This is a genomic window from Bradyrhizobium sp. BRP56 (genome assembly GCF_020194035.1).
GTDB lineage: Bacteria > Pseudomonadota > Alphaproteobacteria > Rhizobiales > Xanthobacteraceae > Bradyrhizobium > Bradyrhizobium australafricanum.
In genome coordinates, this window is sequence record NZ_JADYVV010000065.1 from 1 (window position 1) to 53869 (window position 53869).

Annotated in this window: 50 protein-coding genes and 5 pseudogenes; 20 read left to right on the forward strand and 35 right to left on the reverse strand. The window is 60.2% G+C overall.

Annotated elements, in window-relative coordinates; all coding sequences use genetic code 11:
• Nucleotides 1–759 precede the first annotated feature (759 nt).
• From I6F38_RS33610 to I6F38_RS33620, 3 genes are all read left to right on the forward strand, one after another.
• Nucleotides 760–1062 carry a hypothetical protein gene (locus I6F38_RS33610; protein ID WP_225163425.1) on the forward strand — a complete coding sequence of 101 codons (303 nt, stop codon included), beginning with the start codon at nt 760–762 and terminating at the stop codon, nt 1060–1062.
• A 593-nt stretch (nt 1063–1655) separates the two neighbouring features.
• Nucleotides 1656–1904: a hypothetical protein gene (locus I6F38_RS33615; protein WP_028344055.1), complete on the forward strand. Its 249-nt coding sequence runs from the start codon at nt 1656–1658 to the stop codon at nt 1902–1904.
• A gap of 487 nt (nt 1905–2391) precedes the next feature.
• Entirely contained in the window at nt 2392–3138 is a 747-nt protein-coding gene (locus I6F38_RS33620) for a Crp/Fnr family transcriptional regulator (RefSeq protein ID WP_041482691.1), read from the forward strand.
• Nucleotides 3139–4128: 990 nt separating this feature from the next.
• Here I6F38_RS33620 and I6F38_RS33625 read toward each other — a convergent pair.
• From I6F38_RS33625 to I6F38_RS33675, 10 genes and pseudogenes are all read right to left on the reverse strand, one after another.
• Nucleotides 4129–4305 carry a hypothetical protein gene (locus I6F38_RS33625; RefSeq protein WP_172646947.1) on the reverse strand — a complete coding sequence of 59 codons (177 nt, stop codon included), beginning with the start codon at nt 4303–4305 and terminating at the stop codon, nt 4129–4131.
• On the reverse strand, nt 4302–4541 hold the full coding sequence (locus I6F38_RS33630; protein ID WP_209944358.1) for a hypothetical protein: 240 nt from the start codon (nt 4539–4541) through the stop codon (nt 4302–4304). Before I6F38_RS33630 ends, I6F38_RS33625 begins: the two co-directional genes overlap by 4 nt.
• 361 nt (nt 4542–4902) lie before the next feature.
• Nucleotides 4903–5274: a hypothetical protein gene (locus I6F38_RS33635; protein WP_225163426.1), complete on the reverse strand. Its 372-nt coding sequence runs from the start codon at nt 5272–5274 to the stop codon at nt 4903–4905.
• Between the two features lie 42 nt (nt 5275–5316).
• Nucleotides 5317–6036 carry a hypothetical protein gene (locus I6F38_RS33640; RefSeq protein WP_225163427.1) on the reverse strand — a complete coding sequence of 240 codons (720 nt, stop codon included), beginning with the start codon at nt 6034–6036 and terminating at the stop codon, nt 5317–5319.
• 931 nt (nt 6037–6967) lie between these two features.
• A complete protein-coding gene (locus tag I6F38_RS33650; RefSeq protein WP_225163428.1) occupies nt 6968–8260 on the reverse strand; it encodes a glycoside hydrolase family 130 protein in 1293 nt (430 codons plus the stop codon).
• Between the two features lie 33 nt (nt 8261–8293).
• Nucleotides 8294–10579 (reverse strand): glycosyltransferase family 4 protein, encoded by a 2286-nt coding sequence (locus I6F38_RS33655; protein WP_225163429.1) that lies wholly within the window; start codon nt 10577–10579, stop codon nt 8294–8296.
• Complete coding sequence (locus I6F38_RS33660; RefSeq protein WP_225163430.1) at nt 10576–11505, reverse strand: class I mannose-6-phosphate isomerase; 930 nt, start codon at nt 11503–11505, stop codon at nt 10576–10578. Before I6F38_RS33660 ends, I6F38_RS33655 begins: the two co-directional genes overlap by 4 nt.
• A gap of 2607 nt (nt 11506–14112) precedes the next feature.
• Nucleotides 14113–14244 (reverse strand): annotated as a pseudogene (locus I6F38_RS33665) (transglutaminase family protein); the annotation flags it as partial.
• A gap of 179 nt (nt 14245–14423) precedes the next feature.
• A complete protein-coding gene (locus I6F38_RS33670; protein ID WP_225163431.1) occupies nt 14424–14618 on the reverse strand; it encodes a hypothetical protein in 195 nt (64 codons plus the stop codon).
• Between the two features lie 441 nt (nt 14619–15059).
• On the reverse strand, nt 15060–15308 hold the full coding sequence (locus tag I6F38_RS33675; RefSeq protein WP_225163432.1) for a hypothetical protein: 249 nt from the start codon (nt 15306–15308) through the stop codon (nt 15060–15062).
• A 570-nt stretch (nt 15309–15878) separates the two neighbouring features.
• On the opposite strand from I6F38_RS33675, the gene I6F38_RS33680 reads away from it, so the two are divergent.
• The 3 genes from I6F38_RS33680 (at nt 15879) to I6F38_RS33690 (ending at nt 17733) form a co-directional block, all read left to right on the forward strand.
• Entirely contained in the window at nt 15879–16676 is a 798-nt protein-coding gene (locus I6F38_RS33680; protein ID WP_225163433.1) for a helix-turn-helix transcriptional regulator, read from the forward strand.
• Between the two features lie 233 nt (nt 16677–16909).
• Nucleotides 16910–17218, forward strand: coding sequence for a hypothetical protein (locus tag I6F38_RS33685; RefSeq protein WP_225163434.1), 309 nt, complete (start codon nt 16910–16912; stop codon nt 17216–17218).
• Nucleotides 17219–17484: 266 nt separating this feature from the next.
• Complete coding sequence (locus I6F38_RS33690; protein WP_225163435.1) at nt 17485–17733, forward strand: hypothetical protein; 249 nt, start codon at nt 17485–17487, stop codon at nt 17731–17733.
• 55 nt (nt 17734–17788) lie between these two features.
• Here the strand turns inward: I6F38_RS33690 and I6F38_RS33695 are convergent.
• From I6F38_RS33695 to I6F38_RS33775, 17 genes and pseudogenes are all read right to left on the reverse strand, one after another.
• Nucleotides 17789–18081, reverse strand: a pseudogene (locus I6F38_RS33695) (adenylate/guanylate cyclase domain-containing protein); the annotation flags it as partial.
• Between the two features lie 290 nt (nt 18082–18371).
• Nucleotides 18372–18752, reverse strand: a complete 381-nt coding sequence (locus I6F38_RS33700; RefSeq protein WP_225163467.1) for a nuclear transport factor 2 family protein — start codon at nt 18750–18752, stop codon at nt 18372–18374.
• Nucleotides 18753–18968: 216 nt separating this feature from the next.
• Nucleotides 18969–19355 (reverse strand): annotated as a pseudogene (locus I6F38_RS33705) (UbiA family prenyltransferase); the annotation flags it as partial.
• A gap of 66 nt (nt 19356–19421) precedes the next feature.
• Nucleotides 19422–20393, reverse strand: coding sequence for a 3-hydroxyacyl-CoA dehydrogenase NAD-binding domain-containing protein (locus tag I6F38_RS33710; protein ID WP_225163436.1), 972 nt, complete (start codon nt 20391–20393; stop codon nt 19422–19424).
• Between the two features lie 12 nt (nt 20394–20405).
• A complete protein-coding gene (locus I6F38_RS33715) occupies nt 20406–21335 on the reverse strand; it encodes a 3-hydroxyacyl-CoA dehydrogenase (protein ID WP_225163468.1) in 930 nt (309 codons plus the stop codon).
• Nucleotides 21336–21372: 37 nt separating this feature from the next.
• Nucleotides 21373–22158 carry an enoyl-CoA hydratase gene (locus tag I6F38_RS33720; RefSeq protein ID WP_225163437.1) on the reverse strand — a complete coding sequence of 262 codons (786 nt, stop codon included), beginning with the start codon at nt 22156–22158 and terminating at the stop codon, nt 21373–21375.
• 32 nt (nt 22159–22190) lie between these two features.
• Nucleotides 22191–23417: a CoA transferase gene (locus I6F38_RS33725; RefSeq protein WP_225163438.1), complete on the reverse strand. Its 1227-nt coding sequence runs from the start codon at nt 23415–23417 to the stop codon at nt 22191–22193.
• 31 nt (nt 23418–23448) lie between these two features.
• On the reverse strand, nt 23449–24294 hold the full coding sequence (locus I6F38_RS33730) for an enoyl-CoA hydratase-related protein (RefSeq protein ID WP_225163439.1): 846 nt from the start codon (nt 24292–24294) through the stop codon (nt 23449–23451).
• Nucleotides 24295–24353: 59 nt separating this feature from the next.
• Nucleotides 24354–25574 carry an acyl-CoA dehydrogenase family protein gene (locus I6F38_RS33735; protein WP_225163440.1) on the reverse strand — a complete coding sequence of 407 codons (1221 nt, stop codon included), beginning with the start codon at nt 25572–25574 and terminating at the stop codon, nt 24354–24356.
• A 437-nt stretch (nt 25575–26011) separates the two neighbouring features.
• Nucleotides 26012–26872 carry a hypothetical protein gene (locus I6F38_RS33740; protein WP_225163469.1) on the reverse strand — a complete coding sequence of 287 codons (861 nt, stop codon included), beginning with the start codon at nt 26870–26872 and terminating at the stop codon, nt 26012–26014.
• A 164-nt stretch (nt 26873–27036) separates the two neighbouring features.
• Nucleotides 27037–27291, reverse strand: coding sequence for a hypothetical protein (locus I6F38_RS33745; protein WP_225163441.1), 255 nt, complete (start codon nt 27289–27291; stop codon nt 27037–27039).
• Nucleotides 27292–27348: 57 nt separating this feature from the next.
• The gene (locus tag I6F38_RS33750) at nt 27349–28350 is read right to left on the reverse strand and encodes an AraC family transcriptional regulator (protein WP_225163442.1); all 1002 of its coding nucleotides are present in this window, start codon (nt 28348–28350) and stop codon (nt 27349–27351) included.
• A gap of 101 nt (nt 28351–28451) precedes the next feature.
• A complete protein-coding gene (locus I6F38_RS33755) occupies nt 28452–31253 on the reverse strand; it encodes a LuxR family transcriptional regulator (protein WP_225163443.1) in 2802 nt (933 codons plus the stop codon).
• 103 nt (nt 31254–31356) lie between these two features.
• Nucleotides 31357–31842 carry a hypothetical protein gene (locus I6F38_RS33760; RefSeq protein WP_225163444.1) on the reverse strand — a complete coding sequence of 162 codons (486 nt, stop codon included), beginning with the start codon at nt 31840–31842 and terminating at the stop codon, nt 31357–31359.
• 52 nt (nt 31843–31894) lie between these two features.
• Nucleotides 31895–32218, reverse strand: a complete 324-nt coding sequence (locus tag I6F38_RS33765) for a hypothetical protein (RefSeq protein WP_225163445.1) — start codon at nt 32216–32218, stop codon at nt 31895–31897.
• 47 nt (nt 32219–32265) lie between these two features.
• The gene (locus I6F38_RS33770) at nt 32266–32448 is read right to left on the reverse strand and encodes a hypothetical protein (protein ID WP_225163446.1); all 183 of its coding nucleotides are present in this window, start codon (nt 32446–32448) and stop codon (nt 32266–32268) included.
• A 196-nt stretch (nt 32449–32644) separates the two neighbouring features.
• Nucleotides 32645–33541, reverse strand: a complete 897-nt coding sequence (locus I6F38_RS33775; RefSeq protein WP_225163447.1) for a LysR family transcriptional regulator — start codon at nt 33539–33541, stop codon at nt 32645–32647.
• A 228-nt stretch (nt 33542–33769) separates the two neighbouring features.
• Between I6F38_RS33775 and I6F38_RS33780 the strand changes: the two genes are divergently transcribed.
• The 10 genes from I6F38_RS33780 (at nt 33770) to I6F38_RS33825 (ending at nt 40655) form a co-directional block, all read left to right on the forward strand.
• Nucleotides 33770–33910 (forward strand): hypothetical protein, encoded by a 141-nt coding sequence (locus I6F38_RS33780; RefSeq protein WP_225163448.1) that lies wholly within the window; start codon nt 33770–33772, stop codon nt 33908–33910.
• 243 nt (nt 33911–34153) lie between these two features.
• Nucleotides 34154–34468 (forward strand): hypothetical protein, encoded by a 315-nt coding sequence (locus tag I6F38_RS33785; RefSeq protein WP_225163449.1) that lies wholly within the window; start codon nt 34154–34156, stop codon nt 34466–34468.
• Nucleotides 34459–35217, forward strand: coding sequence for a sulfite exporter TauE/SafE family protein (locus I6F38_RS33790; protein ID WP_225163450.1), 759 nt, complete (start codon nt 34459–34461; stop codon nt 35215–35217). Before I6F38_RS33785 ends, I6F38_RS33790 begins: the two co-directional genes overlap by 10 nt.
• A gap of 85 nt (nt 35218–35302) precedes the next feature.
• Nucleotides 35303–35761 carry a hypothetical protein gene (locus I6F38_RS33795; protein WP_225163451.1) on the forward strand — a complete coding sequence of 153 codons (459 nt, stop codon included), beginning with the start codon at nt 35303–35305 and terminating at the stop codon, nt 35759–35761.
• Between the two features lie 12 nt (nt 35762–35773).
• A complete protein-coding gene (locus tag I6F38_RS33800; protein ID WP_225163452.1) occupies nt 35774–35968 on the forward strand; it encodes a hypothetical protein in 195 nt (64 codons plus the stop codon).
• A 65-nt stretch (nt 35969–36033) separates the two neighbouring features.
• Nucleotides 36034–38088, forward strand: a complete 2055-nt coding sequence (locus I6F38_RS33805; RefSeq protein ID WP_225163470.1) for an FUSC family protein — start codon at nt 36034–36036, stop codon at nt 38086–38088.
• The gene (locus I6F38_RS33810) at nt 38085–38294 is read left to right on the forward strand and encodes a DUF1656 domain-containing protein (protein ID WP_225163453.1); all 210 of its coding nucleotides are present in this window, start codon (nt 38085–38087) and stop codon (nt 38292–38294) included. The genes I6F38_RS33805 and I6F38_RS33810 overlap by 4 nt, the downstream gene beginning before the upstream one ends.
• The gene (locus tag I6F38_RS33815) at nt 38291–38728 is read left to right on the forward strand and encodes a DUF983 domain-containing protein (RefSeq protein ID WP_225163454.1); all 438 of its coding nucleotides are present in this window, start codon (nt 38291–38293) and stop codon (nt 38726–38728) included. Before I6F38_RS33810 ends, I6F38_RS33815 begins: the two co-directional genes overlap by 4 nt.
• Nucleotides 38725–39696, forward strand: a complete 972-nt coding sequence (locus I6F38_RS33820) for an HlyD family secretion protein (protein ID WP_225163455.1) — start codon at nt 38725–38727, stop codon at nt 39694–39696. The genes I6F38_RS33815 and I6F38_RS33820 overlap by 4 nt, the downstream gene beginning before the upstream one ends.
• A 506-nt stretch (nt 39697–40202) precedes the next feature.
• Complete coding sequence (locus tag I6F38_RS33825; protein WP_225163456.1) at nt 40203–40655, forward strand: DUF3237 domain-containing protein; 453 nt, start codon at nt 40203–40205, stop codon at nt 40653–40655.
• A 55-nt stretch (nt 40656–40710) separates the two neighbouring features.
• Here the strand turns inward: I6F38_RS33825 and I6F38_RS33830 are convergent.
• Nucleotides 40711–41140: pseudogene (locus I6F38_RS33830) on the reverse strand (MaoC/PaaZ C-terminal domain-containing protein).
• Between the two features lie 15 nt (nt 41141–41155).
• Nucleotides 41156–41863 (reverse strand): L,D-transpeptidase, encoded by a 708-nt coding sequence (locus I6F38_RS33835; RefSeq protein ID WP_225163457.1) that lies wholly within the window; start codon nt 41861–41863, stop codon nt 41156–41158.
• Nucleotides 41864–42191: 328 nt separating this feature from the next.
• Between I6F38_RS33835 and I6F38_RS33840 the strand changes: the two genes are divergently transcribed.
• The 3 genes and pseudogenes from I6F38_RS33840 to I6F38_RS33850 all read left to right on the forward strand — a co-directional run bounded on the left by I6F38_RS33840 (nt 42192) and on the right by I6F38_RS33850 (nt 45434).
• Entirely contained in the window at nt 42192–42632 is a 441-nt protein-coding gene (locus tag I6F38_RS33840; RefSeq protein ID WP_225163458.1) for a hypothetical protein, read from the forward strand.
• Nucleotides 42629–43977 (forward strand): annotated as a pseudogene (locus I6F38_RS33845) (epoxide hydrolase family protein). The gene I6F38_RS33840 and the pseudogene I6F38_RS33845 overlap by 4 nt, the downstream one beginning before the upstream one ends.
• Nucleotides 43978–44060: 83 nt before the next feature.
• Nucleotides 44061–45434: an epoxide hydrolase gene (locus tag I6F38_RS33850; protein WP_225163459.1), complete on the forward strand. Its 1374-nt coding sequence runs from the start codon at nt 44061–44063 to the stop codon at nt 45432–45434.
• 685 nt (nt 45435–46119) lie between these two features.
• Here I6F38_RS33850 and I6F38_RS33855 read toward each other — a convergent pair.
• From I6F38_RS33855 to I6F38_RS33875, 5 genes are all read right to left on the reverse strand, one after another.
• Nucleotides 46120–46419: a hypothetical protein gene (locus I6F38_RS33855; RefSeq protein ID WP_225163460.1), complete on the reverse strand. Its 300-nt coding sequence runs from the start codon at nt 46417–46419 to the stop codon at nt 46120–46122.
• Between the two features lie 349 nt (nt 46420–46768).
• Nucleotides 46769–47995: a diaminopropionate ammonia-lyase gene (locus I6F38_RS33860; protein ID WP_225163461.1), complete on the reverse strand. Its 1227-nt coding sequence runs from the start codon at nt 47993–47995 to the stop codon at nt 46769–46771.
• A gap of 9 nt (nt 47996–48004) precedes the next feature.
• Nucleotides 48005–49591, reverse strand: coding sequence for a gamma-glutamyltransferase (gene ggt, locus I6F38_RS33865; protein ID WP_225163462.1), 1587 nt, complete (start codon nt 49589–49591; stop codon nt 48005–48007).
• A 63-nt stretch (nt 49592–49654) separates the two neighbouring features.
• Nucleotides 49655–51025, reverse strand: a complete 1371-nt coding sequence (locus I6F38_RS33870) for an MFS transporter (RefSeq protein WP_225163463.1) — start codon at nt 51023–51025, stop codon at nt 49655–49657.
• 20 nt (nt 51026–51045) lie between these two features.
• A complete protein-coding gene (locus I6F38_RS33875) occupies nt 51046–51438 on the reverse strand; it encodes a RidA family protein (protein ID WP_249794389.1) in 393 nt (130 codons plus the stop codon).
• Between the two features lie 170 nt (nt 51439–51608).
• Between I6F38_RS33875 and I6F38_RS33880 the strand changes: the two genes are divergently transcribed.
• The gene (locus I6F38_RS33880) at nt 51609–52082 is read left to right on the forward strand and encodes an Lrp/AsnC family transcriptional regulator (RefSeq protein WP_225163464.1); all 474 of its coding nucleotides are present in this window, start codon (nt 51609–51611) and stop codon (nt 52080–52082) included.
• A gap of 969 nt (nt 52083–53051) precedes the next feature.
• Here the strand turns inward: I6F38_RS33880 and I6F38_RS33885 are convergent.
• Nucleotides 53052–53869: IS66 family transposase (locus I6F38_RS33885; RefSeq protein WP_225163465.1), on the reverse strand; the 818-nt coding region annotated here is incomplete at its 5' end.

Below are 53869 nucleotides of genomic sequence, written 5' to 3' on the forward strand. Positions count from 1 at the left end.
ACAACTTCGGCCTGCTCCTGCGATGGCTCGCACAACTCCTGTGTGCCATCATCCGGGCCATCGCCGAAACTGTCCCGGCTCAAAAGATCGCTTAAATCAGCGCTCGTCCGCGTTCTTCACGGCGGACTAACAAGGCGAATGAACTGGCCGCGGCAAAGGCGGCGCCCCCAAATGCGGCTAATCCGGAGGCCACCTAAGTCGCGTAAAGCTACAATCCGATTTACTTCACGCCGGAATCGCGCTTGTTTCGCTTATAAAGCCCCTGGTCAGCGGCGCTAGCTTGGAACAACGCGGTGCAGCACCCATGCTCAGGCTGAAGCCGGGTGCGTGAGGGATGAGCGGAAACGCATGTGCGAGAGCGTCTGTGCAACCCGCTTGGGTGAACTCGCAGCTTATTGTCGCTGGCGGCGGATGTCCCCCAGTGACCAGACATGATGATTGCGACTTCTTGAAGTAGTGCGTTCGCTGCCCGTTCATTGTGGCGGCGCCGGTACCGCATGGCTTGTAGAATGTTCCAACCTGCGTCCGAAGCTGTCGCTCCGCGTAGTAGTCAACTTCATAGTCTCGGCTCGCGCCTGCCTTTGCTTGTGTCCCGACTACGATTCCGACCATTGCGATACCGAGGAAAAAGAATCTCATGAACGATCTCCCAATATACGAGCCACTTGACGCATTCGGTTGTGTTCAACAACTCACTCTATCGCGTCGGGAGCGTTCTGTCGCTGTATTTCACGGGTCGGCCTCGCGCGGGATAAGTCAGTGATCCATTTGGATCACGACGGACGGTCCTTCGATGCCATGATGTCTGGACTGCTGGATTCGTCCACTCTCAACCCGCGGCTTGGCTTGGCCACTTCGTTCAATCATCGCCATCGGCAATTTCTGGAGCACCTTCGGGGCGGTGAATGGGTCCCCGCTGTCGATCTGCCAGATCAGGCAAAGTTGAAACTGACCTTACTTCGCCATCAGTGGATTGAGATTCGAGAAGCTGACGGAAAGGTCAGCTATCGCATTACTGCTGGCGGGCTTGCGGAGATGAGCAAGCCTACCAGGGTTCGCTAAACAAGCCCCCGCTCAGCTGCCATGCGCCGCGCTCCAGATAGAGTCACGCCGCCCTGATTGCCGATTCTCGGTCCGGTCCATCCAGCAACTGCTGGAAGCGCGCCCTGCGCCATTCTTCGACACGGCGCAGCCGGCTAAGCATTGGCGCGCCCCCGCCTGCCCGGTACTCCGCTTGTCTTAGCTCGCTCGCCATTCCCCTGCTCCGAGGCAAAAGACTAGCGCAGTGCAACGAGAAAAGCGCCCAAAGGTATAGGTTGACTTCTCGATTATTCTCGTCCGTTGGTTGCTGAGCAATTCTGAAGAAACGATCCAGGCGAGAGCGGGACGTTCGTGAGGATACTTCAGCCAGGCAAAGACCCGTTCGGGTGATGGCCTAGAGAAGTAGCCCCAGCGCGGGGGGGTCGCTGGAGCTCGGCTTCCGTCGTTGTCCGAATGCCGCGGCGGGCAGTGCGACCCGCCAATGACCCAACCGCCGAATGAGGACCTGTTCCTGTGCTCCCCAAACAGGCCGCCCGCATTTCAAAAAGCGGGGCCACTAGGAACGCCCCTCCGAATTTCGCTTTGAAATGTTAGGAAATGAATGGGCGCGCTCAATGCCTCGGTATTACTTCGATTTAAAGGACGGCAACGGAACAACCCCTGACGAGGAAGGCCTCGATCTTCGGGATCTGGACGCGGCACAGGACGAGGCTGCGCGATCTTTAGGAGGCATGGCCCATGATGCCGTAGCGACCCTCAGCGGTAGCGACGCTGAGCAAATGGAGATCGAGGTCCGGGACGACAGCGGCCCCGTTATGACGGTCCGCTTTTCCTTCGCGATCAGCCGCAAGAAAATGAGCTAACCTCAAACTGCACGCCCGGGAAGAGCACTGAGGCCGAGGGCTCGTCCCACTCCTCATCAAAGCGAGACTAGAACCGCGCCGGCCGCCCCCTGTTCCAAAAAAAGGCCCCAGCGAGGGGATTGGCTGGGGCCTAGACTGATTGTCGAACCGCTGTCCGCCAGGATGCAGCGGTCGTCATTTTAGGGCTGTAAAAATACGAAATGAAAATCACCTGCCCCATGCCATTGAGGATCTTGGCAAAGTTGGGTTCCCGAAATAACCGAGGTGAATCTCGCGCCCGGCGGGAGCGCACTTTCTGTATCGATTTGTTACAGCCAGAAATCCTACTTTCTCGCAGGGCGAACACGCACCTGATGGTTCAGTCAGCGCGGGAACTTAGTTCCCTTTCCCGCGTTGCTTGTGCATCATCGGCCAAGGCCTTTTCTGTGGGCGCTGGTGACTGAGAGACACTCTCGTGCTCCCGCCTGCGAAGGGGAGGGAGTGTCTGATGCCGCATGTCAAGCTAATCGCGCGTTTGCTGTCCGTCGTTGAGCTGTCCGAGCAAGACAAGGTCCGGCTCCAGCAGATGCCTCACATCATCAAAACATTTAGAGACGGCGACCGCGTCGCACGGCAAGGCGACGTGCCCGTGCATTGTGCCGTCGTGATGACTGGAATGCTGTCGCGTCGAAGGGTTGTTTCCGAACGCAATCAAATATCGTCCATCTACGTACCGGGGGACGTACCTGATCTCCATACGCTGCATCTGCCCGTTTTGGATCACGATCTCTGCAGCGAGGGGACCTCGACTGTGGCCTTCATATCCCATTCGCATCTCCGGCGGATGTTGAAGGAATCTCCGGGGCTGACAAACGCATTTTGGCGAGAGACCCTTATCCATGCAGCGATCTACCGAGAATGGGTCGAAAACCTGGGCTCAAGGGCGGCGCTGCCAAGAGTCGCGCATCTGTTCTGCGAGCTTGCCACCCGTTTTGAGATGGTGGGTTTGCTCGACAACGACACCTTCCGTCTTCCTTTAACGCAGCAAGACCTTGCGGATGCCTGTGGCCTCTCAACCGTCCATGTCAATCGCACAGTTCAGGAACTGAGAAAGATGGGATTGCTCGATTGGCGCGGACAAATCGCCTACGTGCTTCGGCGCGAGGAGCTTGAAACGGTGGCCGAGTTCAGCGCCGATTATCTCCATGCGCTAAAAGTCCCAAGTCCGCGCGCGATCATAATGGCAGCCGGGTGAACCGGCGCTAGGCAGCGCCGGCCCGAACCATATCCAGGCAGGGGAAGATCAAGAACCGGACGCACCCGGCAATATCGCAGGAGTCGTGGACCAAAGACGCATTTGATCAATGGGTGGGAGTGGGCCACGAAGCCACGTAATCAAACTTGGAGATCAACGTTAGCATCTGGCGCCCTGTCTCGATGCTCTCCCCCGAAGGTCGGCTCGACCGCCACAAAGTTGATGAAGCTGTGGCGAGGCACAAAGAAGAGCCCGACGCCGATTAGGCGCCAGCTTATGTTCACTATTGAGCAAAATCGCTCCAGCGCCGTTGATGAGTTAGCACCGGCCAAGGCTCTGCCCGTAGGCGTCGGTGGCTGAGAGACCGAGAGCGCTCCCGCCTGCAAAGCCAAGGAGCACAGCCATGCCAATCCAACCTGTTCATCGGGTTCACGATGAAGCCGCCCAAATATCCAAGCAGACCGCATTCGTCCGCGAACTCATTGCAAAGGCGGCTGAACTATTAAAAACTACCTCCGCCTGACACCTTCCTCGACCGCAAAACGCACGATCCTTTCCCGCAAGAGGAGAGCCAGCACGGGAACCCGCAATCCTAACCTGCGTTTTCCCGGCAGTGTTTTGGCGGAGAGCCCGATGGCGTCGCCAATACCGCCTACAGACAAAAAGTATCTGTGCCCGATTTGTCGCGAGCTAGCGTTGATCCTTTCGGCAGCAACGCTTGCCTTCGCGTCCCGGACGATATCCGATCTCAGCTGCCCTAATGGGCACAGCATCAGAATCACACCCGGGGGCAAGGTCGTAACTTCCTCAACATCCCGGCGTGAACGAAAGGGCGCTGGGAAAGTCTAGGGAGGGAAACAGGCGTGAAGCATCAGGCCGAGCTACCGCCTGTCCAGAAGATCAGGCGGATTCTTTCGCCACTCGCGCCACTCCTGGAACGCGATGGCGATGGTGAGAACCGAGAGAACGATCATAAAGGCTGGAACTCCATCACATCCTGGCTTTGATGAAGTCGGCGAGATGGTTAGCGGCTCGCGCCAATGAAGCGGATGCTTCCTTCAGCTCATCCTGAGCCTTCTTCAACCGCTCTTCCTGCTGGGTGAAATCTTTGTCCCCGCGCCCATCGTCGGCGAAGATGCGTCGAAACTGATTGATGATCTGGTTCATCGCTTTGCCCGTATCTTTGAGGTCAGGGCTTCAAACGCGGTACGCGTGCTGTGAATGGCTTCGGCGAGGCGATCGGCAGCCAACACGCGCTCGCCATAGCTTTCGGTCAGCTGGTTTTCGAGCAGCTGGATTCGGATATCCTTCTTCGCTTCGCGTTGCTCGGACTTGCAAAGCGAGTACACAAGAATGACGCAGATCAGGCCCGCAGGGCCGAGTTTCAATAGCTCCTGTGCCAAGTCCACTTCGCATTGCCCTACCGCTTAAGTCGCGCGACAATATTCGCCGCCAGCTTTGGCGATGAACAGCGAGCCAACGATGGCTCCCATCCATTGATCCAGTGGGAGGGAAGCGCCGCAATCGTCCACGACTGTGGAAAGGCGCGTGCCTTGCATCAAAGGACTGAATAGACGCATACAGCAGCAAACCAGAAGCCTGCTGGCACGATGAACAGTAGTGGGAACCACCATCCGCGACCGGTTAAAATAGCGACTTGAGACGAGAGGTAGGACTTCGCGAGATCGGCCTTGACCTGCTCTCGGGTCGTCTCATTGTTAATTGCGTTGTCCACGGTACTGAAGATGCGGTCAAGCGGCCCCTTCAAGAACCATCCAATGACGGTCTCCCACATCGGTCAGGCCTTCGCAACCGACCGAAGCCGCGCCGCGATAGTGATGGCTGAGATCCCATCAACACGTAAGCGAGGTGCTGCGGGTTGTCCTCCAGCGCCTCCATCACCTGGGCCTTCAGATCAGGATCGCCAAGCGCCGCGGCAATTGGATCAAGCCACTGAAATACGGTCCCGATGCCGGTCAGGAGCAAGCCCCATAGCACAGTGACCGAACGCCCCGTGAGCGCCCAGACCTTGCCCCAGACCGTGTTGGCTTCAGCGTAGAAGCTCTTGAGCGCCGGGATCGCATGGAGCACCGGGCGCAGGAACATGAAATAGACTTGGAAGCACCAGATCGCCATCGCATCGTCGACACCGATATCCCACGCCGGGCAGATCGCGATTCACCGCGACATCGAGGATCCGGCCGCCCTGCTCTGCCTCTCGGAGCTGCTTGCCCCAATAGAAGCCGAGAACCGCAGCCTCGAAGGACAGAAATATTCCTGCTCGATCGGCGCATCGCCGGCCTCGTCGCCGTAGATACCGTGATACTCCCTGCGCTGGATCTCAACGGCTTCACGCGAGGTCGCGCCCGTGTTGTCGACAGTCAGAACCTGCGCGAACCAGTCCGAGCTCCCGCGCGCCATATTCCAGCATCGACTTGGCGTGGTTGCGTCCGCGCGCGACGTGATGAACAGCGCCCAGCCGTTATTCTCGACGAGGATCGGGGCGCGGTACGCATACGCTGCTGGGTTCGCAAGCGCCCATTCGGAGAACGTCACACCGGCTGGAGGAGACCCGACCGACGAGTTATAGCTATCCGAGCCGACGACCTGCCAGGTCGCCCCGTTCTTGAACCGAATGAAAAGATCGCTTTGCGCCCCTGCGGGCCGCTCGAATGCCGACGCGGCCGCCCAGTGCAGGCAAACGTCATTCTTGCCGGCTCGACGATGCCAAATCCCGATCGCGCGCCGACTTCTGCTCAGCTTTGGCTGAACCTGCAGAATGCCTATGACGTGCAGATGGCCGAACAAGAACTTGGCAGCGACCTGGAAAGGATCAAACCGATCGACGCGAAAGCTGCGTGAAACGAGAGACGCCCGGACGGGAGCCGCCGGGCGCATCTATTCACTCAAGCTGATTTGCGGGCGAATATTGGCTACGACTGCAAAAGTCAATCCACTGGGGATCTCACTCCACAAGGCCGGCTGTCTTACCGGAAGTACGTCATGCCGCCAACGACGATCGACAGGACAAAAACCAAAGTGGCAGCTCCAATAATCCACGGCATGTCACGGCGTTCTCTGGGGGTCATGTTACTTCCTCACGTGTACGTCCTCGAGCGCCTTAGGCGGCTGTAGCCCTGGCGACGTCAGCCACTCGTTGATATGGGCTGCCGTTTCGGCCTGACGCGCTCGGCGGAGATATAGCTCGCGCTGAGTGCCCGGCGGGAGCTGCGCAGCAGCGACCCTGAAGCGAGCGGCCTCCTCGGCCAATCTCTCTTCGAATGTCTTGGTATGTTTCGTTCGATTGCGACGCTTGATGACCACAGCGCACTCCTTTCCGTTGCAAGAAGGCGGGAGCGCGGTGACGGCGATCTCATCACCGATAGATACCCAAAGCCGTGCGGTGATGAGGAATAAATACTAGGGGCAGCGGCGGGCTTCTATATCCCACGTTACTCGCGTAAATAATTGTTTTCATTCAAAAATACTCAAACGGTTCAAAATACTCATTCGTCTCCTAATGACACTTTCGCTATGCATTTGTCACGCTGCCTGATCTCGCCATCTCCGCAGAAGATCATCATGCCAAAGCGTCGTCGCGCCGGGATGTATCCTGAACGCAGCGAGATCAACCGCCCGCTCCATCGTCGCGCCCGGCGCCTCGTACCACCCACCTGCCCGCTTGATCGGCATCATGTCGCATTGCACCGGCTTGGAGATCTTGGTCGCGATCGCGCGGTTCGGCACCCAAAGGGCAGCGCACCGCCAGCTTGGGTCTCCCTTTGGGGCACTTCTTTGAACGCGCAGGTCACACCGTGCGATTTCGGATTCAGGACATCGACTGCAGCAACGCAGAAATCTTGATGGTCGCGAAATTGGAGAAGGTATCCGATACGGCGTACGGCAGAATGAGTTGATCGTTGTGGGTCATCGCCCCGCAGGTATAGACCACATTGGGAACGTATCCTTCGCGTTCGCCTGGTTCTGGCCGCAACAATGGCTCGCTGGAACGCGCCAGCACCTTGGACGGAGCGCGCTTGTCGAGCAGCACGGCGCCAATCGAATATTTCCGGACCGGGCCGACACCGTGCGTCAACAGCAGCCAGCCTTCCTGCAGTTCGATCGGTGATCCGCAGTTGCCGATCTGCACAAACTCCCAGGGAAACTGCGGCTTCAAGATCGCCTGACCGCCTTCCCACCTGTACAGATCGTCCGAATAGACCAGATAGAGGTTCTCGTTATCCTGTCGCGCGATCATAGCGTATTTGTCGTCGATCCTGCGCGGGAACAGCGCCATGCCCTTATTGCGAGCGGCGGCACCATGTAGGGGCGACATGCGAAATGATAGGAAGTCACTTGTCTCGATCAATTCCGATCGAATCGCCGTACCCTTGTAGGCGGTATAGGTTGCATAGTAGGTCGTCCGTCCCCCGTCGCTGAATTCCACGAAGCGGGCGTCTTCGATGCCGTTGGACTGGGATTCCGTAACCGGAAAGATAACGCGTTCGCTGATATCCTGCTCTGGCCTGAAGATGACCTCAACTTCGTCGCCGATCGGTCCGGGTGCCCGATATCCGATCCTGGGACTCGAGGCGAGCCGGGCCGTCGGATCGACCGTAATGCTACCGTCGGCCGCGATGGTGCCAGCGCGAAACGTCAGAGACGACACATGTCCTTCGCCGACGGCACGGAGGCTGAGAACGAAGCGCAGGCTGCCTGGCGGGGCCCCCGACTGGTCGGGGTGCGGAACGATGCTGGGATTGAACAGCGCCGATGCTTCGAACGAATACTCATGCAAGAAATAGGCGCCGATGAGCTGGCGCTGGACTTCGGAAAAAGTGCCGTGCGTCGTAAATGCCTCTTCCATTTCGTCGGCCCGGAGCTCAAACGTCTTCAGGAGGTTGAGGTGTCGGCCCTGGAAGTTCTCTAGCACGTCCGCCAGTTGGCTCGCCGCTGTCTTCGCGTCGAGCGCAAGAACGCGCTCAACGATATGGTTGGCGCGCGTCTTGTCGGTCGGATTGAGATCACGCGGTTCGGTCGCCGGCTTGAACGGGCGCACGATCACGCGGGCGGGGTCGGGACGCAGATGGAGTGCCTGCCGATTCAGAAAAGTGGCTTGCAATGAAGTTCCTCTGTTCGCCCGAGTCATGCCAGATCAGGTGCCAACGGCCCGAAGCGATACCGGGTTTTTTGGGTTGACATCAGCGCGCCCAAGCTGGCGGATATCGGCAACCGCCAGGAGATAGGATACGACTGACTCGCCCCCGCAATTTTCATTGGCACGATCGGGGTGCAGACCGTCGCGGCAACTGCCAGTCTCGGGATCGACGAGGGCAACCGACAGATCGTTGTTGCCGAGAAACCAGCAGAACACCTTCGTCGCGAGTGTCTTCCATTCTGCATCGCCGTCCGCGCGCCACGCGGTCAGGCAGGCCGCAATCGTCGCTGCTGCCTCCAAGGGCTGTTGATCGAACGCGCGAGGGGGTTTTCGTCGATCGCCGAACCCAGCAGTACCGACAGGCCTGAAATGGCCCGCCGCCCCCTGTTGGCTCGTCAGCCAGCGCAGGGATCTTAGCCCGGCCTCGACATAGCTGGGTGTTTGCGTCGCCAAACCTGTGGCAACCAAAGCCTGAGGCAAGCGCGCATTGTCGTAAGCGAGCCCCTCCTCGAACCACACCCAGTCCGGCGTCTCGACCGACGACAGACTGGACATTAGCTTGCCGGCAAGAAGATGACGGAATTCCCGGGCGTGAAGATCATCGGGAGCAGTCGCACAATAGGCGTCCAGACCAAGCAACGTGAAGGCCCATGCGCGAGGTGAACGAAACGCTGCCGCGGCAGGTAGTGCTTCAGCAAACAGGGTAGCGGCCCAGCGACGCCGTGACACACTGGCGTCCTTGCGCGCGCAACTGCCCAGGGCCCACAGCGTTCGCCCGTGACTGTCCTCGGACCCCCTGTCTTCGAGCCAGGTTCGGTCGAAGCCCATGAAGTTACGAAATCGTCTGGTGTCGGGGTTCCAGGCATGTTGCACGAAAGCTGCAAAGCAGCCAGTCAGAATTTCCGGAAGGGGCTGCTCGCCCGGTTCGTTGAGTGCGCAAGCCAATAGCAACGCCCGCGCGTTGTCGTCCACGCAATAACCGTGCGCGCGATCGGGTACCGAATGCACGGCGTGCTGGAACAGGCCGGTATCGTCGCACATCGATAGAAAGTGCTCCAATCGCATGTCGGGCGCTTCCGCGGAGCTGAGCGGCGCGATCGCCTCAGGCGCGGCGCGCGCGATCACCTTCAGCCGGTGGCCCTGCCGCGCATGCTCGAAGGTGGTTATGTAACGCTCGGCGGTGCGCTCCCATGTCATCGACCGGCTGGTGGCATAGGCCCGCTTGCGCATCGCCTGCCGGCGGGGGGCGTCGATGAGCAATTCAGCGATTTCGCGGCCGATCCCCACTGCATCCCCGAAGGAAACGAGGATGCCGCGCCCATCGGCCAGTAGCTCGCGCGCATGCCAATAGGGTGTCGAGACGACAGGTTTGCCGAGGCCAAAGCTATAGGCCAGCGTGCCCGACGTCATCTGCGCTTCGTTGAGGTAGGGCGTGACGTAAACATCGCACATTGAGATGAACTCGAGCAGCGTGGCCTGGTCAACGAACTGGTCGAGAAATACGACGTGATCTTCTACGCCGAGTTCGCGCACGCGTGCAGTCAGGCTTTCGCGATAGGCTTCACCTTGATCGCGAACCAGGTTGGGATGCGTCGCGCCGAGCACGACATAGACCGCATCCGGTCGTCGTTTCAGGATCGACGGCATGGCGTCGATCATGACCTCGATGCCCTTGCTGGGCGACAACAGCCCGAATGTCAAAATGACGGAGCGACCGCTGAATCCCATTCTTGCTTTTGCCGTGTCCGGCGCGACGAACGGAAAGTCGGGGATGCCATGGGCAATGACTTCGATCTTCTCGTGCGGAACCCGATAGACGCGATGCAGTAGCTCACGGCCCTTATCGGCCATCACGACGACCTTCGCGGACGCCTCGACGATTCGCTCCGTTACCGTGCGCTGGATTGCGCTGGGGCTAGCCAGAACGGTGTGCAGTGTGGTGACGACCGGCATGGTCAGGAGCGTCAGCAATTCGAGGATGTGGGCGCCGGCGTCGCCGCCGAAAATCCCGAACTCGTGCTGCAGGCAGACGACGTCAAATCGACCGGCGTTCAGGGAAGCTGCGGCGCGGGCATATTCCCGAAGGTTGTCGTCCCTGATCTGCAGGACGACCGACGCGGGATAGTCATAGGTCTGATTGCGGTCGGTCATCGCCACGACGCAGGCCTGCAGCTGTAGGTCTGAACTTGAGATCGCGCGTAGCAAGTCGGTCGTGAATGTCGCAATGCCGCAGCGGCGAGGCAGCGAATTGCCGATCAACGCAATCCTGCGGGGCGGCGTCACGTGCGCGCCTTTGCCAGGGCGATCAGATCAACGGGCGCGGCTGATTGAACGAGTGGGGTCGAAAGCTCGCAGAGCCCCTGTAAAAGCGACTCGATAGGCTGGGCCGCCGGATACGCAATTAGGGCGGTCAACCCATTGGCGCCAACCTCGATGCTGCTTCGACCACCGCCAACGAATACCACCTGCCCGATTGATACCGTGGCCAATCCGATCGCCGCATGGCCGTCGAGAACAAGAATCCACGTCTCCGGTTCCGCAACCAGTGCCCAGCTTGACGCCTCCTGCAGGTCAACGCGCTCGAGCACGTAATGCCGGCTGGCGACGAGAACCGTCCGTTCATCAGTGAGGCGGGTCGGGCCCGCTGGGGGTCGAAGCGGCCAGGTGTTGGCAACCGCGACGCCGTTTTCGATGTGCAATTCACGCGCTCTGTCAAAATCGAACAGGTGGAACGCGGTGTCGCTGCGCTGCTGAATTTCGGCTAGCACGATGCCGGCACCGAGCGCGTGAATTGTGCCGGCAGGGATGAAGATGACATCGCCTTTCGCAACTGGACGCCATTGAACCAGTTCAACGATCGAGCGGTTCGCGATCGACGCCCGCAATTCCTGCGGCGTTACCCGGCGGTTCAAACCAATGCCGATCTGCGCGCCCGATTTCGCCGAGATGATGTACCAAGCTTCGCTCTTGCCGTTTGGCATCCCCTTCGCGCGCGCGAAGGTGTCGTCAGGATGGACCTCGATGGAAAATGGCGCGCTTGTGAACAACAGCTTGAGCAGCAGCGCAGGGACAGGAGCGTTCTTGTCAGCCCGCTCGAACCACAGCTCCCCGACGGCATCACGCGTGCCGTCGATGTCGCTCCATGGCTGGAGATCGCTGACGCCCCAGGGTTTGTGCATGGCCCGTACGGAAGCGTGTTCGATAGGCATGATTGTCCTGACGCGTGGCGCGCACGCCGGAGCGACGTGCCGTTGCTCGATCTCGTCGATTACGATTTTGTGTGGCTAAGGCGTCGCGTCTCCGGACACGCCTGCTTGCAGGAAGCCGGTGACACTATCGATCATATGGAGACTGGTGCATCCAATAGCAAGCTTTTCGCGTTGCGCGGTCGCTATAGTAGAAGCAGTGCTTACAGCCATTGCCCTGACGATTTCTCTCGACATCGTGAAGGAAAGGGCGTCTGCTGCAGTTATCACCGTCCACCCTTGTCTGCTATCGCTGACTGAGAGACCTGTACTCCCGCGACAGAGAGGGAGGTCAGTATGTCCACCATCCCAAAATTCAAACTTCATGCCGGCGCGGTCATTATCCAGTGGTGATGCCGCGGCGGCGGAAAACGCCCTGCGCGATACGCCATCGAGACGCCGCTGCTCGGTCGTGGTGGGCGAAGTCCGCGTTCCGCAAGGAGTTGCGGAATGAGCCAGCTTGGCCTTGCCGGCTAGAACGTCAGAAGCCGGCGTTGAGCTCTCGGATCATCTCCGCGCGGAGGCTTTCTGGGTAACTGCGGCCATATCGGTCGGCCACTGGACGTCGCATTCAATAGCTTTCCATCGCACGCAAAAACGCCGCCCGCTTAAATAAAGCGCAGGCGGCGGCTTACCAGCCCCGGGAAGGTGAGAGTAAAATCCCGATAAAGGTTGGTCTCCGCATGACGTGCTGAGGTTCATCACCTCGGACAAGAACGAGACCAAAATTCAAGATGGCGGCTGTAGTCCCGGCGAGGTCAGCCACTTGTTGAGCTCCCCGGCAACATCGATCTGCCGGGCTTTTCGCAGAAGCTCCGTGCGGCGGACGCCAGCGGGCATTCCCTTGGTCTGTAGGCGGAGATTGATCGCCTCTTGCGCGAGGCGGTATTCGAATGTCGAGGATTGTCCTAGGGACCGTTGAGCAGGCATGTATGACGCTCCGCTGCGGGGTTGAGCGGGAGCGCAACTTGCGTTCACACCACCGATAGATGCTATGGGCCGTTCGATGGCAGTGGGACAGTGCGCCTATATCAGTCGAATAGCGAGCGCTTTGTTCGGTTCCTGGCAGGAGCTATTTGCGAAGTGCCGGAAGCTAGTCGATGGTCTGTAATGCAGCACTGGCAGGGATCAACTCTCTTGCAATTCTCCGCCCTGGCGCCGGACCTTTCTGTGATCCGCACTTGCGCCTTACGACGCGGGCGTCGATAGGCAACGTGCCGAGAACAGAGGCCAAATTCAAATTGAAGCAGGAGCTGCAACCGAGCGCTTCTATTGGCGTTGCTGATCTCTGAGCAATCGGCTGATCGCTCGTTCAACTTCGCTGACAGCCTCCGCTCGATTGAAGGCAATTCCGGTTCGGGGTGACCGACCGTCTCGCTCAAACGACCATTTCCAGCCGGACGGATTGATCGTCTGGACCACCGTATATTTAATGCCTTGATGCTCCATGCGCGATCACGACTATGGGGTTAAAGCAACCGTATGCGGCGACAAACCTCGGTTACTCAGCATCGCTTGAAGTCTTCTTCGAACGGTCGACGCGGACCGCTTTGAATTCCGCTGGCCCGTCAAGCAGGCGCTGCTTTCTGGCCGATTGGTCCTTAGAACTTGCAGAGTGGTCTGCCCTCCCATCCAAAACCGTGCCCGCCAGATGAAGAGCGCGCTTTCGTTGGCGGCCCACTCGGCGATCTTTAGCATCGTTCGTCATCTTACAGGGTCTCTTAATTGGCGCGCATGTTCGGAAGCGAAACTCAGCAACCGTGGCAAATATTCTTGAGCTTCGCGGCGGTTCGGGCTTCTTCCGCAAGAAATGGATCCTTGTAGCCTGACGATGAGTCGATGCCGGCTTCGGCGGGCTTCCTGGCTTTTGGAGGAAATGCCGCATCGTAACAGGAGAGACGCGCGCTGGTGCTTTCGATCGCACGGCAGTTTGGCTCCGCGGCAAAAGCTGATGGCGTGTATATGCCCAGTACGGATGCCAGCAAAAGCGCCGCGGTTCATGTGCCGCTTCGAACCATCCTCATGCTGAACACTCCATAGCTATTTGGTTTTACTCGCCCAGGTGGGACTCTCGCCGGTCCAGGCCGGAAGAGCATCCCATTCGGCCCAACGCATCCGACGCTCCTCACCTCCGACCCTCACGAAAACAAAGGGCGCATCGTCCCGGCCAGTTTTCGAACCAACGAAGATTGCCGGAACCCCGTAGGCATCCCTGATGATTGCCGTGTTTGCCATTTTGGGCTCCCGTTTGGCCTGAACTGGCTCAACGCCCCGGTTTGCAGTACTGACGCATGGTGATTGAACGGACACCGCTATAAAATGGCCGTCACCGCAATCAGCAGTACGAGGAAGACCGGTACCAACATAGGTGGTACGAGCCACTCACGAATGTCGAATTTGTCGGAATTTGACATCTGACCGCCTTCTCTTGGGTTGAGGCGGGAGCACAACGCTCTCAGTCACCGATAACAGCCACGTAGCACGCGGTGATGCAAACTGTGTAGCAGTCTTCTAACCAATTAGCGAGATCAATCTCAGCCGCCTGGTACCCAATCGCTCAAGGCGAGCGCTTTACACAAGTTCATCAGTCCGCACCTTGAAGCTGACGAGCATGTTGGGTCCGAAAGTTTGGGCGATCGGAACATCCGCCGCATCGCGGCCTTGCGCGATCAGGACGCGGCCGATTCGCGGAGTGTTGTTGCGCCTAATCAGGCTACTCTAAAAATCTAACTACGCCGCGTACTCATAAATTAACCGCGTGGATCGATGTCCGCTTGTCTCCACAATACCGGCGCGAAAGCGGACGTTGTCGGACTTCTGAGAAGGGCCAGAATAGGACATCGAAAGCGTGGCAACCTGTGTCTCTCTCAAAGCGATCATCCCTAATCGCACGAGCGGCCTATCGTCTCTAGCTGCGAATCAGGAAGATCGACTCTCGATGCATGTCCGAGGATGGTCCAGGCAACGAGGTGAATGACAAGGAATGCTGCGGTCACTGCCAAAAGCCAGTACGTTTCACCATTGGCATGCGGTTTGATCGTCGCCCTTGTTTGCGCCGTCCTGTTCGCAATCATCATGCTTGGTCTCCGGATCTTGTTTGGTCGCTCTCTTGCAGATGCTCGAGCTCGCGCATGATGCGACTTGCCTGTTGTCGCCGCGACGCATGCAGCGGGGATAAGATGAAGGCGACAATGCCCGGCTTTCCTGGTTCGATCGGACGATCGCAGACCCGAGAGACTGCTTCGGACGAATGCAACGGAAGGCTCACTCACGGTCCATGTCGGCTAGAGAAAGCCAGCGCTGAGGCCTAATCCGTAGGTCAGCGACAGCAGCCACACGAACACGACGGCGACGCAGAGCAACGCGGTCTGCTTGAGGAGATTTGCTCGCAGCGATGATGCAGGGAAAGCCCGCACGAAAGCGCTTGCAACGACGGAATTGACGAGAGCTCGCATCACCTTCTACCGGCTGCTATTGGACCGATGGCCACTGCGGCGGCGTTCGGCTGGTTCGTTACGTTACGGGAGCGGCGGGTTCGAAAAGCTGGGCCTGAGCAGGACCGGCTCCCAGAAGAATCGAGCGGCTTCGGACGCGGCCTCGTACCGGCAAATCCCAATGTCTTTGAGGTAATCGGCTTTGTGCCTGAGGTCGGCAAGAAGCTCTGCTCTGAAGCGGGCGCGTTGGTACCAAGTGACAAACAGCGCGAGGGGCGCCGAACCGCGCAGATGAAGATCCTTTGTGGGGAGAATAATGTCGGAAATGCTCATTTAAAACCTCGCCTGGGGCGCACTTGCCGCCTTGGACAATGACGGGTGCGTGATTGCTGACTTCCTCCATCGAGCGGCAAAGACTAAAGAGATCGCGCGATGATCTCTTAACATTGTCGTGGGCAGCTTCACCCCGATCGTGAATTTGATCGTCCTGTTTGATCAATGCGATCTCTCGGTTGATGGCCGTTTTGAAGCCGGAGTGCAACGGGATCGGTCAGGGAGCGCTAACGCCCGGCATCGGAGCAGTCGGGCTGATCGACACCTGAGCCGGTCGCTGTTGCGCGAAAGCTGCGAATGCAATCAGAAATGTGCACGCTAGGACGACGAAAGAGACGGGACGCCGTTTGCTCTCCGTCTAGCCGCTGCCGGACTTCGCAAGCCGGCGCGCGTCCATTGTTGTGTGCATCGTTGTTCTCCCGATGAGGTTACGGTGAGAGGATCGGTCTTCCCAGCGACCGTGCCGAATATCGCGCCACGCGAAGCTTCTGAGAACTACCTAGAAAGGTGGCTCTTTGTACTTTATGTATGTCCGCGCCGGCTCGGCTTCCTGCACAGGTTGGGAATGACATGCATCTCTCGACGGATCCCACCGATTTACACAATCAAGGAGTCTACGCACTCTGGGACCGGCTAGCCGAGTTCTCTGTCGCCGACGGTGACGCTGCGCTGATACACCTGCTGTCCACGCTGCGTACGATGTTGTCGGCACGCAATGTGCTATGGGGGGTAGTCGTGCGATTGCCTTCGCCGAAGCGGGCGGATCCCTTGCTCGGCTGGCGTCCGCGCCTCGTCAAGGTGCTGGATCCGATACCGGCGGTGGCGGCGTCCGTGCAGAAGCAGTACGATACACTTTGGTCCAACGACGTCGACCTGTCTCAGATCCTTTCTATGGCGGGCGATGAGCCGTTCCGCGTCCGCCTGCTGTTCGAAGCGCTGCCGCCGGAATGGTTCGAGGGAAAGCACTATCGGCGGCACTATTTGGACATCGGCTTCGCCGACAGCATTTCCGTGCGCATTGCGCTCAATGACGACGTGAGGATTCGTCTGTTCGTGTTCCGCGATGCGCAGGCGCCCCGCTTTACAGCGCAGGACGGCCAGCGTCTGGGCTTCGTCATGCGCGCCTTGAGATGGTTTCACCGAGAACAATTGCTCAGCCATGGGCTGCTCATCGCCAACGCGCCTCTCACACCCGCTGAACGCCGCGTGTTGCTCGCCCTGCTCGACGGGGACACGGAAAGCCGGATCGCGCAGAAGCTCGACCAAAGTCCGAACACCACGCATTTCCACGTCAAATCGATCTACGCCAAGTTCGGCGTGCGCAACCGCCCATCGCTCTCCGCGCTCTGGCTTGGCAAGCTGCGATAACGAACTGCCTAGGCACGACTTGGATTCATGAGATCGTCGCTCGCCGTCAACTACACGGCGCATGTCGCGGATAGCCAAAGGTCCTACAACGGACCCCCCTGTTCTCAAATACAAGCGCCCGCGCAGATAGCCAAAGTTCCGGTCTCCAGTTCCATTGAATGGAGCAGCCGTGCTCGCAGGCGGAAAGCTGGCGGGAGGGTAGGCGCTTTTCTCTGCCCAATGGGGACTTCGCTATGCCCGACCGCATTGACATAGACCACAAGCACAGCCGAGCGATTCTTAAAGTCATTGGACAGCAACTGCGCGCGTCGCTGAAGCTTGAGCCGGAGCAACCGGAGAGGTCTCAGAGCGCAAATCGAACGGCTTCGGGAATTGGAGGAACGCCCACCAAATCGTTCCCGTTGACGCGCGTGGTGAAAAGGCCGCTGAAGCCGGCCTTTTTCAGATTGTTCCGTCAAAATGAACAGAGCATCTCGGCCAGGAAAGTGACGCTCAAAAAAGGCGACCGTCGCCTATGGGGCGAGCGGCGATGCTCTGGCTGATCGTATGATTTCCGCTTGACCGTCAGACGCGCTGACATCCGCCGGCACCGTTCCTCGACCCGGGCGGCGACGTTCACGGATTCGCGAATTTCATTTCGCCTAGCACAGCCGCATTGAGGCGCAACTCTCCATGAGTTGGCTCTATATGCTGGTCCGATGCGTGTGCCTCTCTCAGCAGATGCGGCCGATACCCATGCCGCCGAATTCTGGCTAGAGCGCCGTGCCGATGATGCGGTGGTGGGAGCACGGTCGTGTCATCAAAATGAGTGCCTGAGGAAATGCGCGTTCAAAGTGGTCTGGCCGCGATCGCTGGCGCCGGATTGACACGGGTGATGTCGTACAAGATGGACGCGGCAAAGCAGGCTGGAACGCTTGCCATCGTGCTCGGCGACTTCGAACCTGAGCCGCTTCCCGTCCATATCGTCTATTCTCCGCGAAAGCCCGTACCGATGAAGCTACGAGCATTCCTGAATTGGATGACGCCGCGCCTCAAGACGCGACTGGCGCTGGACTGACCTTCTGGCCGCAAGCTCAGCCGCCTGCGGCCCCGCGCCATGTAATCGGGATCAGCCCCTTGTTGAACCAGCCTCGGCCCTGGAACACCAAATCCAAGGCGTCTGGATGTAGCGAACTCTCCGCGCGTCTTGCTTAGGCAGTAATGAGTTGCGCATCCAGCGTGTTGGCCAGCCTCGATACGATTTCGTCCTGCATATCGAAGAGGTCGGCGACAGGCTTGTCTAAACGCTCGGCCAGAGGTGGTTGCCGGTTTCGGCGTCGATCAACTGAACGTCCACGCGGAGGCGGTTGCCGCCACGCTGCATCGAGCCCTCCAGTACATAGCGGACCTTCAGCTCACGTCCCAGACCCGGTGCATGGAAGCTCAAATTATCAGCGCAAAGGTCCGTTCCCGAGCTTGGACAGGTTTGGGTTATGTCGGCTTTGGGTCCAGCCTGTGTGAAAACGCGAAGACGCTTGATCGCGGTAGAACGAGTTATTCGTTCAAGACCGCTTTAGGCGCCCACACCGTAAGCCCATTCAATTTTGAAATCGAAGCCGAGAATATCATTCTCGTCGCGCTTCGAGTTTTTGAGTTTTCACACGGCCTGGGTCACAAGCTGACCTCCGAACCACACGAGGTGTGCAACGCAGGCGATCAGGTCAGAGCCTCAACAAGGTGGGTACGCGAGGACGACGGAGTGAATCGGTCTCCGAAATATTGAGTTTCGTGAGCTACACGCCCGTTGCTGAACTCCATGATACTGACGGAGTAAGAAGGTATGCCGTCATAAGTCAGGACGAACTCGGTAACCCAGAGGTCGCCGCCCCCGAGGATCCGCCGCACTGCAAAGCGCTTTTTGTTTGGTTGCAGGAACCGGCTTTCCTGGATGTTGCGTCGGCCGCGGATGCGTTCGCCTGATTGCGGATAATCGAGCACCGCGTCTTCGCGATAGATTTCATGCTCGGTCTCGAACTCGCCCGCGTCCGAAGCATCCCAATGACGACGCAGGGCAGACAGCTTCTCGCGATCATCCATCCTGGCCTCCATCTGGCGCCCCATTTTCACTGGGGCGCGATAAGGCGGTATACCATGCGGCCCCCGAGTTGTCTGAAGGAAGAGATGCGGCCGCATTAGAGCCGACCGGCTCGGGAGCAGAAATGGCGGTACCCTGCCCCACGTCCGCTTTACCTCCGAAATCTGACTCCGGGGCCGCCGGCCGGTATGTCTCCTTTGAGTTCCGGCAAGTAGCGCAGCCGCCGCGAAATTCGCCGCCAGTGCGAGGGTCGCGATGGCGATCGCGCCGAGGACGGTTCCGAAAACAAACGCCTCAATCTTCGAGACCTTGCCGCGGGGAATTGGCCGCATCGCCGTGCGAGCCATAATCGCGTCGATATCGGCGTCGTACCACATGTTCAATGCGCCGGCGGCGCCAGCGCCGGCGGCGATTGCCAGAATTGCGATGACGCCTGGAAGTAGTTCCAGGCGTGCTGGTGCGATCATCAGTCCAACGAACGCGGTGAACAGCGCGAGCACCATGACGCGTGGCTTGGCCAAACTCACGAAGTGGGGCAGTCGCTCCACCCAGCCGGGCCATGAGGTCCGGTGATGGCGCGATATCGAAATCGCGGAAGTGTTCATGGGAATCTATTTCTCAAGCCCCAGTCGTTCGTGAGCGTCGCAAGGATGAGGCGGCTACCCTGCCGGCTAAGTTGCTGCGACTTTGTGCGGGTCGACCGCCTCCGACCGCCTGCGCAACTCGATCAAGCCGATCAAGAGCTCGTCGCGCTCTGCCGCTAACGCCTCAATGCTTCGGGCTCCGACTTCGGCATGGACGCTGTCGACGAGCTTGCGTTGGAACTCTGGCGTCATGTCGGGTGAACCGAGCGTCTTCCACCAGGCCGCCATCGGGCCGCCCAGTTGATGCATGGCATGCTCAATGCCGCCCGCGCCGCCGGCGAGATGATTGAGCAGCATGTTGCCCATGATACCCCAGCGCAGGCCCGGCCCCCATGACAGGGCGTCGTCGACGTCGGCAGCGCTCAGCACGTCCTCGGCGACGAGATAGTAGACCTCGCGCGCCAGTGCGGCCTGCAGACGGTTGGCGACATGGCCCGGCATTTCCTTGTTGAGCCGTATCGCCTTCTTTCCAATCGACTTGTAGAAGGCGATCGCGCGCTGGATCGTCTGTTCGGAGGTCCTGGTGCCGCCGACAACCTCGACCAGTGGGATCAAGTGCGGCGGATTGAAGGGATGGCCGATGACGCACCGCTCCGGATGCAATGCAGCGCCCGACTGAATGTCGCTCATCTTGATTCCGGACGAGCTCGACGCGATGATCACGTCCGGGTGCAGCAGTTCGTCGAGCTGCTTGTAGAGCTGCTGCTTGAAGTCCAGACGCTCGGGGCCGTTTTCCTGGACCAGGTGCGCGCCCGCCACCGCGGCGGCTAGATCGCGGCAGAACGTAAGACGCGACTGCGATGCGCCGGGTGCAAGACCCAATCGTTCGAGCGCTGGCCAGGCCGCCTTCACGAAGCGGCGCAGCGACGCCTCCGCATCCGGCGCGACGTCGGTCGCAACGACGTCCAAACCCTTGGCGAGGAACTGCGCGGCCCAGCTCGCGCCAATCACGCCGGTGCCGATGATCGCGACTTTCCGAATTGGCTTGGTGTTGAACATGTCAATCTCCTCTCAAGCTATTTCGACGTATGTGACGCCGGTGAGATTTCCCTGGGCGGCAAGAAGCATCCGCTTCTCGGTCCCGTCGAGCTTCGCCGCATAAAGCGAGCCGGCGAAATCGGTCACGAACATGCGGTTGCCGGGGACATCCAGCGCGATGCCGATGCCTTCCATCAGGTCCGAGACCACGATCTGCGGCACGTTTTGTGCGGGCTTGGCATCGACCGGCGCCCGGTTCACGGTGTTGCCCCGTGGGGGATTGCCGCGGTCGGTCCAGTAGATGACGCGATGTTCGAGATCGAGCTCCAGATCGATCGGCTCGGGAAGACCGTTGAAGAAGACTTCGATATCGCTGCGATCAGCCGCCGTCTCGCCCTTCGGAATGTCGATCCCGGCGCGCAGGATGCGGCCGACGTCGGCGTTGTCGCCGCCCTTCTGCGTCCAGTAGATCTGTCCCCGCTTGGGATCGACCGTGATTCCGACGCACCATCTGGACTGATCGCGGCGGTCGTTTTCGCCCGCCCCGGTTTGGACGAGCGTTTCGATCTGCGATCCGTCGAGATTCGACCGCACGACTCGCATCCCCTCGCGATCGCACCAGTAGAGCTTGCCGTTCGCCTTATCGAGATGGAGCTGCTTCGGCGTGAACGTGCCGCCGGGTGGAACGATGAACTTGCGGTTCTTGCCGTCGATATCGGCGCGTTCGATGGAGCCGTCGTTCCGGCTGGGAACGGCGCCCATATTGGTCCAGTAGACGTGACCCGCGTCGACGTCGACGACGATCCCGTCGGGATGGGGACAGTCGGCTGCGATCAGCTGAGAATGTGAGCCGTCCGGATTCATCGAGAGGACGCGGCCGCCGCTCAAGTCTAGAAGAAACAAACGGCCAGAGCGGGTCGCGCCCGATGCGGTTCTTGTCTGCGTGGCATGAAGTACGGTCATGGTCTGTCCTTTTTTGTGTCGGCTCGCTGGCGTCGGGTTATTCGGCCGCGAGCGGCTTCGGCAGGTTGGTGAAATTGGGCGCCCGCTTTTCACGGAACGCCGTGAAGGCTTCGATGGCCTCCGCGGAGCGCAGCCGCTCGCTGAACTCACGGCTTTCGAGTTTCGCAGCCTCTCTGAGCTGGCCGATCCAGGCCTGTTTGATCAGCTGCTTTGAGGCGCGCAGCGCGCGGGCCGGTTTCGCCACGAGCTTGTGCGCCGTCGCAGTGGCGGCCGCCAGCAAGTCGCCATCGGGCACGACGCGGGTCACGAGACCCAATTCCGCCGCCCGCGCAGCCGTGAACGGTTCGCCCAGCAGGAGCATTTCCGCTGCCCGGAGATGACCGACGCGCATCGGTATCGAGAAGCTCGAAGCGAATTCCGGCACGAGGCCGAGATCGATGAACGGCAGCTTGAACTTCGCGCTCTCGCCTGCGTAGACGAAATCGCAGTGTGTCAGCATGGTGGTTCCGCCGCCAATCGCGACGCCTTGCACCGCCGCGACGATCGGCTTTTCGAACGCGATGAACGCATCGATTAAGGCGGACTGTGGGGAATCGTCAGGTCCAGGCGGATTCTTGGAGAAATCCCCGATGTCGTTGCCAGCGCAGAACGCGTCGCCGGCGCCGTGCCAGAGCACGACGCGGACTGCCTCATCCTTGTCAGCTTCCTTGAAGATGCCGGCGAGGCTGGTGTACATGCCAGCCGTCATTGCATTCTTTTGGGACGGCCGATTGAGCTCGACCCGGAGGATGCCGCCGGAAGTTTCCGTGATGACGTCGCTCATTGCTCGCTTCCTTGTTCGGTAGGTTCTGGCAGTCAGGCCGCATGTTCCTTTGCTTTGGGGACAGCACCGCTTTCGCGCAGGCTCTCGATGCTCTTTGCGTCGAAGCCGAGCTCGCCGAGAATCTGCTCGGTGTGCTCACCAAGGTCGGCCGCGCGCCGAGCGGCCTCCTTGGCGACGCCGTGCACCTGGATCGGGCTCGAGATGGTCGAGGTGAGCTTGCCGCCGGCACCGTTGAGCGGAACGATGATCTCGTTCTCCGTCAGTTGCGGATCGTTGATCACTTCCTGCGGTCCGCGGACTTCTCCAAAGGTGACGTTCAAGCCGGCAAAGACCGAATGCCAATGCGACATGGGCCGACTGCTAAACAGCTCGTCGAAGATGGCCGTGAGCGGCGTCATGTTCGCCAGGATCTTCGCTGGACTGGAGAAGCGCGGATCGGTCAGCAAATCCGCCCGGCCGATCGCCTTTACGACGGTCATGAATTTGTCGGGCGTGATGATGAGAACGAACCACGTTCCGTCGACGGACCGATAGACGTTCATCGCTGCGTTGGCGGGATGTGTGCGGTCGTGCCGCGGAGGAAATTTGGCGCCGGCGAGTGCGGCCTGAATGGAAACGCTCGCAGACCAAACACCCTGGGCAAGCAGCGACGTGGTGACATGCGAGCCCTTGCCGGTGCGCTCGCGCCGATAGAGGGCCGTGACGATCGCCGAATAAAGACCGACCGCCGTGGCGTTGTCGCCGCTGCCGCCCACGGGCCACGTCGGCGGCACGCCGGCATCGCGCGTCATCGACAGGAGACCGCTGCGCGCCCAGTAAGCTGTGACGTCGAAGCCGGGTAAATCGGCGTCAGGTCCGTGCTCGCCGAAGCCGGTCAGATCCGCGTAGATCAACCGCGGATTCCATCCCGCGACATCTTCATATTCGAGCTTCAGCTTCTTCCGGGCATGGTGGGGCGTGTTGACGATGAACACATCGGCCCAGTTGGCGAGTTCAAAAATAACCTGCTGCGCGCCCGGGGACTTGAGATCTAGCACGATGCTGCGCTTGTTGCGGTTGGCGAGATGCCACTGATAAGCCTCCTCGGATTGCGGTTGAACTGGGGTGTGGTGCCCTTGCCGCCACATGTCGCCTTGCGGTGGCTCGACCTTGATGACATCGGCGCCGAAGTCGGAGAGGATCACCGCGGCACCTGGTGCCGCGACGAAGCTGGACAGATCGACTACTTTCAAGCCGGAAAAGATGTTTTCGTTTGCCATTGAGGGCTCCTGAGTTGGATCGGTTCGTTGCTCAGCGACCGTGAAACTGCGGTGCGCGCTTCTCGAGGAAGGCCGAGGTACCCTCCTTCTTGTCTTCCGTGCCCGCGCACAGCCCGAAATAGGAAGCTTCGAGGGCGAGGCCTTCGCTCTGGCTCGTCTCCGATCCCTTGTTGGTGGCGTCCAGCGCGAACCTGATGGCGAGCGGTGCGTTGGCGGCGATTTCGTTCAGGATCGCCTCGGCGCGCGGAATCAGATCGGACGCCGGGACGATCTCGTTGACGAGGCCGATACGGTGCGCCTCTTGCGCGCTGATGATGCCGCCTGACAGGATGAGCTGAAGCGCTCGGCCCTTGCCGACGAGCCGGGGCAACCGCTGCGTGCCGCCGCCGCCAGGAATCAGCCCGAGTTTGACCTCCGGCTGGCCGAACTTCGCGTGCTCGACTGCGATACGGATCGTGCAGGCCATCGCGGTCTCGCAGCCACCACCGAGTGCAAAGCCATTAATCGCCGCAACCACCGGTTTGCCGAGATTCTCGATGAGATCGAGAACCTGCTGTCCGATACGGCTTGACCGCTCGGCGTCGACTGCGGTCGCCCGCGCCAGTTCGCTGATGTCCGCGCCGGCAATGAAGGCCTTGTCGCCCGCGCCGGCCAAAATGATGCCGCGCACAGTTGCGTCGCTCTTCGCGTGCTCAAATGCGGTCCGCAGATCCTGCCATGTCGCTGTGTTCAGGGCGTTGAGCACCCTGGGCCGGTTGACCGTGACATGGGCAATCGTGCCCCGTCGCTCGTAGAAGACATTCGCAAGAGTCAGCGCGGGCGCTGCCGACACGTCGGTGGAAGCCGCCGGTGACGGTAGGATTGCTGATGTTGACATGTTGATTGATCCTGACTGAGAGGATGGGCCGGCAGCCGAGTGCCGGCCCATCGGTGACGTCAGACGAAGGCGCTGAATCCGGTGATCGCCTTGCCGACGATCAGGTTCTGCATCTGATAGGTGCCTTCGTAGGAGTAGATCGCCTCGGCATCGGCAAAGAAGCGCGCCACGTTGTAGTCGACCAGGATCCCGTTGCCGCCCAGCAGTTCGCGGGCCCAGGCGACCGTTTCTCGCGCCTTGCTCGTGCAGAACGCCTTGACGATCGCGGCCTGTGCATCCGTCAGCTTGCCTTCGGCTTCCAGCTGCACCGAGCGGAACAGCATGCATTGGCAGGCCACGATGTTGGCCAGCATCTTCGCCAGCAACTCCTGAACCAGCTGGAACGAGCCGATCGGCTTGCCGAACTGCAGGCGCTCCTGGGCATACTTGAGGGCGACCTCGTAGGCGCCCATCTGCGCGCCGGTGATTTCCCAGCCGACGCCATGGCGCGTGCCACGCAGCACCAGCGCCGCGTCGCGAAACGTTCCCTTGCCTCCCTGGAGGCGATTCGCATCGGGCACGCGGCAGTCGGTCATCGTGATCTGGCCGTTCTGCACGACCTTCAGCGCAATCTTGTTCTGCATCTTCTCGACGCTGAACCCGTGCGTCGTCTTGTTCTCGACGATGAAGCCCTTGACCTGGTCGTCTGCGACGTCACGTGCCCAGACGATCGAGATGTCGCACCACGGCGCATTGCCGATCCAACGCTTCTGGCCGTTGAGGATCCATGTGTCGCCTTCGCGCTTCGCGGTCGTGGTGAGACCAGCACCGGTCCCCGAGCCCACCAGCGGCTCGGTCAGCGCGAAGCAGCCGACCTTTTCCATGCGCGCCATCGGCGGCAGCCACTTCTGCTTCTGCTCCTCGGTGCCTGCGAGATAGATGGAATTCATCGCGAGACCGGTGTGGACACCGTGGAAAGTACAAAACGACACGTCGGTCCGCGCGATCTCCAGGGCGACCAGAGCGAACTGGAGAGGACTTCCGCCCGGACAACCGTAACCATTGATGCCAAGACCGGCGATGTTCAGATCCTTGTAGGACGGCAGCAATTCGAAGGGGAACGAGTCTTCGACCCAGTGCTTGTTGATGACGGGTGCGACCTTCGTCTCCATGTAGTCGCGCACCTTTTTGACGACCGCGCGCTCCTCGTCCGAGAGCATGTCCGCGAATTGAAAGAAGTCGGCATTCGGCAGCGGAAGCTGTTTTGATGCTGCCGGCTTGAGTGCAGTAGCTGTGGCCATTTCGATCTCCGTTTCGATGCGGGCCTGCGACTGCAGCAGGCATCTCGTATCAACGCGTCGAACATAGCGAAGCGGCCAGCAGGCGGCTTTGCACCGAGTGCTGTCATTTTGTCATTTGTTGCTGGCGAGCGAGGCGGCAGATGCAGATGCGGGATCATGGCCGCGCCGTACTCAAGACTGTCTGAGATGATGGGGGATTGCAAGATGCCGAAGTCGCGCGTGGTGCCCAGCAAGGAGCGAACGTGTTCAAGCCCCGTCGCGCTGACGAAGCTCTGGCACCGGATGAAGAGGCCGACGGAGGCAGCACGCTTTTAGCGCCCAGCGCAGGTCGAACCGCGAGCAAGTAGGATGTATACGATCTCCCGAACAACGCGACCAACGACGCGCGTACGGCGCGGAACAGGAAGCCTTTGGCAGTTCCTCAGATAGGGCTACTGCTACTCTTGCCTAGGCGGTGTCATCGCCGTTCTCACGCCGCCCGTGAGGCTCATAGCTTCAGCCGACTTGACAGGTTTTGCCGGCTCCGGAGATGTCGCAACCACGCTGCTTACGAAGCGACCAGGCACGGGTTTGGGCGTCAGCTCGACCATCGCTGCATTGGGGCTGCTCGCCTGAGCAACCATATCGGTGGTGACGAGATTGGTCAGTCGCAATTCGTCCCGAGACAGTTCATGCAATTCTTCCCACGGTGGCACGTTCAGCGACAGCGACAACAGATCGCCTGCGCCGCCCATATCGAAGGTGTATTTGGCGAGACGCCCAATATCGCGTTCCACGATCACCAGATCATCCGCGCTGTAGGTTGCGGCCTTGGCGTCATTGGCGCGGTCGCCGAGCCAGATCTGATGCACCCGGACATGGGCTGTCTCGGGCACGTAACGCGTCTTGCCTGATAGCAGAAGGAACACGCACATCGATTCGCAATAGGCTACGGGCGCCATATTGGCAGGAGCACTCTGGGCGGTATTGGTCCGGACGCTGACGCCGACGGTAGTCAGTGCCCCAAGCTCGCGGAAACGCCTTCCAAGCGCGATCGAGGCGTTGACCGAACCGCCGCTTGAATCCAGCACGATGGTCGCGCCGTCGAGCTGTCGCCCCCGGGCGAATTCATCAAAATCCCTTGGACTGTCGGCAATCACGATCCCGGTCGCGCTGACCCAGCCCCGGCAATTCGGCTGCTGGCAATCGACCCAAGTGAACTTCATCGGCAATTTGCGTTCTTCGAGGGCGACGCCGGCATGCACCGAACCGCTCAGCACAGCCATCCATGCGATGCAAAGACCGGCGCCAACGAGCATCATCCATCCCCGGATTTCCGCCCAACGAGCGCGATTAGAGGCTCCACTCGAGATGCGGATGCGCTCCGAGGGATCGACTCTCGAGATTGTAGCCAGGTTGATCAAGAGCGAGACGGCAAGCAGATACACTGGTATTATGAACATGATTGCGTAACCTCGACCGGCTATCGGGTGAGGTTGGCCGTGCCGCGACGCAGTGCACACATCGGCGACGGCTGATAGTGCCCGGTCGACGGTACAGCTTCAGAACCGTGCTTGGTCCGCCATTTTGGGCCGGGGCCGCGCATGTAATGCAGTTCGGGCCGGTAGCTGTCGCGCACGTCCATAATCAGGTTGTGAACGACGCCGGCGAAATCGGATGCCGAGTTAGCCGTCTTGCGAACAAGACCCGACAATGCGCTTGCATCTATGATGCTCATCACGGACTTCCTTTTAAGTTGAGGCCATCAGCGTTGAAGCGGTTGCGACCTGCGGATTCACGCCAGCATCGGAAGAGTCTGCCTGATGGCAGCCGATAACGAATCGTGTTGTCGCGATCCAAACTCGCGGCGATATTGGCCGGGCGCCCGACCTGTTGCCTGCCTGAATGCGCGTGTGAAACTGGCTTGGTCGGAAAAGCTGAGCGCCAGCGCAATATCCACCGACGGTCGATCACCTTGCATCAACAAGGCCTTCGCGCGATCAAGGCGCCTGATGCTGACATAGCGATGAGGAGAATGTCCGACGGCCTGCTTGAAGGCGCGGGCAAAATGGTATCGGCTCAGACAGGCGATCGAAGCCATGCCATCAAGGGTAATATCGCCTTCCAGGTTTGCCTCGATGTAATCCAGCACACGGGCCAGCCTGCGACGATCAAGGCCTTCCTTTGAAGCCGAGATGGTGGGCTGGCTTGTCGGTGCAGTGGAGTGCGTTTGAACGAGCCTGGCCGCCATGCTGTTGGCCAAGGATTCAACCAGCAGCCGGCCGGCCGAGGTCTCATCCTGCAGCTCCGACGCAACCGCGCGGGCGATCTCGCCCAGCAGCGGATCCCGGAACGCGTTGTCATATCTCAGCGCGCCGATCACGGACTTGTCGACGTCGAGGCCGAGCCTGCCCGGGGTGAACTGGCTCAGGGGAAGATGAATGTGCATGATCTCCGGCAGATCACCGGCGATAGCGATGGAACCCTCATTCCAGCTGGGAGGAGTGAGCCAAACAGTATCCCGCAGGGCGACAGTCGAGTCCTGGATCGCGGAGGCGCACCGTGTGACGAGCGACCCATTGCCGCACACATCGACGCAAACTTCGACGTCGGACAGCGCACCGCGCCAGGGCATCACGCCCTTTCCAACGTACCGCATTTCGGCCGACAAGCACGACCAGTCACGATTTTTCGAAGACAATACCAGTTTGGTCTGGCCACCAGCCGTCCAGGTGTCGCAACAAGGCTGCGGTTCATTTCGGTTCACAGCAGGCGGCTGTTCCAAGCTAATTTCCAAGGCGGCCTCCTACCCTTCCTCGCAGGTTTCCACGCATGGAAGGTAGATGCCCCAAGGGGGGAGCGGCATCCGTCAAATGACCAGTCCGATGGCAGGCCCGGTCATTGGGCCGTGTTGCCGGCTGTAGCCAGAACGGACGACAGGCCGGATCGCGAGGTGATCCCGATCTTCGAGAAAACCCGCTGCAGATGGTAGCCGACGGTCCGGTGGGACAGATAGAGTCTCGCCCCGATAATCTTGTTCGAATGCCCCTGGGCCGCGAGCTGCGCGATGTGCAGTTCCTGTGGAGTCAGACTTTCCCAGACTTGTGCGGTCCGGCGAAGGCTGGCCTCGCCGGCTGCGCGCAACTCCTCCCGCGCGCGATCACTCCAGGGCGAAGCGCCGAGCGCGTCGAAGACGTCGCGGGCCTGGCGAAGCGGCGCCCGCGCATCGGCAGAGCGGCGCTGCCGGCGCAGCCACGCGCCGTAACCGAGGAGCAGGCGTCCCCGCAGGAAAGGCCAATTCTTCGCAGCCGGCCCAAGTCCCTTCAGGAAGTATTGCTCCGCCTCTTCATTCGTCGCGATCAGCGCCTTGCCGTAGCATAACATCGTTGCGACCCACGGTACCGGGTCCGGAGCCGAGATGCGTTCCACCTCATCGATAAAGCGACGCGCATCAGCCGAATGATCGGAATAGACGGCCGCTTCGACAAAGTCGGCCAGCGCAAAAAACTGCAGGCCGGAGTTGAAGGCTGGATCGGCCGGCGCAAACAGGCGCCGCAGATGCTCGAAGGCCTCCAAATGCCGGCCGGCACCGATGGCCGTTATACCGCGGCCCAATTGCAGCATCGCTAGCAGGAAACTGGCCCCAGTCGACAAGACCAGGCGCTCCGCCTCCGTCGCGTATGTCTCAGCCTGCTCAAGCCTGCCCTGCATGCCCGCAAGCTGCGCTTTCACGAGCGTGGCCGCTGCTGTCCATACAGCAGATCCAGTCTCCTCGGCAAAACGGGCGGCTTCCTCAGCTTCTCGCCGCGCCCCTATCCAATCGCCGACTTCCATTTCAGCCCATGCCTGAGCGAACAACGCACGCGCCAAATTGCCGATTCGCGCCTGTTTGCGCAGCCCCGCGGTGGACTCCGCCAGAAAACTTACACCAAGATCAAACGCGCCGATGACGTTCGCCGTGCTTCCCAGGATTCGCGCAACATGCGGATTGTGTCCTCCCTTTTGAGAAAGCGCCTTCAGCCCCGCGTATACCTCGCTGCTTCGTCGAAGCGGCTCGGAATAGGCGGATATGGCGATGCCACGTGGGTCGAGCTCCGACAACTCAAGTGATCTTGCCGCGGTAAGGACGCTCGCGCGAAGCTCGCTGCTCGCGTTGCTCCACCAGCAGCGTTGCGCCGCTCGCCAGAGAAGATTGCTCGCCAACTCCTTCGCACCAGCCACGCGCGCCTGGTCAGCAAGATTTACAAGCGCAGAAATCTTGCCGATATCAACGACCATGAGCGGCTGACTCATCTCGCGGCACCATCCGACCCGGGCGATGCCCAGCTTGTCCGACGGCTCCACCTCGGCCCCCCGCAACAGGTGCTCCAGCAATCCAGGCTGTCCCAGGTCGGTTGCAATCTCAGCGGCTTGCAAAAATCGTTCTCTCCTGACCTTCGTCGTGCCACTCAGCTTTGCTGCGATCTGCAGAACCTCAATGGCCATGGTGTTGGCACCCCGGCTCTGCGCACGGCTCGCCATGAGATCAAGTTCGGCGGCCAGCTCATCGTCGGGTCCCACGGTTGCCGCAGCCCGATGCCAAAGTCGGCGGTCCTGATCCTCGATGATCGCCGCGAGCGCGGAATGAACCCTTTGGCGCGTTGCCACGTCGGCGGCTTGATGGATGGCGGATCGCACGAGCGGGTGTCGAAACCGCACCTGCATTGCATCGAGATCGATCAGCTGGGCGGAGACGGCGGGCGCAAGGGCGTCGACTCCAATATTCTGTGTCAGCAGCACTTCGCCGGCCCGCAGGATTTCGTGGAGAGACGTTCCGTCGTTTTCAGCGGCAACGTTCAACAGCATCTGAGTGACGCCGGGAAGTCCGGACAAACGGCTGGAGAAGGTGCGTTCAAGTCGCTCCGTCAAGGGAAGCCATGGAGCCTCCCCATCGTCCTCAGGTCGCAAGCTGTGCGGCAACTCTACCAGCGCCAATGGATTGCCGGCGGCTTCCTTCAGAAATCGGTCGCGCAGCTTCCCGGAAAGGCCAGGGGCCCGGATGTCGAGCAGGCGGGCCGAATCGACATCGCTGAGCGCAGAAACGACATGCCGTAATGTGTCGGCGTCACCAAACGGAAGAGAAAAACCCTCTCGTAGAGCGAGTAGCAGAACGATCGAATCCGAACTCAGGCGCCGGGAGACAAACGACAACACGTCACGCGTCGCTTCATCCAGCCATTGCGCATCGTCAACGACCAGCAGGATCGGTTTGTGAGTTGCGCTCTCGGTGAGCAGCGTCAGTGTCGAAAGCGCGACCAGCCAGACATCGGGTGGTTCAGCAGCTTCCTCGCCCAGGCCGAACGCATTCAGCAAGGCAGACTGCTGGCGGGGCGGCAAAGCCTTCGCCAGCTTCATGAGTGGACGCAATGCCTGCTGAAGTCCGGCAAACGCCAGATTAACTTCAGCGAGCACGCCGGTCATGCCCAGCACGACGATGTCCCGTTCACGGGCCCTGTGTTTGGCCTCCTCGAGCAGCGCTGATTTTCCAATTCCCGGCGCTCCGCTGATGAAGAGAGTGCTCCCACCCTCATCAATCCGGTCGAGAAGCTGCTCGATCAGAGCAATCTCGGTTTCTCGCCCAAGCAAGGTTGGCACCCCCGAGCGCGAGGCGCGCGCGCGCTGATCTTGCGGTGGCGCAGTTTTTTTCAACCGTTTCGCCATATCGAGGCCCGGGGCCGTCCGCTGGGTTGATTTCTCAACCCGAGCTCTGGGCAACATCCTACCATGCGCCGGCGATGAGGGCATCGGGTTGCTATCCAACTTCTTAAGCGGCGAGGTCGGAAATGTCTGGGTCTGGGCGTTCAGCCATGCTGTTCCGGGCTTCGATGGCCTTGGCAGAGTTTTCGAACGCCTTTTCCAGAACTCCCTTGCCGATAGTCCCGAGCACGAAGCCGAGCAGCCGACCCATCAGGTTTTTGCCGTCGCGTATGACGACCACATCAATGTCGGTCGTTCCGTCAGGTTTACGCGTAAAGGTGTAGGTGTGACCCGAGGCACCACCCCACACGTTGGAGTCGGCTGTCGTGAGGACGACGCGCTCAGGATCAGACCAGTCATAATGCAGGCGCTCCCAGATCCCGCTCGAACCCTCCGTAACATCGGCAAAGGAGTCGTCTCGGTGATGCACCTTGAGATAGGCATCGGCGCTGTTGCCAAAGAGCTTCGAACGACCAGGCCCGAAATCAGTGAGGCCGGCGACGTACTGCTCGGGCGTCGCTGTGGTGCTCCGATGAAGGTGGATGTTCGACATGTGCAGTTTCCTTGCTGCATTTCGCTCAACCAGCACTCGTAGAAGTCGAGATTCAGTTCGAGGTCGTGTTGTTGCGAACGAAGACGCTGTCGCCCTTCCGGCTGATCTCGACCGCATCAGATCGTTGCGGTGTCGAGAGAACCACGCGCTGACCAGGTGCCAGAACGGAAACGACGCGGATCGGCGTTCCCGCCTCGCCCTGCGCAACAGTGGCGACGACGTGAAATCCGTCACGCTGGACAGTGTAGTACGCGATCCCCGATATGCCGCCGAGATCGATGCTCTTGCCCTGAATTGGGCGCAGTCCATCTGCGTGGGCGGTCGTCAGAGATGCGAGGCCAAATGCAACGGCGAAAATCATGCTGCGGATTGACATAGCGATTTCTCCTGATGGTTGATTATCGAGAATTGGCACGTCGTGGATTACGACAGCGGTTCGTCGCTCCGGTGAATCCAGGTTCCGTTGACGATGATTGGCCCGTTGTCGGATTGTTTGTGGGCGGATTCGGCTGGCGGGAAGACGCTGTCGTACATCGCGCGGGCTTCTCGTATCAGGCGGAGCCGCTCGCGCTCGGCTTTCGAAACAAACTGGATAACTTCACCCATATTCGCCTCCAACTCGTGATGCCGTTTTGCGGCAGGTCATGACGAGGAGGTGGGGCGAATGGCGCGGGCCAACAGGCGGGGAAAACGGGAGTCATCCTTCCGGATTTTGGAAGCTCGAAGATCATGGGGAGACGCGGTTCGTTTTGCGCCGAAAACGATCGCATCGTCTCAGCAGCGGAACTCGCGCTGTCGCAGCCTACTCCGCGAAGACGCGCTTGAGCCGTGGTGCTGCAAAGTCAAGGAAAGCGCGCACTTTGATCGGCAGAAACCGGTTGGCCGTGTACACGAGATTGACCGGCATTGACGGCGGCTGGAATTCGTCCAGCACTGTCGTCAGTGTTCCTTCCTCCCGCGCGGCCTCAATCTGATAAGCAAAGGCAATGGAAATTCCTATGCCCGCACGGGCCGCGGTACAGGCCGCCTCAGCGCTGCCGACAATGAGCCGCGTATGCACCGGCGTGGCTATGGTCGCCTTGCCTTTGACGAATGTCCAGGCATCGGACGGCGAGAAGCCGGGATAACTGATGCAATCATGCCCGGACAAATCTTCCAGTGTGCGCGGCGTTCCGCGAGCGGCCAGATAGGCAGGGCTGGCGCACACGACTCGCCGCGTCCTGCCGAGTCGTAACGCTACCAAGCTCGAATCCGGCAACTCGCCGATGCGCACCGCGACATCGATTTGCTCCTGAGCCAGACTCAGCTTTTGATCGGTGGGAATCATCCTGACCTTGATGTCCGGATAAGCCTTAAGGAAGTCCGCGATGATCGGCATGAGAATGATACGCCCGAGGCCCAATGGCGTCGTCACAGCCAGCTCGCCCGTGGGCGCGGTATACTCACCCGACGCGATACGCTCCGCTTCGGTGACATCGGTGAGAATGCGCTTGCAGGCTTCAACGTAAGAAGTGCCCGCATCTGTGAGCACGAGTTGCCGACTTGAGCGGTTGAACAGCTTCGTGCGCAGGTGAGCCTCGAGCTCGGATACGTTGCGGCTGACTGTTGTGAGCGGCGTCTTCAACCGCCGCGCCGCCGCGGACAGGCTGCCCTGTTCGACCACGGTCAGAAAGGTCGACATCGCTTCCAGGCGATCCATCGAAGGCCCTTCCATAATTTGGAAATATACCTCCAAATTCTGCCACATCGCCCCGAATTTCGGAAGACAACGTCGCTTGCGAGTTCAGCCAGATTGATTCCGTCGGCCTTCCGATACTCGGAAGGACCGTTTCCACGGGCTGCCCTGTTCAAGGCTGGCTGTCCAATCGATCTCCTTGGATGACGGTGTGAGAAAGCCGTCTTCAAACACTGAGAGAAGGAGAGTTCGATGACGCGGTATCTGGAGTCTTATCGGTACGAAATTCTTCACGGCGATGACGCCGACTTCGTCACGTATCAGCGCAAGCTGGGCGATGGCATCTGGCAGACGATCTCAACGTGGATGATCCCGGATCCGGCGGATCACTGAGTGCGAGAGCCAGCGTCAGCGGGCTTCGAAAATCCCGGCGACGAGGCCTCACCAGCTCACGACATTGTACTCGGTGCAATGTTTTAATTGCACCGAGCATTGTACCGGATCATCTTACTAACCTAAGAGCAATCCTGTCACCAAATGCGCGATTGAGCGTCGTTTGAAGCCCAACCAGCGTCATCCGCAGCCCTTTCCCTCTCGGAGCATTGAAGACCCACCTCGGAGCATTGGAGACGAAGAATGCCTGCCATCCTTTCAACGATCATCCTTCCTGCTGTCACCGAGGGGCCCAGCGTCGTCTCTTGGCTGCTCGTCGGTGCTTGCGAAGGGATTGCGGCTTATCTCGGCCGTCGGACCGCCATTGCGCGCCTTCGTGACCTTGATGATCGTGCACTGTGGGATATTGGCCTCGCCCATTTTCAGATCGAGGCCGCCGTCTGCGGTCTCATCTCGTTTCCACGCCGGGCGGACGAAGCGATGATGAGCTTCGCTCCCGCGACGAATCCGCGCGAGCGCCAGCGCGCACCAACCATGGAGGCGGCGCCATGGAGCTGACAGTCGCCACGATCCTGGTCACCTTTGCCGGCGTGTTCCTGATCTGCTTCATGAAGGGCGCATTTGGCGGTGGATTCTCGATCGTCGGCATTCCGCTGTTGTCGCTGGTGATGGATCCAGTCACCGCCGGCGGGCTTCTCGCGCCATTGTTCATCGCAATGGATTTGTTCGCGCTGCGCTACTGGAAGCCTTCGACCTGGTCGAAGCCGGATCTTCTGCTGCTGTTGCCCGGGCTCGTCATGGGCATCGGCTTGGGCTACCTGCTGTTCCGCTTCCTCGACCACCGCGCCATCGCAATTGCGATGGCTGCGACCACGCTGATCTTCGTCGCGCTGTGGCTTGTTGCTGGCGCAGAGGTGATGGTTCGTCCGCGCTCGACGCCGAAGGCGATCACGGCCGGCCTCGCTTCGGGAGTCACGACCATGGTGGCGCACTCCGGCGGACCGCCGCTTGCGATGTATTTGCTGCCACTCGGCCTCAGCAAGGATGTCTACGCCGGTACGACCAGCCTGTTCTTCACCGTCGGCAACGCGACCAAGGCGGTGCCATGGCTGCTGCTGGTGAAACCGACAGGCAACGTCTGGACCTTGATGGCGATTTGCCTGTTCGCCATTCCCGCTGGCGTATGGGCGGGCTGGCGCCTCCACGGAAGCCTGGATCAGCGCCACATCTATCGCGTCTGCTACGGATTGCTGGTCGTGACGGCGCTGAAATTGTTGTGGGACGGAGTCGGCGGTTATCTCGTTTGAAGCCTAGCGACGAGATCCCAGCAACAAATGACAAGAACATAGCAGCGGCTGCAAAGCCCGTGGCCCGAGATTCAACTATCTCCGCATGAAGGAAATGATCGCGGTCGCTCCTGACGGCGGTTGCTCGGCCACGACGGAACTGCTTGCTATGCCGATACGTCAGTACTTTGTGTGGGTGGGAAGCGCCCTCCTCGTCGCGTTGTTCGCCGCCGATTGGTGGCTGCCGGATTCCCCTGGACAACTGCATTCGGCGCCTCCTCCCAACGACAGGATCAGTCTGCGCATCCGCTCGGACCACAAATGGCCGGAACGGGTGGTGTTCGACACGGCGTATTCGGGAAAGCCGCGCGCAGCCGATTCCAGGCCTGCGCTGAACGACGCTTCGAACCCAGACGTCGCGCAGGTCCGGCAGCGCAATCCACGCAACGCGTTCGCTGCGATGGAAGCGGTCACACCGACAGCAACAAATGACAATGCGTCGGCAACCCCGGCAAAGCCGCGATCGCTCCAACGTCTTATGACTAGCGCGATCAAATCCGACTGATCAGGTGCAGACATGAACGACGTTTTTTCCCTCGCCGTATTCGCCGCCAAAGTGCTCTGCCTCTTTGTGTTCGTATCCGTCCTGAAGCCGGATGGCTGCATCGGCGCCGTCCGGACGACAACGGATCCCACCGGCTGCGTCAAGGTGTCCGGAACTGCACGCATGTGGGCCGGCGTCTTTCCGGTCCGTTTCGCAAGCCAACGATAGGCCCTGGATCGCACGTCCGACCGACATGCACCGAGAAACAGCGATAAGCGAATGCCGTGACCGCCATGACCCAAGCTTCCTCATTCTGGGACCGACATGCCGCAATCATTTTCGCGCTGAAGACGTTTGCAGCGGCAATGCTGGCATTCTATCTCGCGCTGCTGCTGGACATGCCGCGTCCCTACTGGGCAATGACGAGCGTGTACGTTACCTCCAATGTGCTGACCGGGGCCACCTCCTCGAAGGCGGTCTATCGCATCCTGGGAACGCTGATTGGAGCGGCAGGGACAATCGTTCTGGTTCCGAACCTCGTGGATACCCCTGAACTGCTCAGCCTGGCGATCGCGCTGTGGGTCGGCGCTTTCCTGTATGTCGCGCTGCTCGACGGCACACCGCGTGGCTATGTCTTCATGCTGGCCGGCTACACTGTCGCCATTATCGGACTTCCGGTCCTCTCGACACCCGAACTGACGTTCGACGTTGCGGTCTCCCGAGTGCAGGAAATCGCGCTGGGAATCATCTGCGCGAGCGCGGTCTCTATGCTTGTGCTGCCTCGGAGCGTTGCCTCGGCCGTCGCGAGTCAGGCCGACGCCTGGCTTGCGAATGCGGGCCGTCTTTGCGCAAGTCTCTTGACGGGTGGCAACCGCGAGCCGGCGCGCGACGACGAACGCATGCGCCTTGCCGCTGCGGCGTCCGCAATCGATGAGCTCTGTAATCACCTCGACTATGATGCCTCCAGTTCTGCGTCCATCGTGCGCGGCTTGCGGCGGCTGCGCCGGCACATGCTGGCGCTGCTCCCGCTGTTCGCATCGATCGAGGAGCGCATGGAGGCGCTCGACTCCCAAGGCGGGATGCCGGCCGCTCTCGGAATGATCTGCGCAAGGATTTCGCATTGGCTGACCGAGGGTTGCCGGGATCGCGAGGAAGCGGATCTGATGCGTGCCGCGCTTGCCGAAATGCGTCCGACACTCGACGCGGATGCCGGCTGGCGCGAGATCATGGCGGCGAGCCTCATGATCCAGCTCCGCAATCTGGTCGACATCATGCAGGATTGCCACACTCTGCGCCTGGCGATCGCTGATGATCGGGATCCTGAGCAGCTTGCGCTCGCCTTCACTCTCGATGCATCGGGGCACGCCGCTGCGCATCGCGATCGCGAGGTGGCGGTCTGGTCTGCCGCAGCTGCGACGCTTTCCATTTTGGCATGCTTTGCGTTCTGGATCAGCACCGGCTGGACGGACGGCACGACGGCAGTGCTGTTTTCCGCCATCCTTGGTACGTTCTTCGCCGGTACGGATGAGCCTCTGCCGGCATTTCGCAATCTCTACAAGGTGGTCGTTTTCGTCGTTGCGTTGAACGGAATCTACATATTCGGCATCTTGCCAAGGGTTACCGCCATCGAAATGCTGATGGTCGCGCTCATGCCGATGTACCTCCTGTTCGGATGGATGGCCGCACGTCCCGTAACGGCCCCGATTGGCGCCCTGCTGGCCAATTTCATCTCCGTGCAGTTGGCGCTGCAACCGTTCTACACGGCGGATTTCGCTTCATTCGCAAATTCCAGCGTCGCCCTGATGCTCGGCGTCGGGCTCACAGGCGTCATATGCGGCATCGTTCGCTTGCTCGGAACCGGCTGGATCGCGAGACGGTTGCTTCTCAGCAACCGCGCGACCCTGGCGGCGGTCGCCGCACGCAAGTCATGGCAGGACCGTGTCGCGCTGGCCAGCCTGATGCAACATCGTCTCGCGCTGCTTGCCCAGCGCATTGCCGCGGTTCCCGCGGAAGCAAGGAGCGACGCCGCCACTCTTCGCCTGCTGCGGACAGCGCTGAACATCATCGATGTCCGGCAGGCAAGCCTCGGCCTGTCGCTGCCCGCAAGAGCGGCGATCGAAGCGCTGCTCGCGCGTCTTGCTGCGATATTGGCAACCCCGGATGTCGGCCTGCTGCCGAGCGACGTGCTCGGGCAACTCGATAGCACGATCCCATTCACGTTGCGGGAGCCATCGAGCGAGACTCGCAACAATGCACTCATCGCTCTCGCCGGGATCCGTTCCGGTCTTTTCCCGGACGCACCGACCTACCGACCATTGCCGCCTGAACCACGGGAAATAGCCGCATGAGATACGAGCTTGATCTGTTCGGCGTGCTTGTTCCGAGCCTGCTGCTCTGGAGCGTGATCGCCTACGCGCTTGCGCGGCTCATCAGCAAGCTGATTGCGCGTGCCGGCCTGTACCGCCGGATCTGGCATCCTGCACTATTCGATTTCGCGCTTTTCATCTTCCTGGTTACCGGCCTGGTCTTCGCTTCGACGGAGTTCTTCTCATGACAGCACCTGTTTCGTTCGCGAAAGCTCTATGGCGCGGATTCACGATGAAGTGCCCGAACTGTGGTCGGGGTCATCTGTTCGGCCGTTTTCTCAAGGTGGTCGACAGCTGCGCGATTTGTGGCGAAGACTACACGCCGCAACGCGCAGACGACCTTCCGGCCTATCTCGTGATCGCCATCGTTGGTCACCTTGTCGTGCCGGCACTTCTTGCCGTCGAGATGGCCTATTCTCCTCCTGCGTGGCTTCAATTGCTGATTTGGGTACCCGTCACCGGGCTTGCGGCGCTGCTTTTGCTGCAGCCCGTGAAAGGGACGATTGTCGGTCTGCAATGGCAGACCGGCATGCACGATTTCGAAACCGCCACGCGGCGCCGGGAAGCCCGCGATGCTGCCGCGCCCCAGCCGAACCCTATCTCCAAGGAGTTGGTATCATGAAAGCCGTTCTGAATTCGCTGCGCCGCTTCGTCGTGACTGGCCTGATGGTGCTGCTCGCACTCTGGGCCGGCTACAAGCTGTGGGACTATTATTTTGAGGCGCCTTGGACCCGTGATGGTCACGTGCGGGCCGATGTGGTGCCCGTGGCTCCTGACGTTTCCGGCTTTGTGAGCGATGTGCTGGTCCGGGACAACCAGCAAGTCCAAAGAGGCGACGTGCTCTTCCGGATCGATCGCGCGCGCTACGAAATCGCGCTGAAGCAGGCAGAGGCGGTACAGGAAGGCAAGCGTGCCATGCTCGACAATGCGAATGCCGATCTGAGGCGCTACAGTGCCTTGACACCCGGAGTAGTGGTTTCCGCGCAGCGAATGGACCAGGTTGCCGCCAGCCAAGGCTCTGCCCAGGCCGCCTATGACCAGGCCGTTGCGGACGTTGCCCTTGCGAGGCTCAATCTCGAGCGTAGCGAGGTGCGAGCCTCAGTCAGCGGTATTGTCACCAACAACGAACTGCGGCCGGGCGCCTACCTCACCCCCGGCAAGGGTGTGATGGCGCTGCTCGATACGGGCACGCTCCACGTTCAGGGCTATTTCGAGGAAACCAAGCTGCAGCGGATCCACATCGGCGATCCCGTCAACGTCCGACTGATGGGAAGCAGCCATGTGTTGCAAGGCACGGTGGAGAGCGTTGCGGCCGGTATCGAGGACCGCGATCGCAGCAATGGCTCGACCCTTCTTGCCAATGTCAATCCGACCTTCAACTGGGTGCGGCTGGCCCAGCGAGTCCCGGTCCGCATCGCGCTCATCCGCGCTGACGAGCGCGACGAACTCATTGCCGGAGCAACCGCTGCAGTGGCGGTGCTGGCATCGCGGCCGAGCGACGGCGGTCGCGTGGCCCAGCATCGGCCAAGTACATCACAGCGCTTGGGGTGCCGGTCAGTGCCGACGCTGTTCTCGCAATCCTGCGGCTGACGCTCCACACGACGGCTCTCTGGTTCGCTCAACAAGAGAGAATCACGCGGAATAGCGCGAGGATGGACATCATGAGCTTGCTGGCGACATTTCTGGCCTTGGTGAGCGCCGGTGTTTTCACGGCCCATATTCTCGATGCCCTGCGCAGTGGCGCGATAACGCGCCCTTCCGGGCCTCGGACTGCGCGCCCTACTTGTCGAGAGGACGACCGGTTCCAACGCTCAACTGGAGCGGCGGACGCGGTAAAGTCTATCCCCTAGGCCGCGAACACATGAATCTGCGGGGAATCGGCCTAGTGTAGTCTGCAACGCCCCGGCAGCGACGAATTCAGCGAAACGACGCGCGCCTTCCATGGCTTGGTAGGCCTCCTTCCGCATCCGCCAGTTGGCACGGGTGACCGTCCCCTCCAATTCTCCGAATGAGAGCGTGAGGCTGGATCAGCATGCTGCTCGAGCCATCCGTAGTGCCACCATCTGGCACATCATTGTCAACCAAAGGAGCGAACGATGACCGAGGTTCAGAAGACGCGCGCCGAGAAGACCTACGAGTGTGACTTCAATATCACCGGCATGACCGACTACGGCGTGACTCTGAATGCACTCCTAAGCGGCCAGCAAAAGGTGCCCTGTAGGGAGCACGAATTGATGTCGCTTTCGAGGGAGAGATCAAAGGCCGCATCACGGGCAAAGTACGTAGTGGCGTCGAATACCTCCATTTGCGTGCCGATGGACGCACTGACCTCGACGGCAGTTGAAACTGAAGACGGCCATCGCATCGCAATGCACATTGACGGCGTTGCAACGCCGCGATCGAATGAACCGATGACGGACCTCGTTGCCAATGTGCGTCTCACCACCGCGGCTCCGAAGTATGATTGGGTCAACAAGAAGCAGATCTGGGGTCTCGCCACTGTAAACCTGGAGACGGCGAAGATACACGACGAGTCTTTTATGCAGTGACGACCAAAGCTGACCTGCGCGGCTTTCGCATTCGAGGCACTTCTCGCGAACACCATCAGGTCTCCGGTCGGCGGGGAACGATCGTCATGGGCGTGAACTCGTAGACGGCTTGCCCATGCCGATTGTACATCGCCATTACATGACCACGGTGCCTTGGGTTTGGTCTTCGAGGGCGTCAGGTCTTTGACTTCGCCCTTCATGCGTACATCGCCCGGGCGGACCGGAGCCATCCAACGCACCTCATCGCCAAGACCGATGATCGGATGTTGACCGAACGGGCGCGCCTCAACGAGAAGCCGCATCGCAGTTCAGGCTGAATGCCACCCCGATGCTGTAAGACCCTAGAAAATCGTCTCGGCAGCAGTGGCTTCATCCAGATGCATCGGCTGCGGGTCAAATTCCGCCGCAAAGCGTTTGATGTCTGGCGCAGTGATCTGGGCCTCACCGGATGCGAGCGTCCATCTGTTGGCGCTGCGCCGTGCCAAGACGTGTCGGCAAGCCTATGCCGGCAGCACGATCACCTTCGTATTGACGGGCGTTCGCGCATATAGGTCGATCATGTCCTGACTGAGGAGGCCGGTACAGCCGCTCGTAATGCCGTTCCCAATCGTTTCGGGGTCGGTGGTGCTATAAATCGTGTAAAGCGTGTACACCCCATTTTGATAGAGGTAGAGCACGCGGGCACCCAGTGGATTGTCGAGACCTCCCGGCATGCCGCGAGCATATTTGCCCGCCTCCGGCTGGCGCGCGATCATCTCCTTAGGTGGCGTCCAGGTAGGCCATTCGGCTTTGCGCCCGACATAAGCCTCCCCGCTCCACCGGAATCCATCGCGGCCGACATTGGCTCCATAGCGGGTCGCGTTTCCCTCGCCCTCGATGCGGTAAACATAGTACTTGCTGGGATCGACGATAATCGTACCAGGCGCCTCGCTACTGTCATAGCGCACTGTCTTGCGAAAATATTTCGGATTGACCTTACCAACATCGACCGCAGGGATCGGGAATTTCTCGTTCGGCACAGGCCCGTAGAGTTTCTCCGCCTCGGCCAAGCTCATGTAGTCGGATGCGCAACCGGCCAGGCCCAGTGCGGCGAGACCAGCAGCGGAGCCGAACAGAAACGCCCGGCGGTTGAGAGGCCGCGACCGAAGCCCGGGCAGAGCGCCCTCACCCATCGCACCGGCGTCGGCAATTGCATGGTCCATGATCATGATTTCGGATTTTCCATTGTCCCGTTGCACGGCCGGACCAGACTTTGGCATACGGGATAGGGAGGGAGGAGAAAAAGTTCTTCGTCATTCGAGGTTGAACCTCCTAGACCAATAGATGGCCTTTTGGCTGTCGCCTGGGAGCAGGCAGCTGACGGCCATTTCTATCCATGTCGCGACCGGCGACTTCGAAGCAAAACCTGGGTTATGGTGCGCTCGGAGGGCGGTCGCATTTGCTGCGATTACAATGGGTTGTAGACATGGGTAAAGAAACTAAGTTCATTTCCCGCCTATAGGTGCCAAGGCCTTCCGAGGCCAGCTCTCGGCCAGTATGTATCTGGAGGACGCCGACTCAGCGCTGGCTCAGCGTCTGCTTCCCATCCTCGAGCGGCGCACGGGTCGCATCGTTGTCAACGCCTTCGCGCATCCCCAGGAGGTGTCTTATGCCTCGATCCACGGCGGCCCGTTCCCTGCGACTTCGGACAGCCGCTTCACCTCGATCGGCATGAGCGCGATCGATCGGTTCTTGCGACCCGTTTCCTACCAGGGTTTTCCGGACGCACTGCTGCCCATGGCGCTGCGCGAAACCAATCCGCTCGGCGTGCCTCGGCTCGTCGGCGGAAGTGAGGTCATTCGCCGCTCACCCGCTGCTCTGAATGACCATGGGGCAGTTGGACCGCGCCGCGAAGGAGCCCAGCGTTTGTTCGCTCAAGCATCGAAGCAATCCAACTTCCAAGGCGCAAGCCGGGAACCCCAGGAGAGAATGCAATGACCATGCTCATCAAAACGCCTTTGGCAGTCGCAGGCTCAGACGCCATCGACCAGGACAGACGCAAGTTCTTGACCACTGCTGCGGTGGGAATAGCCGCGGCCGGCGCCGTCAGCCTGTTTCCCGCGCATCCGGCGCCTGCCGCCACGGGTAATGCAATCCGCCCCTTCCGCATCAACTTCCCGGAAGAGGCGCTCGCTGATCTGCGCCGACGCATCGACGCGACAAACTGGCCTGAGCGGGAGACTGTCCCGGACCAGTCGCAAGGCGTGCAACTCGCGACGATGCGGGAACTGGCGCGCTATTGGGCTACCGACTACGACTGGCGGAAGGTCGAGGGGCGGCTCAACGCCTTGCCGCAGTTCATCACCGAGATCGATGGGCTGAACATTCATTTCATCCACGTTCGGTCGAAGCACGAGGGGGCGTTGCCGCTCGTCGTCACCCACGGATGGCCCGGCTCGATTATCGAGCAGATGAAGATCATCGATCCCTCGACCAACCCCACGGCATACGGCGCGAGAGCATCGGACGCGTTCCACTTGGTCATTGCGTCAATGCCGGGTTACGGCTTTTCGGGCAAACCGAGCAGTACCGGCTGGGGTCCCGAGCGCATGGGTAGAGCCTGGGCAGAACTGATGAAGCGCCTCGGCTACACCCACTACGTTCGCCCAGGGAGGCTTGGGGAGCGTTTGTCGTCGACCAGATGGGCTTACAGGCACCTGCGGGATTGCTTGCCATCCACACCAACATGCCCGCCACCGTTCCAGCCGACGTCGACAAGGCCCTCAAGGCCGGCAACCCACCGCCGTCCAGTCTCTCCGCAGAGGAACGACGCGCCTATGAACAGCTGGTCAGAACTTTCAAACAAGTCGACTACGCCAGGTTGATGGCGTCGCGGCCGCAGACCTTGTACGGCATCGCGGATTCACCCGTCGGCCTGGCCGCCTGACTTCTCGATCACAATGACGCTGACGGCCAGCCGGCCGCGGCAGTCGCTTCGGCTCTGAACCGGACCACGAGCGCCACAGGGGAACTGACGCGTGATGAGATTCTCGACAACATCACGCTTTATTGGCTGACGAAGACGGCGGTCTCTGCATCGCGTCTTTATTGGGAATACAAGGGTGGCTTTTTCAATGCGAAGGGCGTCTCTATTCCGGTGGCGGTGAGCGTCTTTCCTGGCGAGCAGTATCAGGCGCCGCGGAGCTGGACCGAGCAGGCCTACCCCAAGCTGATCTACTTCAACCGGGTCGACAAGGGCGGCCACTTCGCAGCGTGGGAACAGCCCGAGCTTTTTAGTGCAGAGTTGCGTGCGGCGTTCAAGCCTCTCCGCCATTCGACCTAAAAAACCGAACGCACACCGATGCGTGCCGCAAGGGAAGTAATCGCAGATTTGCCGACAGCATCTCGTTTGGAGGAGATCACCTGATGACCACATACGTGAAGACGCCAGCCGCAATCGCCGCCATCGAGCCGAACCAGAAGACCATCGATCATAACAGGCGCAGACTCCTCACCGGCGCGGCCTTGGGATTGGCTGCCGCAGGCTTCGCCAGCATCTTCCCAGTGCGCCCGGCACCGGCCGCGACCAATGACGCCGCCCGTCCGTTCCGCGTCGATATTCCAGAAGCCGACCTCGTCGATCTTCGCCGGCGCCTGGCGGCGACACGTTGGCCCGACAAGGAAACCGTCGCCGACGACTCTCAGGGTGTGCCGCTCGCGATGCTCCAGGACCTCGTGCGATACTGGCAAACCAACTACGACTGGCGGAAGGTCGAGGCCCGGCTGAATGCCTTGCCGCAATTCATCACCGAGATCGACGATGTCGACATCCACTTCATCCATGTCCGTTCGAAACATGAGAAAGCGTTGCCGATGATCGTCACCCACGGGTGGCCCGGCTCCGTCATCGAGCAGATGAAGATCATCGGCCCCCTGACCAATCCCACCGCGAGCGGCGCCAGCGCGGACGACGCCTTCCATCTGGTGATCCCCTCAATGCCCGGCTACGGATTCTCCGGCAAGCCGACTACGACGGGTTGGGATCCGCAGCGCATTGCGCGCGCCTGGATCGTGCTGATGAAGCGGCTCGGCTATGCCAAGTTCGTAGCGCAGGGCGGCGACTGGGGTTCGCCAGTCAGCAACGAAATGGCAAAGCTTGGTGCGGCGGAATTGCTCGGCATCCATGTCAACCTGCCTGCCGTGGTACCGCCGGAGATATTCAAGGCGGTCGCATCGGGCGAGCCCGCGCCAGCGAATCTGTCTGCGGAGGAGAAGCACGCCTTCGATCAGCTCAAGATCCAGTTCACGAAGCGGCGGGCCTACGCGCAGATCATGGGGACGCGCCCAGAAACGCTTGCAGCCCTGACTGATTCGCCGGCGGGTCTCGCAGCGTGGCTGCTCGACCACGGCGACGGCTATGCCCAGCCGGCCTCGGCAATGCAATCGGCAGTGCTCGGGCGCGCGGTCGACGGGCACTCCGCGGGAGCGCTGACGCGCGACGACGTACTAGACAACATCACACTGTATTGGCTGACTAACAGCGCGATTTCCTCGGCGCGGCTGTACTGGGAAAACAAGACCAATCTCTATCTGCCCGCCAACGTTGCGATCCCGGCCGCTGTGACGGCGTTTCCGGGCGAGAGCTTCGTGGCGCCACGGAGCTGGGCGGAGAAGGCCTACCACAAGCTGATCTATTTCCACCAGGCCGAGGCCGGCGGACACTTCGCGGCGTGGGAGCAGCCCGAGATCTTCAGCAGAGAGGTTCGCGCCGCGTTCCGGCCACTGCGCAGTTCGATCTAAAATTTCGGCGCGCGATGCAAAATATCTTTTTGTCAATGGCTTATGCCATTTGGTGCGCTCAGAGGGGCGCGGGCTTCCGACGATTGGAGCTCCGGTCCGAACCTGGCTCCAAGGAAACGTATCGCTGCCCGGCCTGCGATTACCCGCTCGAGACCTTCGATGGCTCAACACTGATCGCATATCGCCTTACGATCCAGCCGATGCGAGCACGCGAGTGGGGCTACTCAGCCTCGTAACAGAGTGACCCACCTTGCCCGCGCTGGTGGTCCAACACCCGCAGGCGAGGTGACAATTCCACCACCTGCATTGCAGTTTCATGACGGCAAGAGAGTGCGTCTGGGATAGCGCGACTGGGTGATGAACCTATCGGCGATTCCTGCTGCCCCTAGTTTCCAAGGATTTTGCACTTCCTCCTTGGGCTATAGCCAGCGCCGATCGCACGAATTCTAAGCGGGCAGCGTTGTGCTGTGAGGTGCCCGAATTTCCTTTCGCGATTGCGCGTGTCCTCACAAGGACAGCAGCGATTCTGTAAATAGGTGGCATAAGTCTCGTTCCCGTCACACGGCCGCAGCGAGGGCTCTCTCTTGCAGGTCCCTGGATCGCGCCATTAAGAGCAGCGCCCGCCCTTCCGCTGTCAGCACCATGGGAATGTCGGCTTTGCCTATGGCGCGCGGCCCATCGGCGATCAGCCCCTCTCTGAAGATGTGCCAGAGCGCCTTACTACCGGCAGGCCGGTGATGGCATAGGCCGGAACGTTTCGCACGACCTCAAGTAAAACGCGAACTCTCGCCCCCAAATCGAGTGGCTTCACCGAGCCCACTTCTCGCCCCGTAAACTTTAGTATCTCGATAGCGAAACGCTCTTCCGATAGACGTCGTTCGACGAAGCTGGTTTCGATGTCATTGAGTTTGGTGCGCAATAGTCCTCGGTAGCGCTCGATGTTTCGCTCGTGCGCCCGCAACAATGCAATCTTGCGTTCTTCCATCGCTAACTCTCTCCAATCTGCGGAGAAGCCGACCGGGTGCTAGATTTCTTAGGGAATGAGAACAGCTGGCATCGGCCTTGTCGGCAGAGGAACAAGCGCATTGGGATGTCCCCGCACCGTGGCCAGAACTGCAAGCAAAATTACGGCAGCCGCCAGAGGCCTCATCATGGGTTCCATCGGCAATGAAATTGAATGCAATAATGTCGGCAAATGTAGCACCGCAATTGCGATACTCTTGTGAACCCAATCACAAGGGCAAAGCCCTGTTAGTAGTACGACGCTCTAACTGTGAGCTTTCAGGAGTTTCCATTTGGTCTGAATCGTCATCCTTGCATTTTTGCCCGGAAGTTCAGCCCGGAACAACGCTTTCAGCTGATCGTCCAACGATGCTGCGGTAGACTGCCGCATCAGTGGCTCCCTCAGTACCGATGACGAGGACCACACTATTCTCGTCTAATTCAAGCAAACGTCGTGAGGCAGGATCATCGGCCGCAAGTAGCATAGCAGCCAGACCAGCTACGGCGGACTCGCCTGCCACGACCGGATTGTCGCCAAACCGGCCGTCTGCAAGGATCCGCATCGTTTCGACGGCGGACTCATCCTGAATTGAGATAAAGCCGTCTGCGCCCTCATCCAGCACCGACCAGGCCAGAACCGAGACTTCACCGCAGGCCAAGCCTGCCATGATCGTGTCAAGATCGCCAGGGTCGGCCGTCGGTCGCCCAGCCTCAGCGCTCAACAACAAACAGCGAGCCTTTTCCGGTTCGGCGACGAAGAACAGGGGCGCCGTCTCGCCAAAGCGCTCCCACAGATAGGAACAGATCGAGGCAGCAAGTCCGCCGACACCACCCTGGACAAAGACATGTGATGGAAGCTTCCCATCTGGAAGCTGATCAATGACTTCATCCATGATGACGCCATAGCCCTGCATGACGTCGCGCGGAATGTCCGTGTATCCTTCGTAGGAGGTGTCGGACACGACCTGCCAACCATTTCGCCCCGCATCATCCGCCGCCTGCCGCACGGCTTCGTCGTAGGTTCCCGACACCACCTTGACCTCTGCGCCATACGAGGCAATTGCCTCGCGGCGTCCCTGACTGACGCCGGCGTGTACATAGATGACACACCGACATCCGAACTTCCGCGCACCCCAGGCAACCGAGCGGCCGTGATTGCCATCTGTTGCGCAAGTCACCGTTATGTTCGAAGTAACTGCCCGGAGATTTCCTGCCGCCAACGCTGCGGTGCCGGGCCGATTTCCGGTCCGAGCCGCGACCACGCCTTGAAGGAAAGACGCTACCGCATATGCACCTCCAAGCGCCTTGAAGCTTCCGAGCCCAAACCGCGCCCCTTCGTCCTTGTAAAGAATTGAACGAACACCGGCCGCCGAGGCCAGACCATCGAGTCGGCGTAACTCTGTAGGCCGATATCCGGGCCAGGAGGCGATCTCCGCCCGCGCGCGAGCGAGGGCGTCAAGGCTGAGAATCCTGGCACGGCCCTTTTCCGCATACCGTTCTCGGCGTACCGGCTTCGGGTTCGGAAGTAGGTGGAAGCCTTCGCTAAGTATCTTCGTCATGTGTCTTTCTCAGTAACCGATAGCAATGCCGTCGCGACGGGAATCCGCCCCGCCTCGCAGCAGTCCGCGCTTCCTGTCGATCCAGATCGCCTGGGTGGTTCCCAGCGGATTCGGCGCTCGTGTGGGCTGATGGCCAAGTGCGCGCAAGCCGTCGACGATATCGCAAGGGACCGCACCTTCAACCTCGAAGACATCGCCCCGCGCAAACATACGGGGTAGATCGATGGCCTCCTGCACGGACATGCCGTAGTCGATAACGTTCGACAAAATCTGAACTTGTCCGATAGGCTGAAAGTGACCACCGGTCACCCCGAACGACAGGACCACCTCATCGTCGCGTGTGAGCATCGCGGGTAGGATCGTGTGCATGGGCCGCTTTCCGCCGGCGAGCGCGTTCGGATGACCGGGTTCAAGCACAAAGCCGGAGCCTCGATTGTGGAGCAGAACGCCAGACTTTGGCGCCACGATTCCGCTGCCGAAATCATCAAAAATCGAATTGATGAACGAGATAGCGGTCCTGTCGCGATCGACGACCGTCAGGAATACCGTATCCTTGTGCTCCGGAACCGGAAGCGGCGAAAGATCGGCCAATCGAGCGTCCAGCGAGATCCGGCGTGACAGCGCCATCGCCCTGGCGGGAGAGATCAGATGTTCCACGGGCACCCTACCTGTGTCGGGGTCGCAGACGAAAACGTCGCGTTCGGCATAGGCGAGACGGGCGATTTCCGCTTGCAGATGAAAGCGCTCTACGGACACTGGTGCAAAACGTGAAACATCGCATCGTTCGAGCAAACTGGCCATCGCGAGCGCGATGACGCCGGAGCCGTTCGGCGGGCACTCCCACAGATCGAAACCACGATAGCGCGTGGAGATCGGCGTCACGTAGCGCGGCTGAAACACCGCAAAATCGTCTCTGTTATGTAGCCCTCCCATGGATCGGAGGGTCGAGACGATATCCTCCGCAATCCAGCCCTCGTAGAAGGCGTCAGGCCCCTCATCAGAGATGTCCCGAAGCGATTGGCCAAGTTCACCTTGGACATGCAAGTCACCGGCTGCCGGAGCTACTCCGCCTGGAAGAAAGATCGAGGCCGCTGCTGCGTGACGGGATAGCTTCGCAACTTGCATGCTCCAATCGCGCGCCAGTCGCTCCGTGACCGGGTACCCGCCTTCGGCGGCCTCGATGGCAGGAGCAAGCAAGCGCCCCCAATCAAAGGTGCCATGATCCTCGACCAGACGGGCCCACGTCCGAACGGCGCCCGGAACGGTGACGGCGTGCGCGCTCTCGCGGTCTAGCTCTGTGATCCCGCCATCGATATGCCGCTCTGCGTTTTCAGCCGCAGGCGCGGCGCCGGACCCGTTAATCGCTATAATCGGCCGCCCTTCCCGCTTGAGAAGCACGAAGCAGTCGCCACCGATCCCGGTTTGCGTGGGCTCGATGACCGCCAACAATGCCGCGGCAGCGACCGCTGCGTCGACTGCGTTGCCGCCTGCCCGAAGCACCTCGATGGCCGCGAGGGTTGCCTGCGGATGCGACGTAGCCGCCATGCCGGAAAGGCCAAACGCCTCCGAGCGGCCCGGTCGTTCGAAATCTCTCATCGACAGTCCTCGCGAACCGGCAGACCTGCGCATTGACGAGACACCGCCAGAAACATCGGCATCCTACGAGGCCGAGCGCGTCGCAATGAGCTGGCGCTCCTCGGAGGACAACTCGGAGATCTGTTCGAGCGAAATTCCGCTAGTCTCTCGACCCAACAGAGCCATTGATACGGCCTGACAGACCAAAAGTATCCCGATTCCGCTGACCACACCTGAAATGCCGTACGCGTTGAAGAGCGAAACAATCAGGAATGGCGTAACGAGCGTCGTGAGACGTGCGATACCGATACAAATTGCGTTGCAACGGACACGCGCAGCCGTCGGAAACAACTCCGGAAGATAAACGGCCTGGATCGTCGCCAGCAGGAAATAGATGAGACTGAAGAGTACGAACCCGGTCACAACGGCACCGACCTGTGTCGTCACTTGGCCGAACGCGACAGAGAGCGCGGCCGCGACAATCGAGCCTGCAATTACGGCTGTACGGCGACCGATCCGATCGACGATTGTGAAGGCAATGAATGCACCGGCCGGCCCTCCCAGTGACATTAGCGCGGAGAGACCGAGAGATTGGTTGATCGGCATACCTTGTTTGAGCAGAAAGGATGGGATCCAGTTCACGAGTCCATATAGGGCTGCGAACATCACCACTTGCAGAATGGTGCCGAGAACAAGAGGACGAATGAGTTTCGCCTGCCATACGCCTTCAGTCCTCGAAACGCTGTTTGGTTCCGGATTCCCAAGCTCGCCACTCTGTGCGATCGCTTCGCGTTCGATGGCGGTCACGAGACGATCCGCCTCTTCGAACCTGCCTCGCGCTTCGAGCCAGCGCGGGGATTCAGGAAGCGATTTGCGGAGCCACAGGAGGCCCAAGGCGAGAATGCCGGGGATCAGAAACATGATCCTCCAGCCGAAGACGGGGATCAGCGCCCAGCTGATCATGGTCGACGCAAGCAAGCCGAAGCTCGACGTCATGGACAGAAGCGCCTGCCAACGACCACGGCGGGCCGGCGGTGTGAATTCAGAGAGGGTGCTGTAACCGACAGTCAGTTCGGCACCAAGTCCGATGCCGGCAATGAAGCGAAAGATGGTGAGGTACAGCATGTCCGGTGCAGCGGCACAGGCGAGCGTAGCCAGGCCGAAAACCGCAAGGTTGAACTGGAAGGTCAATCGGCGACCATATCTGTCGGCTATGATGCCTGATCCGATCGTGCCAATGAGCATCCCTGCAAACGTTGCTGACACGAACGTCGCATTCTGACCGAGATCCGAGAAGCCTATCGCGATCAATTGCCCGAGAACGGCTCCCGCGACGTAAATATCAAAGTTGTCGGTGAACAAGCCGCCACCAACCAGGCCGAAGAGCTTTCGGTGAAAGCCGGTGATCGGCAGCCGGTCCAACCGTGCTGCGGCCGTATATCTTGCGCTCGCCATCGCCTCCCCCCTATTTCTTTCTATTTCTTTGCAATGCAGTCAATTTCGACGAGCGCATCACGCACGAGGTCCGTCACACCGACGCAGGTGCGGACCGGGCGCTCCCCTTCGGGAAAGAAGCGGGCATAGACCGTATTCAGGCCCGCATAGTCACGCTTGAAGGAGGTCAGGAAGACCCTGACGCTCACGACGTTCCGCAACGTCATGCCCAGGCCCGCGAGGACGCGCGCCATGTTTTGAAGTGTGCGCTCCGTTTGCGCTTCGACGCCGTCGGGGAGCGACGCTTCCGGATCGTCGAGGTCGCGGCCGAACTGCCCGGTCAGGAAGACGAAGCCGTCGGCTTCGGCGGCATGGCTGCTCGGGGACATGGATTTCGGAAATCCGTCCAATACGTGCCTTTTGATCGAACTCATCTGCGGAAGCTCCCGGTGTTGCAACGATCCGTGACGTTCGGAATCAGGCTTGAAAACCCGCATATCTGGCGCGTGCGTTTCAATGCAGGCGAGAAATTACCTCGCCGTTCTTGCGAATTGGGCGCTAATTTGGTGTGCTTGTTGCAAAGATTTCTCGGGAGTCTCTCCGAATGGCCACGACGATCGATGCCGCCGACGCTCGCATCCTCCGCTTGCTTCAAAAGGACAATACTAGGCCTCACAGGGAGATTGCCGACAAGGTCGGACTTTCGATCGCGGCTGTCGCGAGACGTATTCAGAGATTACGCGAAGATAAAGTCATCTCCGCCGATGTGAGTATTGTCGATCAAGATCTTGTCGACCGTCCTCTGACGCTGATCGTGGAGGTCACAACAGAGAGCGAGCGGCTTGATCTGTTGGACAGCATGCGCAAGCGCTTCGCTGATTGCCCGCAAATTCAACAATGCTACTACATCACCGGAGAGATCGACTTCGTTCTCATTTTCAATGTTCGCGACATGGACGAGTACACAAATCTTACGCGCGAGCTGTTCTTCGAGGCAGGCAACGTAAAGAGCTTCCGGACCTTCGTATCGATGCGACGCATCAAGACCGGACGTGAGGTCATCATCCCAAGTGAATAATTCCAGTTCATCCATGTGGCGTTCGGTGGAGAAAGAACCACACGGCGGCCAACGATCTCGAACCTAGCGCGGCGGACGCAGGTGATACCCACAGTGAGTCCAAGCCGGCGCGCACTGATGTCGGCTGAACATCATGACTGCAGATTCGTAGAACATACGAGATCGATCGCGGGATAGATCAAAGCGGACATGATTTTAACTGTAGTACCGCTCGCATCGCCTTCCGAACCAAAAGTGCAGACCTTCAGCGGTGGACAAAGCCCTCATGAAGCTGGGCGTGCACGACGACTAGGGTATGAAATCGGAGGCAATCGTACATTGGCGTACCAAATCGCGAAAATGGCGGAGAGAGTGTCAGTCAATCCACATTGAAAGGTAAAGGATTTTCGACTTTCGTCGACTAAAACCCACCAATTCAGCTACGGGAAATGGAATTTCGTAAGCGCGAACACGTCCAGCTTGCGACCACAGCGCAAGGGACCGGCATATATCAGAAATGGATAGCGCTTCATCGGGACGGGTCAAAGCCAATTTCTCAGCTTGTCCTACCGGATCGCGCCAGACCTCTCGCTGTCACGCGATACCATTTCCAGAAGGGCCGGGCGTCGATGACGCCTGGAGAGTCAACCTATCCCATGTGCCAGGCACACCACTGCGATCGCCTCGACAATGCGCTGGTCGAGACTGGCGTAAGCGCCCAGATAGGTTTGTGCATGCGCCGATTGGGCGATCTCGCAGCTCGCCGACGCCGCTACGACGGTCGTCTGGCGGATAGCCCCAGCTCCTCCTGTTTGTCGCGAACGGATGGAGCTGGTTCTGCGGTCGGCCGCCCGTGCTCGGCGACGTGAGGCGCGGAGCCTACCGTGCTCGCCAGCTTGCGCCGCTCTGTTTTGCTTCGTCCGGCCCAGATAGCTCACCGTACGCATCCGGCCAGCACCCCGGGCAGTCGCGCCGGTCTGCCGCGGCGCCTCAGGCAGCAGCCGCATTGGGCTGTTGGGTCGCCTTCCAATTCCACGGGAGCAGGTCGGCGACTCTGTTGACGGGGTGATCAGGAAGCCTGGCCAGCACGTCAGCGAGCCAGGCTTGCGGATCAACGTCGTTCATCTTGCAGGTTTCGATCAGGGTATAGACAGCGGCGGCACGATTGGCGCCAGCATCTGAACCGGCGAAGGTCCAATTTCGTCTTCCGACAGCCACACCGCGTAACGCTCGTTCGGCAGCGTTGTTCGAGAGGCAGATGCGGCCATCGTCCAGGAAGCGGGTGAACGCCGCCCAGCGGTTGAGCAGGTAGTTGATCGCCTTTGCAGTATCGTTGCCTGATGAGAGCAAGGTTCGCTGCTGGCGCATCCAGATTTCGAGATCGGCGACGATCGACCTCGACTTATCACGACGTGCCGCAAGCCGCTGTTCCGGCGTTTTGCCGTTGATGGTGCGCTCGATCTCGAACAGGATATCGATGTGTCGCACGGCCTCGCTGGCAATCGGCGCCTCTCCAGATTTCGCCAGGTCGAAGAACTTTCTGCGGCCGTGGCTCCAACAGGCCGCTTCCAGGATCGGAGCCGGCTTCCTTTGGGCCTTGTAGAGCTGGTTATATCCATCGAAGGCATCGGCCTGCATGAGGCCCACATAGCCGGCAAGATGGCTTTGCGGATGTTCTCCAGCCCGGTTGCGTGAGTAGTAGAACAGGGCCGCCGGCGGATCCGTGCCGCCAAACGGCCGGTCATCGCGAACATAAGTCCAGATCCGACCGGTAACCGTCTTAAGCTTGGCCAGCACCGGCACCGTCG

Excerpts from the sequence above, each read along its gene's own strand:
- I6F38_RS33875 (WP_249794389.1), bottom strand. The coding sequence starts at position 51,438 with ATGAGTTCGATCAAAAGGCACGTATTGGACGGATTTCCGAAATCCATG.
- I6F38_RS33800 (WP_225163452.1), top strand. The coding sequence starts at position 35,774 with ATGAACGACGTTTTTTCCCTCGCCGTATTCGCCGCCAAAGTGCTCTGC.
- I6F38_RS33775 (WP_225163447.1), bottom strand. The coding sequence starts at position 33,541 with ATGGATCGCCTGGAAGCGATGTCGACCTTTCTGACCGTGGTCGAACAG.
- I6F38_RS33860 (WP_225163461.1), bottom strand. The coding sequence starts at position 47,995 with ATGACGAAGATACTTAGCGAAGGCTTCCACCTACTTCCGAACCCGAAG.
- I6F38_RS33680 (WP_225163433.1), top strand. The coding sequence starts at position 15,879 with ATGCATCTCTCGACGGATCCCACCGATTTACACAATCAAGGAGTCTAC.
- I6F38_RS33760 (WP_225163444.1), bottom strand. The coding sequence starts at position 31,842 with ATGTCGAACATCCACCTTCATCGGAGCACCACAGCGACGCCCGAGCAG.
- I6F38_RS33870 (WP_225163463.1), bottom strand. The coding sequence starts at position 51,025 with ATGGCGAGCGCAAGATATACGGCCGCAGCACGGTTGGACCGGCTGCCG.
- I6F38_RS33700 (WP_225163467.1), bottom strand. The coding sequence starts at position 18,752 with ATGGATGATCGCGAGAAGCTGTCTGCCCTGCGTCGTCATTGGGATGCT.
- I6F38_RS33710 (WP_225163436.1), bottom strand. The coding sequence starts at position 20,393 with ATGTTCAACACCAAGCCAATTCGGAAAGTCGCGATCATCGGCACCGGC.
- I6F38_RS33805 (WP_225163470.1), top strand. The coding sequence starts at position 36,034 with ATGACCCAAGCTTCCTCATTCTGGGACCGACATGCCGCAATCATTTTC.
- I6F38_RS33770 (WP_225163446.1), bottom strand. The coding sequence starts at position 32,448 with ATGGGTGAAGTTATCCAGTTTGTTTCGAAAGCCGAGCGCGAGCGGCTC.
- I6F38_RS33670 (WP_225163431.1), bottom strand. The coding sequence starts at position 14,618 with ATGATGATTGCGAACAGGACGGCGCAAACAAGGGCGACGATCAAACCG.
- I6F38_RS33675 (WP_225163432.1), bottom strand. The coding sequence starts at position 15,308 with ATGAGCATTTCCGACATTATTCTCCCCACAAAGGATCTTCATCTGCGC.
- I6F38_RS33625 (WP_172646947.1), bottom strand. The coding sequence starts at position 4,305 with ATGAACCAGATCATCAATCAGTTTCGACGCATCTTCGCCGACGATGGG.
- I6F38_RS33735 (WP_225163440.1), bottom strand. The coding sequence starts at position 25,574 with ATGGCCACAGCTACTGCACTCAAGCCGGCAGCATCAAAACAGCTTCCG.
- I6F38_RS33785 (WP_225163449.1), top strand. The coding sequence starts at position 34,154 with ATGCCTGCCATCCTTTCAACGATCATCCTTCCTGCTGTCACCGAGGGG.
- ggt (WP_225163462.1), bottom strand. The coding sequence starts at position 49,591 with ATGAGAGATTTCGAACGACCGGGCCGCTCGGAGGCGTTTGGCCTTTCC.
- I6F38_RS33825 (WP_225163456.1), top strand. The coding sequence starts at position 40,203 with ATGACCGAGGTTCAGAAGACGCGCGCCGAGAAGACCTACGAGTGTGAC.
- I6F38_RS33815 (WP_225163454.1), top strand. The coding sequence starts at position 38,291 with ATGACAGCACCTGTTTCGTTCGCGAAAGCTCTATGGCGCGGATTCACG.
- I6F38_RS33795 (WP_225163451.1), top strand. The coding sequence starts at position 35,303 with ATGAAGGAAATGATCGCGGTCGCTCCTGACGGCGGTTGCTCGGCCACG.
- I6F38_RS33855 (WP_225163460.1), bottom strand. The coding sequence starts at position 46,419 with ATGGAAGAACGCAAGATTGCATTGTTGCGGGCGCACGAGCGAAACATC.
- I6F38_RS33730 (WP_225163439.1), bottom strand. The coding sequence starts at position 24,294 with ATGTCAACATCAGCAATCCTACCGTCACCGGCGGCTTCCACCGACGTG.
- I6F38_RS33780 (WP_225163448.1), top strand. The coding sequence starts at position 33,770 with ATGACGCGGTATCTGGAGTCTTATCGGTACGAAATTCTTCACGGCGAT.
- I6F38_RS33835 (WP_225163457.1), bottom strand. The coding sequence starts at position 41,863 with ATGATCATGGACCATGCAATTGCCGACGCCGGTGCGATGGGTGAGGGC.
- I6F38_RS33620 (WP_041482691.1), top strand. The coding sequence starts at position 2,392 with ATGCCGCATGTCAAGCTAATCGCGCGTTTGCTGTCCGTCGTTGAGCTG.
- I6F38_RS33685 (WP_225163434.1), top strand. The coding sequence starts at position 16,910 with ATGCCCGACCGCATTGACATAGACCACAAGCACAGCCGAGCGATTCTT.
- I6F38_RS33840 (WP_225163458.1), top strand. The coding sequence starts at position 42,192 with ATGTATCTGGAGGACGCCGACTCAGCGCTGGCTCAGCGTCTGCTTCCC.
- I6F38_RS33715 (WP_225163468.1), bottom strand. The coding sequence starts at position 21,335 with ATGACCGTACTTCATGCCACGCAGACAAGAACCGCATCGGGCGCGACC.
- I6F38_RS33635 (WP_225163426.1), bottom strand. The coding sequence starts at position 5,274 with ATGGCGATCTGGTGCTTCCAAGTCTATTTCATGTTCCTGCGCCCGGTG.
- I6F38_RS33720 (WP_225163437.1), bottom strand. The coding sequence starts at position 22,158 with ATGAGCGACGTCATCACGGAAACTTCCGGCGGCATCCTCCGGGTCGAG.
- I6F38_RS33790 (WP_225163450.1), top strand. The coding sequence starts at position 34,459 with ATGGAGCTGACAGTCGCCACGATCCTGGTCACCTTTGCCGGCGTGTTC.
- I6F38_RS33660 (WP_225163430.1), bottom strand. The coding sequence starts at position 11,505 with ATGCCTATCGAACACGCTTCCGTACGGGCCATGCACAAACCCTGGGGC.
- I6F38_RS33765 (WP_225163445.1), bottom strand. The coding sequence starts at position 32,218 with ATGTCAATCCGCAGCATGATTTTCGCCGTTGCATTTGGCCTCGCATCT.
- I6F38_RS33820 (WP_225163455.1), top strand. The coding sequence starts at position 38,725 with ATGAAAGCCGTTCTGAATTCGCTGCGCCGCTTCGTCGTGACTGGCCTG.
- I6F38_RS33755 (WP_225163443.1), bottom strand. The coding sequence starts at position 31,253 with ATGGCGAAACGGTTGAAAAAAACTGCGCCACCGCAAGATCAGCGCGCG.
- I6F38_RS33850 (WP_225163459.1), top strand. The coding sequence starts at position 44,061 with ATGACCACATACGTGAAGACGCCAGCCGCAATCGCCGCCATCGAGCCG.
- I6F38_RS33725 (WP_225163438.1), bottom strand. The coding sequence starts at position 23,417 with ATGGCAAACGAAAACATCTTTTCCGGCTTGAAAGTAGTCGATCTGTCC.
- I6F38_RS33880 (WP_225163464.1), top strand. The coding sequence starts at position 51,609 with ATGGCCACGACGATCGATGCCGCCGACGCTCGCATCCTCCGCTTGCTT.
- I6F38_RS33640 (WP_225163427.1), bottom strand. The coding sequence starts at position 6,036 with ATGCGCCCGGCGGCTCCCGTCCGGGCGTCTCTCGTTTCACGCAGCTTT.
- I6F38_RS33615 (WP_028344055.1), top strand. The coding sequence starts at position 1,656 with ATGCCTCGGTATTACTTCGATTTAAAGGACGGCAACGGAACAACCCCT.
- I6F38_RS33740 (WP_225163469.1), bottom strand. The coding sequence starts at position 26,872 with ATGCTCGTTGGCGCCGGTCTTTGCATCGCATGGATGGCTGTGCTGAGC.
- I6F38_RS33745 (WP_225163441.1), bottom strand. The coding sequence starts at position 27,291 with ATGAGCATCATAGATGCAAGCGCATTGTCGGGTCTTGTTCGCAAGACG.
- I6F38_RS33810 (WP_225163453.1), top strand. The coding sequence starts at position 38,085 with ATGAGATACGAGCTTGATCTGTTCGGCGTGCTTGTTCCGAGCCTGCTG.